Origin of the sequence: Paenibacillus sp. LC231 (assembly GCF_001860525.1) — a bacterium.
Classification (GTDB): domain Bacteria; phylum Bacillota; class Bacilli; order Paenibacillales; family Paenibacillaceae; genus Paenibacillus_AQ.
On record NZ_JFOM01000005.1, the window covers coordinates 1 to 57,671 of the forward strand.

Below are 57,671 nucleotides of genomic sequence, written 5' to 3' on the forward strand. Positions count from 1 at the left end.
TCACTATATCGATTAAAAGTTTGACCTTTCTTCGCTGGCATAACAAAAATCCCCTCCGGTATCCAGTGTTTGAGTTCATTGTAACATGTCCTCTTTTTTCACTGTCTACCATCAGGGGATAATACCAAAAGTCTCAGTCGATAAAGCTTTTTTTAATCTATTTTAATCTGGTCTTTTTTATTGGCATATTCAAATCACGTATTCCGGCCGTAATTTATAGACCCTGCCAGGTTTCCCCGCCGTCACTGCTTTTCATTAGGCGCGATCGATTCTTGTCCGTTGTTTCAATCAGCATCCAACCGACATCAGGCGATGTAAATTGCAGTTTCACCACGTTCGGATATTTGGCGAGATTATCGTTAAGAAGCTTACTCCTCGGAAATGGCTTCCAGGTCTTGCCCATATCATTCGTATGATAAACAATACCGTTCACCATTCTCCACCCGTCATGAAGCCGGCGGAAAACAGGCTGAATGGAGCCCTTGCCGGTATCACCCGTCATGGGGAATGACACCAAATTCCATGATTTCCCCGTGTCGGCCGTAAAGTAACCCAAATAGCTTGCCTGATCATCCTTCACGCAAGTAACCGGTATATAAACCTCGCTTCCGCTACTGCCTCTGCCCAGAAACTTGGGGGCGCCGGCAAAGATCGAACCGCACCGATCCAGCAGCTTGCTCTTGAATATCTGTCCGGAGGACTTCCACTTCTGGCCTCCATCACGGGTAATATACAGTTTGGAGGATTGCATTTCACGGATGGTCGCAAATCCGACAAGCGAATCCGTGAAGGTTAAGCCGATGATGGACCCTGTTCGTGGAATCACGCTGCCGGGAACACGGGATGTAGGATACTCCGTATTCTGCATGACCTCTTCCCATAACCCGCCATTATTGCTGGTTCGAAATAGCGACTTCTCCTCAGAGCCCCGGGATAGATCGCCTTTCGCCATAATCCATCCCTGCTGAGACGAAACGAAGGACATGGCCGTGACGACACCCGTCTCCGGCAGCGAAGAAAGCTTCCAGGTGTCTCCCCCGTCCGTCGTATTGAGCAGGATCGTTTCGGCTGATCTCTGCTTGTTGCGTATAATCCAACCATGTTTCTTATCCGTAAACACGATGTCTTTCCCATACTCCAGCTTATCAACGAACTGTACATTGGAGGATGGAGAGATATCAACCCACGTTTCACCATAATCCTGAGTCTGATACAGACGTAATTCCGTGTTCGTTATCCCCCAAGCAATCCCCGTTGACTCATTCAAGAGTTGGAAATCCGTCAACCGTGTATGTATCTGATATTTGCTTTTTTCCTCGGGCGCTTTCATCGCCGTATCCGGCAATACTAGTGTAATGGTCTGACCTTCTTCTTCATCTTCAACCGATTCAGGAGGGCCTTCTACTGTAGAAGTTTGCTGTTGTTTTATCGGTTCTGAGGTACAGGCTGCTAACATGAATGCCATCATCATTAGCATACTGAGCCAGACTATAAAACGACTTGATCTCAAGAATTCTTCCTCCTCTTATTTCGATGTCATGCTGCAAGTCTGCTTTTTCGACATTATAACATATTCCGTCCAACAGAAATGTAAAGAACTGACTTGCAAAATTTACAATACTGTAGCTTTTTTGATAGTGTCAGTCTCATATGCATAAGGATGTTTTTATGATGGAAGACTATTGAGGTGTGTAATTTTAGCAAGGCAGTTGAATGTAAGGAGGTGAAATGTCATGGCTAAACCCGATAATCGCGAAGACAATGTAGAGCATCTGCAGCAGGCGGTCCAGAACACGATTGAGAACTACCGTGAAGCCGAAGATTATCTCGAGGAGTTTGGGGATGAAATTCCGGCAAGCGAGAAAGAACAGATTCAAGATCGTAATGCTCGTCGTGAAAAGAGCATTTCCGGCTTCCGGGAAGAGATTAAAGACGAAGCTGCTCATCAGCAAGGAGAATAATCCGCTGAACAACATAAAATCAGGAGGCGCATATAATGCGCCTCCTGTTTTGTACATATCGTATTGGCCATGAGACATCACCGATATTGAATCAGCTGTCTCATCTCGAGCCAATTGAGATTATTCCTTCTTCACAAAATTCTTTTTGACAATGACTCCCTTATAATCCTTTAAATACTCGGGCGCGCCCGTAATAAAATGTCTGATCGCCTTCACCCTGGATTCCAAATCCATGGTATCGTTCGGACCCACCTGTACAACCGACGCAGATGCAGTCGCTATAATATCGATACATCCCACATGAATCTTCCTACGGTCTTGTATAATGTTTAGTTCTACCTCTGATTGCGGCGGCCATGTAGGTATGGATCTGGAAAATATCGAGTAATCCTCATAATCTCCCTCGTCTTCAAAAAACACCGGCACCTGCCGCTGAACCGCCAATGCGCGTGTATTAGCATCGATATGTCCCGATTCACCGCATATACATGCTGAACTATCTGAAATATTGATGATATACATGTGATCAACATGTGAATGACGTTTCATGGTGCGGAACCCGGGGATAACGGAACAAGCGGGCTGATCTGCAGTGATTCGGAAGGCGTATCATACATGGAGGAGCTATTAATCACATGGGTATCTCCAATCAACAGTACGGACGAGCTTGAGATCGCCGTAATGCGGATCGAACCAACCTGGAGTTCTTTATTGACGACTGTCATTTTCATTTAAATGCCACTTCCCTCGTTGCAAATTAAGAAGGTGCTGCTCAACTGCCGAAGCGATCTCACTCTTCACTTGTTTGACGATCGCTTGCTCTACCTCTTGCGGGTTCATGGTTTCCCTGTTCGTTTGATATTGCTTCAAATACACCGTAATACGCTCTCTGAGTTGTTTACGTACATCTTCAATAATAACGGCAGCATATTCATCACCAAGCACAAAATGGGCTTCAGGAATCATGCGTTCGATCTGCTCGGGTACTGTATCTTCCAGGTAACGTGATACATTCTGATATATGTTCGAGTATAGTTCGCCGCCGGAATTTCCCGACTGGGACAGTCCTAACGGCGGCTGACCATTCACGGTAATATCGTCCAGGGACTGCCCATCCTTTGGCATCAGCCCAATATTTAAGGTGCCTTCCAATTTTTCGATTTTCAATAAATCAAAATTATATTCCACCCGATCTATCGTTTTCTCGCTTCCCTGTCGTAATCGATCTATTTCACTGCGCATTTCCTTCAGCATTTGTTCCATTCTACTCAGCTGCTCTGACTGAGTATGAAGAATATGGAACAATTGCTGTATATAATAATCGTACATGGAACCACCTCCCTGCTCCTATACAATCTATGCGCAGGCCATTCACCTCATTCTTGTCTATACAGTCCTTCAGTCGGAGCAGGTAGAGGAACCAGAGGATTGTTATTGGGCTGAGGCTCAAATTCAGGGGCAGGGCCTGTAAATCCACCCGTATTATAAATATTGGACAATGCCCGGATCTCTCCAGCGGTCCCAATCTGCAGCACCGAAGAATTCGTTACCGCCTCAACCCGAAGCTGCTGTATGTTAATACATTGATGTACCGTTAGATTCACAGTGGATCACAACCTTAATTAAGCATTAGCCGAATCAATCAGGTCCGGATCAATGGTGTTCAAGCTGTTGGCCTGGTTGTTTGCAATATTCGTGCCAATATTGTCACCGGTGTTGAACGAGTTGGCGCCGGAATACGTTTTTGTGGAGCTGTTTAAATCAATGACGCCTGTATTTCCAACCAAGACCGTAGAACTGGGGCCCACGTTAACAATCTTCATATTGCCGATAATCGAAACCACAATTCCACCTCTTCATTCAAAATCATACGCTTGGATTTATTCTATGTGGTTGGATGCCCAGATGTCACTCTAACCTTCCTTCGCCCATACAATGAAATTACAGAACGAAGGAGGGATATCTAGTGAACTCAAGATCCAAGCGCCCTGAATGGTTATCGAAGGACTCTTTTTTCAACAACAGTTCCTTTCCATTCAAAGATCTTAATGACCTCAATGAGGATTTTCAGCTGGATCCAACCGTCATTGAAGATTATGTGAAGGATACGATAAGACAAGCAACTGCCGGAAATGAAATGCTGCCTAACCCCAACACACTTCGATATGAAACCTTTGACACGCATAACTTTCTCGTTGTGAAATGCTATATCCCCAAACGTGTCCATCCGGAAAACTTATGGATTAAGCTAAATCGAACACAGATCAAAATCCACGGTTTGCCAAAAGATCAAAGCCAGACCATCGTCTTGCCTGTCCCCATTCTTCCTGCGCAAAGCATTGCGACCTATAAGCAGCCCACTTTACAAATTAAGATGCCTAAATTGTCTACAGGCCGATTTCATGATATCAATATTCGTTTCTTATGAACAAAGATACCTTACCCGTTAGTCACAATCTGAAAAAGCCTGCGTACAACATTGGTTGTATGCAGGCTTCCCCACCATTTATACTTAAATGACAGAGTCTATACGGGTGTTTGGGGTGCAGAGAGATAGAAGTGGCTAGATAAATAGCGGTTATTTCTCTTTTGTGAATTTTTCATATAGTGAATCACTCACTTGCTGATACAGATATTACGCATCAAAACAAGCTGATTTCCTGATGAAATCAGCTTGTTCGAGATCTATATGAAGGTCGTTGCCGGGCTTATTCCGCCTCGGATACTACCGTATACCGCTCATGGATATGCTTCGGTTGTTCAAGCTCATCCAATACCGCAATCGCGTAATCTGCGTAGCTGACATAGCTTTGACCGTTTGAATTGACAATGACATGGTCCTTGCCTTCCTGATAGCTGCCCGTGCGCTGACCGTGCGGATTAAAGAACGCTGCCGGACTTAGATACGTCCATTTCACATCGGAAGATTGTTCCAGGTCTTTCAAGTTCTCACCGGCATGAAATGCCGTCGGATAGTATTCCTTAGGAAAATCTGGAGTTTCCAAGAGTCGCAAGGTTTTGGCTTCATCAACGAACAAGCTACCAGCCCCGCCAATCACAAACAGTCTGGTATTCGTGCCTTTCAGAGCTTCTATCAATACCCGGCCAACCTCCACATATTGAGTTTCTTGCCCGGGCGCCGCCGCAAAGGCATTCACGACGAAATCGAAGCCCTGAAGATCGGCATTCGTCAAATCCAGCACGTTCTTCTCCAAAATGTTAACGCTCGAATCGGAGATCTTGGATGCATTCCTTACAATTGCCGTTACTTCATGACCGCGTGCTTGAGCTTCCTTGAGAATCAGACTTCCCGCTTTCCCTGTCGCACCGATAATACCAATCTGCATTGTGAATCTCTCCTTTATCAATTGTATATGCAAATGAGGGACGAAAAAGAGGCTTAATTTCCCTTTTTCAATATTTCACTGGATTCATGGAGAAGTTTAGTTAACTGTTCGCTATGTTCCTTCCCCAAGAGGGAAACATACTGTCCATACAGCTGTTCAAAATATTGGTTCAGCTCCTGATATAACGACTTCCCTTCATCCGTTAAGAAAATATGCGTTTCTTTCCATTCAGATTTGCGCTGTAATAACTGCTTCTCCTCCAGCTTATCGATGAACCGTGTGCTTGTTGATGGAGCAATGGACAACTTATCGCTTAGCTCTTTCTGCGTAATGCCGGGATATTGATGGATCACCACCAAAACGTAGGAGTACGTAGGCGATAAACCGGCCTTCGCAAAAGCATCCTCCGCCATCTTGGTCATCGAACGAGCAAACCGATTTGAAGTAAAAAACAAGCATGAGCTCAGTATGGAATCATCTATGTTCATAACCAGACACCTCTCATTTGTATATACAAATTAACACACCACTAATATATTGTCAACAACTTTCTTTTAGTTAGTCTTATTATTGATTTTATTATGATCGTCGTCATTAGGTACGTTCGAAAGCTCATATAGCTTGCTTTAGAGATAGGGAGCATATTTTTATCTATTATGAATTTTTCATACATTGAAATAATCACCTATTATTGAAGATTGAAAATAACGATTGACCTTGACATTAGTGTCAAGGTCTACACTATATTCGAAGCCAACACTCAAGGAGGAAAAAAAGATGGAACAATTGAATCAAAATCAAGGCCATGGGATCGAACCTAATGTTCGTGAAACTCAGCAAAACACCAATAAGGAACATGTCACCGTGCTCGGGCTCGGCCCTATGGGCCAAGCGCTTGCCGGAGCTTTTATCAAGAATGGCCATGCTACAACAGTGTGGAACCGGACAGCTGCTAAGGCCGACCCACTTATTACACAAGGTGCAGTGCTTGCTCCGACTGTTCCGGATGCCGTGCTTGCCAGCCAGCTTATTATCATCTGTGTACTCAATTATGATGCAGTCCACTCCATTCTCTCTAATGCGACTAGCGCATTGAAAGGGAAAACCCTTATAAACCTGACAGCCGACTCTCCTGAACGTGCACGAGAAATGGCGGCTTGGGCAGCCGAGAACGGTATTAACTATATTGATGGTGCGATCATGACGCCGATAACGACCATTGGGCAGCCTTCAGCCGTTGTTCTGTACAGCGGGCAAGAGAAAGTATACCGCAGCCATCTGGAAACACTCTCCAGTCTGGGAGGGACCGCTTCGTTCCTTGGGGAGGATCCCGGTCGTGCCGCAGCTTATGATGTTGCATTGCTGGATGTGTTCTGGACAGCCATGAGCGGCTATGTGCACGCTCTGGCTATCGCACGTGCTGAGAACATTGCCGCGAAAGACATCGCCCCCTATGCGCAAAATATCATCAACATTATGCCGGATATCATGACCTATATCGCCCAAGATGTGGATCAAGGCGTATACCCTGGTGAAGGCTCGAGTCTCATCTCCAATATGACAAGTATGGAGCATATCATCCACGTGGCCGAACATCACGGCATCGATAGCAGCGTTTTAAACGCAGCAAAAGCCATTGCCCAAAGAGCAATCCATGCCGGTCATGGAGAAGATGGTTTCTCGCGTTTAGTCGAATTTAATCGCCCAACCGCTTAAATTGCTGATTCAACTCTTGCTTCAGATTAAAAAACTAAATGGAATTTAACAACAAATCGGCAAGTCAAACAGGTGACGACAAAGTCCCCTCTTGACTTGCCTATTCGTTGAATTCGCTCTCTTCTTAACCCTTGACAGCTCCTTCAGTCAAACCTTTCTGTATATACTTCGAGATAAACAGGTATACAATCAGCACCGGAATAACGGTCAATGATACTGCCGTAGCCATCAGACCAAAGTCTGTTCCGTATTGGGAGCTGATCTCATTCAGCAATGCAACGATCGGGCGGACATTCTCTTTGTTTACAAAGATCAACGCTGAGAACAAGTCATTGTACGACCACATAAATACAAATATACTCGCCGATGCAAATACCGGCTGCGAGATCGGCACGAAGATCTTAACAAACATCTGCCATCGGTTACATCCATCCATGAAAGCCGCTTCTTCAAGCTCTTTCGGGATGGTTGCCATATAACCGGCAATCACCAAGGTGGCAAACGTCAGATTGCCTGCCGTTTGCGGGAAGATCAGGCCCCAGTATGTATTGACCAGGCTCGTTTTGATCAGCAGCTCATATACCGGAACTACGGTTGCAAACGCTGGAATCAACAATGTCGCATACAGAATGGAATAGATGGTGCGCTTGCCTCTGAAGTTGAATCTGGACAACACATAAGCGGCTAATCCCCCGAGCAGTAATACCAAGAATACGGTACTGAAGGACATCACCAAACTATTGATATAGCTTCTTCCGATATTAATACGGTCAAATGCATTCTGATAGTTCACAAACACCGGTTCCCATGCGATACCAAAGGAATTATTCATCACATCGCGAGAAACCTTGAAAGAGTTGTTCACGATCCAGAATAACGGATAAATGGTTGTTAGGGACCACGCTGTCAAAACAACGTACATCAACGTGGTGCCTAAATTAAACCGACTCTTCCTAACGCGCTGAGTTTTGTGTTCAACGACGATGGTTGGCTCCATAACAGTACACCCCTATAATGCTTAGTATGTAATCTCGTCTCTTTTCAACAAACGGTTGGCAATTAACGCAAGCAGTACGCCAAAGACCACCATGTATATCGCAACCGCTGATCCGTAACCAAAGTTCTGATCCACCATGGCCTTTTTGTACATATACGTTCCCAGGACTTCCGTTCCATTCTGGCCGCTTGTAATGACCCAGATGAATTCGAACACCTTCAACGTACCCGTAATGGCAAGTGTGATAACAACCTTGATGTCACTCATGATGAGCGGAATTGTAAGCATCGTTGTTTTCTTGAGCCCCGTGATTCCTTCCAGTTTTGCAGCCTCATAATAATCCGCGGGTATTTTGGACATGGCTGTCAAGAACAGAACAAAATAAAAGCCCACATAATGCCAAACCGTTGGAATCGATACCGCCTTTAGCGCATTCTTCGCATCCAGCCACAAAATCTTCTCAATATTGAAGTTCGCCAGCAAATTGTTCAGCAAACCGAAGTTGTAATTGTAGAACAATACAAATAATAAGGAAATGGCAGTACCGGAGATGACAACCGGGAAGAAAAAGACCGTTCGATAAAAGCCTTTGAGCTTAGAAATGTTATCTACCAGGACAGCCAACACAAGCGCGATTCCCACCTGAAACACGATAACATAGAGCATGATTTCGAGCGTGTGCAATGTTGCAGCGCCAAGCAGTTTATCCGTAATGAGTCTCTCATAGTTAGCCCCTCCCACAAACTTTTTATCGAAAAAGCCGCTTGTGCGATAAAAGCTGAGATACAAACTCTTGAAGAACGGATAATATAGAAAGATTGTCATGATGGCTGCTGCGGGTAATAGAAACATCACAATATACTTGCGATCACCCTTCATATTAATCACCCTTGATGTTTATTTTTCTTCAACGTCCATGCCGAAATGACTACGCCGCCCTAATGAAAGCAGAGGGGCGGCGTACGTCACTTTTATTTCTACCGTTTCTGATGAAAACTATTTTTTGTTGGCATCCTCGGTTTTCTTCGCTTCTTCGATCGCTTGAGTAGGAGTTTTCTTGCCTTCCACTACAGGCTGAACGCTAGCGCGAAGGTTACCAAACGTTTCTTGCGAAACTTTACTGTCAACTGGCGCGCTGATGGAAGCTGCTTTCGCGGCCATAGCGAAACCGTCAAGAGCTACTTGCGGCAATCCAGTCACCTCAACGTCAGCCGCAGGTGTGCCACCGTTAGCCGATGCGATTTTTTGAATGGACGCCGGGGAAGTCAGGTGCTTCAGCAATGCGATTGCTGCTTCTTTTTTAGCTGCGTCATCATAAGTGGCTTTGGAGAGATAGAAACCGGAACCGAAGCCGCCGACGATATCGTTACCGCTGCCAGCGCCGTCAGGAACTGTCGGGAATGGCAGTACTGTAGAGTTGTCACGGGTTTCATCGCTCCAACCGCCAATGGCCCAAGATCCTTCGATGGTCATGGCAGCCAGGCCTTCACTGTAATAGTTGCCGGACATGCTCAGGTCGATCGTTGCCGCATCTTTAGGGAATGCGCCAAGGTCATACAATTCTTTCATAGCCGCATACGCTTTTTCCCAGTTTGGATCGATTCCGTCAAGCAGACCTTTGTTTTGTCCTTCAGGACCTGCTGCAGACAAAATGGTATGCTCGATCAGGTAGTGAGATTGGTCAAATGGTACGGACAAAGGAATAATGCCTTTGGCAGATAACGTTTTCACAGCTGTGGTCAATTTCGCCCAGTCTGTTGGAAGCTCCAAACCATTTTCTTCGAAGATTTTTTTGTTAACGAACAAGCCTTCATAAAAACCGGTCAATGGCGCTGCGTAAATGTTACCGTCTTTTTGCTTGGCAAGCTCGAGCGCATCAGGAATGAAGCCGTTCTTCCACTCAGCGTCCGCGTCGAGAATTTCGTTCAACGGCACAACTTTACCGGCATTGACGAATCCTTCAGCGTCAGCCCCGATGAAGTAGAACAACAAGTCAGGCTCGTTGCCGCTGTTCATGTCGGTGTTCACTTTCGTTCTGAAACCGTCATCATTTGCTGACATGGTGTCGTTGTCTATCTTCACGTTCGGATGTTCCTTCGTGAATTCATCCAACGCTGCCTGGAAGGCTTCACGAGCTGCGTCAGTTCCTCCGAAAGTCGAGAACACGCGGAGTGAAACCGGAGCGGCTTCATCCTTCTTATCATCTGCCGGCGGAGTTGTTTCCGTCTTCGGAGTTTCTCCTCCTCCAGCAGCAGGAGTGTTGGTGCCACTGTTGTTACCGCATGCTGCGAGGAACATGGAGAGCAGCAACATGACACTCATGAGTAACATGGAAGTCCTTTTCATTTCGAATCCCCCTAAGTATTTTTTCAGAACCCTATGTAAATACTTGCTGTCTACCAGAATTTTATTCCAAGCCCTACTGGTTTCAAAGGGGGACATTCATCTTCTGCAGGGGGAAATATTTCCATATCAATCTTTTATTCGCTTCACGTCTCCTTTTTCAGACTAAAAAATGTGCTAGGTATCGAGGAGGCCAGGTAAAATAATGTAGCTGCTCGCTGATGATATTGATAGGTATTTCCTTATTGTGAATTTTTCATATGTTGAATTAACATCATCAACATTATTACCAGCGTTCGTATACTATTAAGCCGCAAAAAAGAGCCTGTCGAGAGAACTCGACAGGCTCTTTTTTAGATCACTTACACCTTACCCACCCAATCCGCACCGGCAACTTCACGCCAGCGGTTACGGATCGACTCGTAAATATCCTCCGGCAGCTGCCCTTTTTCCAGTAATGCAGCATTTTGCTCCCACCGATCCGGATTTGCCGTACCGACAATGGCGGTGGCTACGCCCGGCGTGCTCAAGGTGAATCTTAATGCCGTTTCAACGCCTTGCTGAACATCGGCGAGAAAATCGTAATTCAACTCGCCTAGCCGGATCCAATAAGGATAAGCATAATCCTGCTCGCTTAGCGTTTCATTCTTCCAGGCAACATTGGCTACCGGACGTTTGGCAATGATCCCTATGCCCTGCTTCATGGCCAGCGGAATCGTGAGATCGATCGCCTCCTGGTCGGCGATGTTCAGCGAAGTTTCAAAGCTGTCGAACACGCCGGTTTGAAGGGCATAGAGCGCATCGGTCGAATCGCCGCTGTAGCCGATGTACTGCGTTTTCCCCTGCTCCTTAGCTCTTCTTAACACTTCAATCACTTCGCCCCGGCGCAAAATCTCTTCCGAGCAGCTGTGAAGATGGATGACATCGACGTGGTCCACCTGCAGTCGCTTCAAGCTGCGGTCAATGCTCTGCGCAAGCATCACGGGATCCCAATCCGGATAATCCAAACCGGAAGCGTGGCCGCATTTCGTAAACAGGTAGTAATCATCTCTTCGACCTGACAAAGCCTTGCCGATTAATTCCTCGCTGTGGCCATAACATTCCGCGGTATCAATCATGTTAAGGCCTGCATCAATGGCGCTGTGCAGCAGCCGGTCAACCGTCTTCTGATCCGACTGGCCGATCTCGGCCCCTCCAAATCCCAACACACTAACCTGCATGTCCGTACGTCCAAATGCTCTTCGTTCCATCTTCCTTCACTCTCCTCCCTGTTCATCCCATTCATCATTACCCGACACGAATAAACCTGAAAGCCTATTTTCGTTACATTTTCGATTTCACTATATTTATTCTGTTTGAAAGAATGCTCCCCTGCTAGAATCCATAAATGCTAAGACCGCCATCCACCAGCAGCGTTTGCCCGGTCATGTAATTGGCAGCCTCCGACGCCAGGAAAACGACAGGTCCCACCACTTCTTCCAGACTTCCCACGCGCTTAAGCGGTGTCCGGTCCAATATGGCCTGCATATAAGCTTCATCATTAAGCAGCTTCTCCGTCAGCGGAGTCCGGAAATACCAAGGTCCGACCGAGTTAACCTGAATTCCATACTGCGCCCACTCCATCGCAAGCACCTTGGTCATATGGATGAGAGCCGCCTTCGTTGAACCATAAACAACGCCTGTGCGAAGAGCCGTGTGTCCGCCTACGGAAGAGATGTTGATGATTCTTCCATTGCCCTGATCTTTCATAAATCGGGCAGCCGCTTGCGAAGCTACGAAAGCCGATTTCAGATTGGTTTGCACTATCAAGTCCCATTCCGAATCCGTCACTTCCAGCGCAGGCGTGCGAATGTTCATGCCGGCATTATTCACCAGTATATCGATTCGTCCTGCCTGATTGACAAATTCTCGAATCGCTCCCTCCATCTCTTCTCTTACGGTCAGATCACCCGGCAGCACAAATGCCTGACCCCGGTTCAAGCTCTTAATCAGATATGCGGTCTCCTCCAAATCGCTTCGGGTTCGGGACATCAAGCCGACATCGCAGCCGGCCTCTGCCAATCCTATGGCTATGGCGCGTCCGATCCCGCGTCCAGCCCCTGTAACAAAAGCTTTTTTCCCTTCCAGATGAAAGCTCGGTAAATACATCCGAATCCCTCCTAAGCACTGATCTGTAAACCAAATTTTATAAGCAAACAATGGAACGTTCCTTAAAATCCGTGAAACAATTCTAGGAATTGAAATATTGCGAAGGATTGTGGCGAACCGGATCAATATATTCCTCATATCGGCCGCCCGTATAAGCTTCAATGACTTTTCGCCAAAAAGCCTGCGCCGGTATATTACTGCTGATTTGCGTCACCTTCCAGCGTCCCTGGAAATGATCAAACAGCCGGGTTGCCGCCCAAGTCCCTAATCCCGTACGCCGATATTTTTGCATAACGAAAAACTCCGTCATATAATAGTCCGCATCTAGGGGGTCATCCATCCGCTCGATCAAGGCAAACCCGGCTGGCCGTTGATCAAACGTAATTAGATATGGATATTTACGTTCTCGTTTTTTCCAGAATTCATCCAGATCCGGATACGGTAGAAACAGCCCTTGATCATTTACCGAAATATCCAGATACTTGGTAAAATCATATAAGTACAATTGCATCAAGTTTACGATAACGGCTTGTTTCCGCTTGGGAACCAGCTCAATTCCCATACGTTCACATCGATCTGAAATCATGCTGCCGCCTCCCTAAAGCATCTCATCTATCATTTTAATGCTTCTTATCTTCATCTTATTATCCGCTCATTGTGACACAAGTGCCATATCGGATTCGTGAGAATCATCCATGGTGATCTGACACATGCAAGCAAGATCGACTTTCCATATGTTACACTAGTAATTAATGACACAGGTCATTGCTATAAAGACAATCATTCGAGGTGGAACATGAATATACAAAAAGATATCGACCGTGCAAGACTCGATGAGAAATCGCCGGACATGCCTTGGTTCGTACAGCAATTTATCGATTACAAGCTCCCGGATCTCTCCCCCTCCACCCTGCTTGAATATGTAAGGGATTATGAAACGTTCTTTAATTGGCTCCGTTCGGAGGGGCTGTCACAAGCAACCTCGAACCGCGAGGTAACGCTGCTTGAGCTGGAGACGCTGCGCATGGACAGCATCACCAGTTACCGGTTATATCTGACTACACGCCGGGAGGGGACCAACTCCAGAATCACGGTTTCCCGCAAGCTCTCATCGCTGCGCTCCCTGTTTCATTATTTAAGCCAGATTGCGGAAGACGAGGAGTTTTACCCGCTTCTCAAGCGTAACATCATGGCTAAAGTAGAAATTAAGCGAATTCATAAACCAAAAGACACGGCTGCCAAGTTAAAAGGAAAAATACTCGAAGAAGAAGAACTTCAGGATTTCATCACTTACATTCACGAAGGTTATGGGCTGGATGTGGAGCAGAACAAACAGGCGCTTTATGCGCATGAACAAAATAAGGTCAGAGATGCCTGTATCGCCAGCCTCATATTAAATTCCGGCCTTCGTGTATCCGAAGTGGTCAATTTGAATCTTGCGGACATCGACCTGAACAATAAAATGCTGCATGTCTATCGTAAAGGTAATAACGACGAAACCTTTAAGACCCCGGTCTACTTCCGTGCGCAAGCCAAAGACGATCTTGAATATTATTTGCAGCTTCGGCAGGCCCGCTACAAGGTGCCAAAAAAAGAAAAAGCTCTGTTCGTTGCACTGCGTAACGGCCAGAATGAAGGGCAGCGCATGACCAAGCGGGCGATTCAGGCGATGATCATCAAATACGCCAAGCGTTTTGGCAAGCCGTCCCTGACCGTTCATAAGCTGCGGCATTCGTTTGCCACCGACTATTATCTGCAAAATGATATTTACAAAACCAAAGAACAATTGGGACACGCGTCCACCGAGACAACTGAAGTGTATGCCCACTTAACGGACAAAACGATGTCCGAGGCGATTGAACGCCGCTCGGAGGACTAACTTCTTCATAATGACAGCAGTAGCGACGTGATCCGCTCCGTGTCATTCCAAGTAAATAGGGGAACCGCTAGCCGCTGCTGCATCTCATGCAGGGCTGACGGTTCCTTTAGCATTTCAGGACGCACGACGATACCCCGGGTCTCCTTAACTTGATCCAGCAGTCCCATGTCCTCCGTTCCCCGCAGCAATACGAGCTTTGGATAAGGCTGCATCTTATAGCCTTCGACAAGCACCAGATCAAAATCACTGTACAAATGGATCAACGACGCAAGTTCCAGCTCCGCTTCCATCAGCATCGCCGTACGCCCCGGTGAAGCGATGGCGATCCCCTCCGCTCCCGCCTCTCGGAATTTGTACGTGTCCGTCCCTTCATGATCCATTTCGAATCCGTGCCCGTCATGCTTGATGACGGCTGACCGAATGCCATGCTGTTTCAACTGTGGGATCAAGCTGGCAATCAATGTGGTTTTGCCGCTGTTTTTATAACCGCATATCTGGAAAACCTTCATGTCCAGGCTCCCGGCAGAACGAGAACTTGTACGGTTTGGCCTTTAACAGCACCACGAAGCTCTGGCGGAACCACGATTAAACAGTCACTGTCTTTAATCGTGATCATGACACTTGACTCATCAAGGGAAGCAGGTGTCGCTACAAGCTTGCCGTTTGACACCTCCAGGCTCCCCCGGACGAAACGGGTAAAGTTGTTCACTTTCGAATAATCCGAACCCAATTCTGCCGTCCATTCAGTTAAAAACAACTGCTCCATGCCAAGCATCTTCCGGATCGCAGGTCGGACAAACAACAGAAATCCCACATAACAGGCCCCCGGATTACCCGATAACGCAAAGAGCAGCTTGCCCTCCTTCACAGCAGCGGTTGTAACACTTCCGGGCCGCATTGTGACTTTATTAAACAGCATGTCCAGACCTCCGGATGTCACCAGCTCCCCCATAATATCATAGTCGCCTACAGATACGCCGCCTGTCGTCACCACGATGTCATACACCTGGAGCGCTTCTTCCACCTTCTGTCGGGCGAGCTCGATATCATCCGGGATCGCCTCCATAATCACCGGGACACCACCGGCTTCCCGAATTTGCGATGCGAGCATATAAGTATTGCTGTTGCGAATTTTACCAGGTTCAAGTGGCTCGGTGATGTCCAATAGTTCGCTGCCCGTCGAGAATATTCCTACCACCGGTTGACGATACACTTCAACCTGGTGTATGCCGAAGGTGGCCAGAACCGAAATTTCTCCAGGTCCGATGAGTGTTCCTCTGCGGAGGATCAAATCACCTTCCTGAAGCTCGAATCCGAGGGGAGTAATATTCTTCCCCGTCTCGATGGAGCGTTTGAAGCCTACATGGGTAAGGCCATCCTCTGTTCGAAGCTCCGTCGCTTCAAGCATAACGACAGCGTCTGCCCCTTCAGGCACTTGAGCGCCCGTCATGATGCGGGAAGCCTTGCCTTGGACGATTGGAATGGAAGACACATATCCGCACGGGATCTGGTCGACAACCTCTAGCCACACCTGTTCCCCTAAATCGCAAGCGGCTAAATCCGCTGATCGAACGGCATAACCGTCCATACCCGAACGCGCAAAAGCCGGAAACGGGTGGGGCGCGATAACATCGGAAGCAAGCACACGTCCATCGCTGTCCTGCTGCCGAATAAGCTCCTCCTGACCAAGCCCCGCATAAGAAACGGCTAGCCTTTGCGCATCCCTTACCTGCAATGCACGCCGATCAAATTTATGATTGTGTTTCTTAGGCAATATCGAATGATTATCCTTCACTACGCATTCCTCGCTTTCTGACTCAAAGAAAAAACTGACATTCTTACTGTACTACATTCTGCGCATTCTTCAAACCGAGTTTCAGGTCTCATCCATTCGCCGTGTTGTAGGATGAAGACAACAACCGAGTATGTACGGGTCTCCAGACAAAAAAAAAGCGCATGGTCACTTGACCATGCGCTTGAACTCCATGCTTACCTTCGTCCCCTTCGGGAGATCCCGCCAGATCCGATTCGGGTCTTCGGCTTCTTGTACGATTTCTTCGGCGAATCGAATAAACCTCCGCCGCTTTCGCCGCGCTTGATCGTGCCGCGGTCTCCGCCTGTATCCGGATTTCGTCTGAACAGGCTTCCGCCCGTACCGGCAGAATCCTGGCCCCGCCGGGTAATCTTCCCGCTCCGGTCCACCGTCAGCGGCGGAGCGATCTTCTTATCCTGGCTTGTTGGCTTCTTATAGTTACCTTGTGCCGGTTTATACACATCTTTACTTGTATACCCCCGGTAACCCCCGCCGCCCATCGAATCGAATAAATTCCCGATCAGAACGGCCGTTAAGTACCCTTGCAGGAAACTTGAATCATAATTGCGCTGAACATACTCCTTGGAGTCGATTTCGATCAGCGTATCGGTCGGCTTCTGGGGATCCTGCTGCAAATGGTAATACTCATCGCCATATACCAAAAACATCCGCTCGGTATCCTCAGGAGACGATTGATCCGGGGTGTTCGCCGCGATGAGCTCGCCTGCGACGTCCGGAACGCTTTTATCAGCTGCCCGGTACACATAGGACGTTGCGTTTCCGTCTCGATTGACGGATTCCAGCGGATAGGTATCCTTGATATTCGGCGCTCCGCATCCACTCAATAATGATACGAACAAACTCAGCACCAATATGATTTTTACAGATATAAAAGAGCGTTCCTTCATGCCACCACTCCTAAGTCGCCCGGATAACTCGAACGTCCCCCGGTATCACTTTCTCGCCTTCATACAACATAAACCGCCCGTTCTGCCATTCAATCCGCAGCAGCTTGTAGTCATCCGATTGGTATTGCCATACGTGCTGCTCCCCGCTTTGCGTAAAAGCGGTTCGACCGGTAATCGAAACATGTCCCCCGTATTCCTCTTCCAGATGAAATACATGATCGTCCAAATCGATGATGGATGGAACCTCATCCGGAGAATCCAGCCGCCCATCGATCGGAGTGTATAACGCATACTGAACCGTTTCGCGTTCTTCGATATGAAGATAAGCAATGGTGCTGCCATCCTGCAGCGTCAAGACGACCGCATTACGACCGCGATTGTGCACGCGACCCGTGACTTCATAAGTGACTAGTGACACTTCGCAAATGTCGCCGGGAGCCAGCTGCAGCATGCTTTTCTCTACCTTGGGCGGCTCCGGCTTACTAAATAAATTGCTGATTCTTTTCCACATACTCATCTTTCCTGTCCCCTATCTCCATTATGCGTTCTATAGGCAAGCGGTAATAATTAACGCCCCAACCACATGCAGCGAACCTGCAAACAAACCGTATCCCGTTTTTCCCTCGCGTGTTCCTTTGTCAAGGTTCAGCTTGCCGAAGTTACGAAGCATGAGCTCTGTTAACGATTCGAGAACCAGCAATATGATAAATGAAATGATCGATACCACAATGGCCTCTAGCAGATGATATGACGTTCCGATCGACACGGATAAAATATACCCTTGTGCGAACAGCTTCAGTATCAGTCTTGTGGTTACCGCCATATTACCCGCTTTCACTTCTTCAAGATCGTTATATTTCGTGAACAGGGAATCCACAAACATCAAAACAAACAACAGCAGCCCACCGACAGCTGTCCAAAGCAATACACGCAAGATCATATCAAAATCCATCTCTAAGCCTCCACATTCAACATACAAACAAACTCCTTGAGCCCGAACTGCTTCAATCGAAGACAGACGCTCATAAAGGGGATGTGCTCCATGTATATCTACGATCAATCAAACAAAAGCGAAGGAGAAGCACAGCTGCATTCAGCCCTGCTGTTTCTCCCTCGCCCCCTAAACTATATACCTGTTAGATCGCTGAATCCGTTTTTACTTGTTCTCGTATTGCTTCATCAAGGCTGCAAGCTCATCCTCAACGACTTTGTCCTTGCCAAGGTTCTCAAACTCTTCGTCGAGGGATTTCTCTTTTGCCGACATTTCATTGCTTGCTTCCGCACGTGCTTCCATAGCGAGCATCTTCTCTTCCATACGTTTCAATCCAGCCGATGCTGTGTCGGAACCAAACCCGTTCATCGCTTTGTTGATTTCGGTTTGCGCTTTAGCTGCATTATAACGGGCGACCAAAGTTTCGCGCTTGTTCTTCATCGCCGTAAGCTGCTTACGCATTTCTTCCAGCTTGCCGCGCAGATTGTCAGCTGCCAGTTTGTTCTGATCGTAGCTTGCTTTGTACTCATCACGCTTGGCCTCGGCGGCCTTTTTCTCTTCCAGCGCGCGGCGGGCAAGATCAACGTTTTGAGCTTGTGCTGCCGTATGAGCCTGCTGCGTGCGTTTTTCAACAAGTGCAGCTTGCTCTTCATAAAGTGCTTTAAAGCGTTTCTCGATGGCAATTTGCGAAGCTACCGCTTTCTCGGCATCCTCAAGGTCTTCCGTCATATCCCGAATGTACTGATCCGTCATTTTAATCGGGTCTTCCGCCTTGTCGATAATGGCGTTAATATTGGACATGGTCAAATCGCGCAATCTTTTAAATATGGACATCGTTCTCTTCCTCTCGCTTTCACTTTAAAATACTGGTATATGATTAATGTTTACGTTCCATGATCCAAAACGTTTCAAAATATTTTTTATTTAATATCCTCGTTCATACTGCTTGGGAACTTTCTGACCTCCATCAAGCGCCTTGGCGGCGTGAACAGCCCAGTAGGGATCCCGGAGCATTCCCCGGCCGATCGCCACCAGATCCGCTTTGCCTGACAAAACCACCTCTTGCGCGGCATGGTAATCATCCAGCATTCCTACCGCAATCACAGGCACCTTTAGCAGCTGTTTGAATTCTGCCGCCAAATCCACCTGATAGCCGGGCTTCGCTTCCGGGCCGCCATTTGCGCCGACCTGGCCTTCTCCCCCCGAGGAGATATGAAAAATATCGACGCCGGCATCCCGGTAACGTGTGCAGACTTCCGCGCAGTACTGCACATCGTAGCCTCCATCCACGTATTCCTTCGCAGATACCCTCATAATGATCGGCATGCCCTCTGGCAGCACTTCTTTAACCGCTTGAACAACCCGCTCGCCGAATAGAGGAAGATCTTGACCATATTCGTCACTGCGCTGATTCGTGAGCGGCGAATGAAACTGATGAATGAGATAGCCATGGGCGCCATGAATCTCAACGGTATCGAACCCGGCTTCAACAGCTCGACGAGCGCCTTCCTTGAAGGCTTGAATGAGCTCGTCCACTTCGGCCCCGGATAGCACCTTGGGCATTTTGTAATGGGAGCTGAACGGAATCGCAGAAGGGGCCACCGACGGCTCTGCATCCTGCGCTTTTCTTCCGGCATGCCCAAGCTGGATACCAATCTTGGTTCCATAAGAATGCACGCTCTCCACAATACGGCGATAGGCTGGAATCTGGCTGTCGTTCCATATCCCCGTATCCTGATTCGTGATCCGTCCATCCGGATGGACTCCTGTCATTTCCACAATAATTAAGCCAGTACCTCCTACGGCACGACTGACGTAATGAACAAAATGCCAATCATTCGGAATCCCGTCCTCGGCTTGAACGGAATATTGACACATCGGTGGCATAACAATGCGGTTCTTGAGAGTTAAATTCTTGAAATTGTAAGGTGTAAACAAGTCTGCCAAGCGATTATCTCCTTCCATATCCAAATGATCAAGATGTAATAAAATCTGATACCGGTTATTATACACCTTTCTGAGGGAAAACTAAAAAACATCGCATTCCCATATTGAGGATAATCACCCATTCAACTGGGCATACCATATTAAAAAGCTAAAGGGGCCGATCGTGATGTTCAAACGATACCGCGCAGGAAGCTGCCTGTTGTGGATAATGTTACTCTTTTTAATGGGGCCGGACATCCCGGCAAACGCATCCGATGTACATCGTTTGTCACTTCACCCCCAGGACACTTCCGTCATGTCGGAGTCCAGTCAGCATGCCAATCAAAGTAAAATCCAAAATTCAGACGATGCGCCGTCTTTAAGCCAATTGCTGAGAAAATACCCGGATACCTTTCGCTCTAGCGGACCCCGGGTCAAACAGATCGCTCTGACCTTTGATGATGTTCCAGATCCCCGATTTACCGGCAAAGTACTGGACGTCCTTAAAGAGTTTCAGGTGAAAGCCACATTCTTTGCAGTGGGGGAACGGGCCAAAAAACACCCTGCTCTTGCAAAACGAATTCATGATGAAGGTCACGCCATTGGCAATCACTCCTATAATCATGCGCAGCTGAACAAGCTAAGCCTGGACAAATTTAAAGGCCAAATCGAACGTACCAACACGATCTTGAAATCACTGACCGGTGTGGAACCGCGGCTAATCCGTCCGCCATACGGCGATATAAATGAAGAGCAGCTACAGTGGGCACGCAAAAACGGGTACAAAGTCGTGAATTGGAATGTCGACTCGCTCGATTGGAAAGGTCTATCTAAGGAAGAGGTTACGAGCAACATTCTGTCAGCGGTCGGGCCAGGCTCGATCGTACTCCAGCATGCCGGAGGCGGCGTGGGATCGGACCTAACCGGAACGATCGAAGCGCTCCCGGATATTATTACCGAATTGCGGAGAAAGGGATATAGCTTCGTGACACTGCCGGAGATGTTAGGCGTGTCAGAGTCAAGATAGATCCTCATAAAATGAAAAAGACGGCTGACTGGATCATTGATCCAGACTAGCCGTCTACATACTAGAATTGCTTTTCCATGACGATGGATTGGATTATTCGATATGGATTGGATTATTCGATTATGAACAACTTGATATCCTGGATGCCGAATTGCTTCACGGACGATTGGGAACCCGGGATGAAGATATCAATCTTATTCCCTTTAATAGCCCCGCCGATATCACGTGCTTCTGCCACAAATGCCTTTTTTGGCAGACCTGGATGCTCATGTCCTGTTACAAGCACCTTGGTGCCAAGCGGAATGATTTTTGGATCGACAGCAATGGTACCAAGCTCAAGGGAATTTCCGAAGTAATCAACAGCGCCCCATTTGCCGTTCTCGCTTGCAGCAGCAGAATATGCGGTTGCTTTGACGGACAGTGTTTTGCTGTAATTAAACGTCTTGCCCCATGCTTCCACTACATTCTTCTCAGGGGAAACGCTCAAGCTAGGCGTAAACCCGGAAGCGCCTGAAGCAATGGGTGCAGCAGACGCTGTCGAGTTCATCGATACCGAGCCGGGAATGGTGATTTTCAGACCAGAGTATATATTCGTTGCTTTAATTTTCGGATTGGCTTTCATCAACTTGTCCATATTAACGCCGTACTGTTTGGACAAATAATAGAAGGTATCGCCGTTCTTCGCTACGTGTACGGAGCTTGCATGGGCTTGCAAGCCGCCTCCGGCTAAAGTCAAGCCAAGCGCAACAGCTGTAATGGTAAACCATTTTGCGGTTTTTCCAGCGATCTTATGGTTGAGTCCACGATGTTTAGTCCATGCTTTCATTTGTTGTAACATCTAAAGATGCCTCCTTATATGTAACTTGGTAAATCGGATGTAGTATGTCAACGAACATGAATATATCACAATTTTGTAACCTATACCGCAAGCAATTGTTACCAATACGCAAACAAAAACAGCGCCAATTCCTGAAACAATCAGGTATGGCGCTGTTTTCGTCTGTTACAATGTAGATATAAAAGTTACAAAACCTTACTTAAAAACTCTTGCGTACGAGGATGAGTCGGATGGCCAAACAGTTGGTCCGGCGTGCCTTCCTCTACGATTTTACCGCCATCCATGAACAGGATCCGATCTCCCACTTCCCGGGCGAAGCCCATCTCATGGGTGACGATGACCATCGTCATCCCGCCATCGGCAAGCTTCTTCATTACTTCCAATACCTCACCCACCATCTCCGGGTCCAGTGCGGAGGTTGGTTCGTCAAACAGCATGACATGCGGCTGCATCGCGAGTGCTCGCGCTATGGCGATTCTCTGCTTCTGTCCACCGGACAGCTGGGAAGGATAAGACTCCTTCTTATCCTGCAGCCCCACTGACTTCAGCAGCTCGTCGGCAGTAGTCTCGGCTTCCTTCGCCGAGACCCCCTTCACCTGAATAGGAGCAAGCGTAATATTCTCGATGACCTTCTTGTGAGGAAACAGGTTAAACTGCTGAAACACCATGCCCATTTTCTCGCGGGTAGCATTGATATTGTGATTCTTGGCGGTGATCAGCTCACCCTCGAACGAAATTTCGCCGCTGGTCGGCACTTCAAGCAAATTGAGACAGCGTAAAAAGGTGCTTTTTCCGGAGCCGCTCGGTCCGATGACAACCACTACTTCTCCTTTTGCAATCTCGATGTTAATGCCCTTCAATATTTCCAGCTTGCCAAATGATTTATGAAGATCCTTAACGGTTATCACTTGCACTCAACTTCCTTTCCCAGACACCCAGAAGCTTCGAAAGAACGAATGTCAGTATAAAGTAAATCATGGCCGCCACAAGCAGCGGATTCAGCGGGGCAAAGGTAGAACCGCGCAAAATCTGAGCCTGATACATAATATCGAATACCCCGATGAACGATACGATGGACGATTCCTTGATAATGACAACGAATTCGTTACCGATGGCCGGGAGTACCCCTTTCAGTGCTTGCGGCAAAATGATATGACGCATTGCCTTGCCCTTCGTCATCCCGAGTGAACGGGCCGCCTCTAATTGACCGCGGTCCACGCCCTGAATGCCGGCACGGAATATTTCAGCCAGATATGCCGCACTGTTGATAGAAAGCGTCAAAATACCCGACTGTATCGGTGAGAATTTAATATCGAACGCCGCCAAGCTGTAATGAATAATAAACAACTGGACCAGCATCGGGGTACCCCGGATGATCTCGATATAAGCGGTAGCCAAAAACTTAAGGATTTTGACACCCGACATCCGCATTAAAGCGATAATCAAGCCGAGAATGAATCCGAATAATACACCAAGTGCCGAAATAAGCAGCGTAAACTGGATACCCTTGGCATAATAATCGCGATATTTCCAAAAGAATTCAAATGTGTTCAGATTCTCTGCCTTACGACCTGCAGCCAGGTCACTGGCCTCGTCGACAAATTTCTGGATCTGGTCATTCTCCTTCAAGCGCTCGAGTGTAGCATTAATGCTCTTCAGCAGCTCTTCGTTCCCTTTACGAACCCCGACGGCATAGGCGTCGTTCTCGGCCGTCGGTTTAGCGTCCGTGATCGCCATGGTCGCTTCATTCATATTGGTCTTCGCGATCGGATACTCGGCGAGAACAACATCCACGCGCTCAGATTCCAGCTGCAGCAGCAAGTCCGGAATTTTATCCAATGATATCACATTGGCTTTCGGGATTGTTTTTGCAATGGACTCCTGAATAGAGCTTTTCTGAACCCCGATCCGAGCTCCCTCCAGGCTTTCAAGCGTGTTGAACTTTAGCGCATCTTCCTTACGGACGACAACCGATTGTTCCGCAGCATAATAAGGCTCGGAAAAATCGATGCTTTTTCGGCGCTCTTCCGTCGGATTCATGCCCGATATGACGAAATCCACGCGTCCGCTCGTCAGCTCCGGCAAGAGCGCATCAAAGGAGGTGTCCTTAATAATGAGCTCTGCGCCAAGATCCTTGGCGATTTCCTTCGCAATATCGATGTCAAATCCGACGATGGTATCCACACCATCTATCGTTTTATGGAACTCATAAGGCGCATAATCGGCACTCGTACCGAGAATCACCGTTTTCTTCTCACCCTCCGCATGGACGATACTGCCAAAAGACAGCACGACCACCATGAACAGGGTCATCCACGCTGTAAATTTACGTTTCATATGTCTCGTTTCTCCCCTAACTGTTACGTATAGATTCAATCCTAGAAAAAATGCAACTGAGTCATTATAAAACAGGATGCATGAATATGCAATGAAAATTCATCGGTTCTTACGATCATCATACTTAATATAAGCCTTACTAATTGCTCTTTGCTTCATTATTTTAATACAATGGTCAAATCATCATACACCATAGGATTATGTTACTCATGTTCCTTTAACCATTTAAACAAATGAATTAGGGGGTTACATCAATAGATAGTCCATATTGTGGAAAATACTTCGCCCATTTAGCCAATACCGGACATACACTTTTGCCTACATATTAATGTAAAGACAGGACTTCAGCATTACCCATTATGTGATAAGAGGATCTAGGGCAAACTCCTTTTTAACGATGCATAATCTATACGTTCCCTTCCCATCTTATAATAGCGTATGAATTCCGCACATGATAAATGAAGGGTTCCCGGACTGTCTCTTTCGCTCCATGATTCATGCAAGCCAGCAGTTGGTTATTAATTAGCTATAGCTTTACTCATATAGGAGGTGTAACCATGCTGTTAGAAGCACTGTATCATGTTCCAAGAGATAAATGGGCTTACGCATATGATACAAAAACCATTCATCTTCGGATCCGAACCAAGAAAAACGACATTGATTCTGTTGTTGCCATGACCGGCGACAAGTACGATTGGGACCGTACGTACTTCGAGATCACCATGGAAAAGGCCGCCTCGGATGACATGTTTGATTACTGGGAATGCGGAGTCAGGCCGAAATACAAAAGACTGTCCTACGGCTTTCGGATTCATGCCGGAGATGAAACGGTATATATGGTGGACAGCGGGATTGGATGGGACTATCCTTATCCGCCTGCAGGTTACTTTGAATTTCCGTACATACATGAAGTCGATGTATTCAAAGTACCGGAATGGGCCAAAGAAGCCGTGTTTTATCAAATTATGACGGAGCGCTTTGCTAACGGAAACCCCGCCATCAATCCTGAAGAAACCAAGGTCTGGGGCGGCAAGCCGGAGGTGGATAATTTCTTCGGCGGTGATCTGCAGGGCGTGCTGGATCATTTGGATGATCTCGTTGATCTGGGCATAAACGCCATTTATTTTACTCCGCTTTTCCTCTCCCCCTCCAATCATAAATATGACACGGTTGATTATAAACAGGTGGATCCGCACTTTGGCGATAATGAGTTGCTGAAAAAAGTAGTAGATTCTTGCCACGCAAAAGGCATTCGAGTGATTCTCGATGCGGTATTCAATCACTGCAGCGAGGAGTTCCCTCCCTTTCAGGACGTGCTCAAGCACGGGGAGAAATCCAGATATGCCGAATGGTTTCATGTGAACCAGTTTCCATGCGAGGTCAAGGATGGCATTCCCAGCTACGACACCTTCGGCTTTTTCGGAAATATGCCGAAATTCAATACCGCCAATCCTGAAGTGAAGGCGTATTTGCTAGGTGTAGCCGAATATTGGATCAAGGAAATCAATCTCGACGGCTGGCGTCTGGATGTTGCCAATGAAATTGACCATCATTTTTGGCGGGATTTCAGACAGGTAGTTAAGAAAGCCAACCCTGAAGCTTATATCGTGGGCGAGGTGTGGTCGGACTCCTTAATCTGGCTGCAGGGTGACCAGTTTGATTCCGTGATGAATTATCCTTTTGCCGATAAGGTCCTGGAATTCTTCAATGGCAACATGGACGGGCTTACGTTTGCCAACCGCATCGGCTCGATCCTGATGCGATATCCGCAGCAGACCAACGAAGTGGTCTTTAATCTGCTGTGCAGCCACGATACGCCGCGGCTGCTTACCCGTGTGGGTGGAGATATCCGTCGTATGAAACTCACGGTTGTATTTCTGTTTACATTCATGGGAACGCCGTGCATCTTTTATGGCGACGAAATCGGATTGACAGGGGACGGAGATCCTGACTGCCGCAAATGCATGGAATGGGATCCTAAGAAACGAAATCAAGAGCTCTATAAGTTTTATCAAGGGATGATCGCGCTTCGAAAAAAGCATAAGGCGCTGAGACAGGGACGCTTCCGCTTCCTGCAAGCGAATCTCCATGATCCTTGCATTGTGTACGAGCGTGCGGACGAGACTATGCATTTTATCGTCTGGATGAACAACTGCGACTCGAAGCGGACCATCTCGCATCCTATTGTCACGACCGATTGGATTGATGCCGAGACGAAGGATCCCGTAAAACCGGTAAACGGTACGATGCATATCGATTTGGAACCATACTCGTATCGAATTTTATGCCGGCAACTGAAACATTCGTAAACCCATCTTATGTAACCACTGACACCGTAAAATCCATAGCGGGCTTTAACGCGCATAGGGGTGCAAGGGATAGCAGCGTTATTCGGCTATCCTTGCACCCCTGTTTCTTGTTACCGTTTTTAAGCATGAGATTTGGTGATTTGCTGGTAGATCTCCTGATATTCCTTGGCCGAGACGTTCCAGCTGTAATCTCCGCCCAACGCATTCTTGCTCACTTTACGCCAGTGCTCAGGCACGCGGTAAATAGAGGTCGCGCGCCGGATCGTGTTCATCATATCATGCGCATTGTAATCCTTAAAGGAGAATCCGTTCCCTTCCCCCGTATATTCGTTATATGCATGAATTGTATCATTCAGTCCGCCTGTTTCGCGGACAATCGGCACACTGCCGTACCGCATGGCGATAAGTTGGCTGATACCGCACGGTTCAAATTTGGAAGGCATCAGGAACAGGTCGCTGCCAGCGTAGAAGCGCCGGGATAACGGTTCATTAAAGCGAATCTGGGCCGACATTTTATTGGGATACCGATTCGCCGCTTCCCGGAACCAATGTTCATAAGAAGGGTCCCCCGTCCCCAGGACAACAAATTGAATCTCATCGTAGTAGAGTAGCTCATCCAGAATCCGAATGACCAGATCGAGTCCCTTCGAATCGACCAGCCGCGTCACCATGGACATCAACGGAATATGCGGTGCCACGGGAAGATTCAACTCTTCCTGCAGGGCAATTTTGTTCTGCGTTTTCTTATTCAGACCGCTCCGGTACTTCATCGCGATATGCGGATCGGTCGCCGGGTTGTAGCTCTTGGTATCAATGCCATTCACGATGCCGCTCAATCTCGAACCTTGGGCTGACAGAAGCCCGTCGAGGCCGTATCCGTAATAACCCGTCTGAATCTCCGAGGCATAAGTCGGGCTTACCGTCGTTACATGGTCTGCATAGACGATGCCCGCTTTCATGAAATTCACGTTTCCGTAATATTCCACGCCTTCCGCTGTAAAATGGCGGCTGTGGATTCCAAGCAGATCGACCAGCACCTCGTACGGAAATACACCTTGATACAACAAATTGTGGATTGTAAATACGGTTCGGATTCCCGCATAGTAGGGATCATGACGGTAGACATCTTCAAGGAGAAGAGGGATCATGGCCGTATGCCAGTCATGGCAGTGAAGCACGTCCGGCTGAAAGTCGATAACCGGCAATAGCTCAAGGACGGCGCGGTTGAAGAACGAAAAGCGTTCGCCATCGTCCATGTAGCCGTAAATGCCGTCGCGGCCATAATAATATTCATTATCTATGAAATAGATCGTGACCCCGTCCTCAACCAGGGACTCGATGCCGCAATACTGCTCGCGCCAGCCTACCCGAACCCGGGTTTCCCCTACATGCGTCATGCGCTCCCGATAGTCCTCAGGAATTCCTCGATACTTGGGCAGAACCACCCGAATATCCTCGCCCATGCCGCGAAGGGATTTAGGCAAAGCAGCGATCACATCCGCCAATCCGCCTGTTTTAATGTACGGTCCACATTCTGAGGCTGCAAATAACAATTTCAATCCTGCTTCCCCCTTTGATTTTGCTTGGTTTTTCGTGCCGTCTTTTCTTTTACTGCTGCCGCCTTCAGTGAAACGTCCTCTTGAGGCCGAGGCTTTCTGGAACGCGGCTTTTTCTTTAACACCACCATGCCCAGCGGAGGCAGCTTGATCTCGAGGCTGTATGTTTGGCCATGCCAGACGACTTTCTCCGCTTTCATGACTTCGTCATTAACCAGTCCGGACCCGCCATAATCGGTGTGATCGGAATTCAATATTTCCACGTACTGCCCCGATCTCGGTAAGCCGATGCGATATTGGTCATATGCCCGGGGCTGAAAATTAATGACGATGATCAGTGTATCACCAGGTTTTGCGCCCATTCTCATGTACGATAGGACACTTTGCTCATGATCATCGGCGCTAAGCCACTCAAAGCCTTCCCACCTGTGATCCTGCTCCCATAGCGCCTTCTCCTCCACATACATGCGGTTTAACGCTGACGTGTAAGCCAGCTGCTTCCGGTGGGTTTCGTAGTCCAGCAGCAGCCAATCCAGCTGCTCCTGATCCTTCCATTCAATGAACTGGCCGAACTCGCCCCCCATAAACAGCAGCTTCTTGCCGGGCTGGGTGATCTGATATCCGAGCAAAATCCGGAGTCCCGCAAACTTCTGTTCATAACTCCCCGGCATTTTATTAAGCAGTGATTTCTTCCCATGAACTACTTCATCGTGGGACAGCGGTAATGTAAAATTCTCTGAATAGGCATAACAAATGGGAAATGTTAGTAAATTATGATGGGTAGGCCGCTGATCGAATTCTTGCTCCACATAGGACAGCGTGTCATTCATCCAGCCCATATTCCATTTGTAATTAAACCCGAGACCTCCCTCGTGCACGGGTGCGGTAACCCCTGCCCATGCGCTGGATTCCTCGGCCATCATCAAGGCATTCGGGTAATATCGAAACACGGCTTTATTCAATTCCTGCAGAAAGGATATCGCTTCGAGATTTTCCACCCCACCATACTCATTAAGGCTGTACTGACCTTCTCGCTTTTCAAAATCCAGCCGGATCATGCTTGTCACAGCGTCAACACGAAGACCATCAATATGATACATATCCATCCAAAATAAGGCATTGGAGATGAGGAATGAAATCACCTCTGGCTTGGCATAATCGAAAGACAATGTTCCCCAGCCCGGTTTCTCTGCTTTTTGCGGATCTGCGTACTCATAAAGAGGCGCCCCGTCAAACAGCCGAAGCCCGTGGGCATCCTTGGCAAAATGTGCGGGCACCCAGTCGAGCAGCACGCCGATACCCGCTTGATGCAGCTGATCAACAAGATACATGAAATCATGAGGACTTCCGTATCTGCTGGTCAGCGCAAAGAATCCGGTTCCCTGATATCCCCATGAAAGATCATACGGATGCTCAGCCAAGGGCATGAATTCCACATGGGTATAACTCATCTCCAGCAAGTAAGGAATCAGCTGGCCCGCCAGTTCGCGGTATGTATAGAACGAGCCGTCCTCCTTTTGCCGCCAGGTTCCAAAATGCATTTCATAAATGTTCATCGGCTTGGTGTAGGGGGATTTGTTCTTTCTTTTCCAAGCAGCATCTTGCCAATGATATCCAGAGAGATCGGTCACAACCGATGCCGTTGCAGGTCGAACTTCGGCTTGAAACGCGTATGGATCAGCCTTCAAGAACGTTTCTCCATACGGTCCGGTGATATGATATTTGTAATAAGTTCCAGTCTGTATCCCAGGGAAAAACCGACTCCAAATTCCCGAATCGGGTATCCTATATAACGTGTCTTGGGAACCGTCCCAGCCGTTCCAGTCTCCGGCAAGGCCCACCTGCCTTGCATTTGGAGCCCATACCGTAAACCGCACGCCTTCTTCTCCATCTTCAGTTGCACGGTGTGCGCCCATGCATTGGTAACTGTGATACCAGGTTCCTTCATGAAATAAATACAATTGTTCCGGAGTCATGTTTCCTTCCCTAACTGGTTGGTTCAATCATCGTCACCCGCTTTTTCTTAAAAATCCAATATTATTAGTGCTATTACCCCATTCTAACCATGTTGAAAATAAAAAATGTCCATGAAAGATAATTTTGTAATTTTCAATTCACTTTTTCAATATAATCGTTTCAAACCCCGGGAATGTCGTTTATGTAATGTACAACGTGAAAATACATTGGGAGGGAAACGTGATGAAGAGAAAAGACTGTATTGCTATGCTTCTGGCCGGTGGAGAGGGTAAACGATTAGCTCCCCTTACGTCCAAGCTGGCAAAACCCGCCGTTCCTTTTGGCGGACATTATCGTATAATCGATTTTCCTCTCAGCAATTGTGTGAACTCCGGAATCGATACGGTTGGAGTACTTACACAATATGAGGCAGAATCATTACACGAACATATCGGTAAAGGTGAACCCTGGGGACTAACACATACAGGACGCGAAGGCATTGCTCTGCTTCCATCCAACAGCACACACCAAGATGGATACTTGGGTACAGCAGACGCCATTTATAAAAACATTCCATATATCGATGATCAAAATCCCGAACATGTCCTTATTCTATCCGGGGACCATATTTACCAGATGGATTACCGCGAAATGCTTGAAGCTCACATGAAACAAGCGGCTCCAGCCACGATCTCCGTGATGGAAGTCCCTTGGGAAGACGCCAGCCGGTTCGGCGTCATGAGCGTTGATGACAATCTCAATATTATTGAATTTGCCGAAAAGCCGACAGAACCGCAAAGCAACCTTGCCTCAATGGGCATTTATTTGTTCCGTTGGGACTATCTGAAGCAGCACCTCATTGAGGATGCAGCTGATCCCAATTCCAGCCATGACTTCGGGAAGGATGTCATCCCGAAGATGCTGTCCGGAGAAGAGTCGCTGCTTGCGTTTCGCTTTCAGGGCTACTGGCGCGATGTAGGCACCGTAGAGAGCCTCTGGGAAGCCCACATGGATGTGCTTAGCCAAAACGAGCTTGTGCTGGAGAGATCCGATTGGCCCATGTACACCCGTGCATGGAAGACCAAACTTTCGGCAGCGCGGACACGCAATGCAGAACACACCGACTGCTTGATTCATGACCAATGCACCTTCGAAGGAAAAGCCAAGAGCTCCGTTATATTCTGCGGTGCGGAGATCGGTAAATACTCCATCGTCAAGGACAGTGTGGTCATGCCGAATGCCAAAATCGGCAAGGGCGTCCATATCGAGCATGCCATCATCGGTGAAGGAGCGCTCATCAAGGATGGAGCGATTGTAAAAGGAGCCCCCGGCAACGTTGTGGTCGTTGGACCTTACGAGACCGTGCTCCCGAAACCAACCATTCGTACCCAACCGTCCCGACTGCTTCAGGATGTATACGAAAAAGGACGCTTGCGGGCGAATGTCTCTTCATCTTAAAGAAGTTTCTTCAACAGAATATTAGTTCTGAGATAAATCCTTCAGACTTTTATACAAAAAAGCGATCCGTGACGGATCGCTTTTTCTCATGTATCGTGCCCTGCTGACTGTGTCTTAAGCGCATGCGACATAGATTGGTAACACGGTAGAATGATTACATAAACCTCTTCTCATATAAATTCACGAAGCGACCACCCATATCCTGCTTAGCCACGAACAGAAATCCTTGGCGCTGATAAAATTGATTCAGCGTTGGCAGATGGGATACGCAATCCAGCCTGAAACCCTGTTTACCCTTGGATAACAAATACGATTCCGCAAAAGAAATCATCTTTGTTCCCAGCTCCAGTCCCCGATAGGAAGCGCGTACGGTCAGCCGATGCAAATAACCATAGGCCGGATCGTCCCGCTCTCCCCAATAGGCCGGATCCCCATACTGCAACGTGAACATGCCGACGGCCATGTCTCTATGCCACAGGATGAACACTTCTCGATCCGCCAGGTACTGCTCCATCAAGTCCAAGGAAAAGAGCGATGGACTCCACTGCTTGCGTCCTTGCTGCTCCATCACCTCCGCCGCTTCCTTGAGAAGCGACAGCATCTCCCCTGCCTGATCTGATTCAGCCGCTTTTAATTCAAACAGACCTTGCTCCGTAGAAAACGTTGCTGCTGTGTTTCCCACTTCCATTCTCCCCCTTTTAAACGGCCCCACAACGTGAAGCCTATGCTTCAGAATTGCTTACGCTTCGCTGAAAACGTATCAATGCTGTATTCTTAAGAAAAAGCCTTGCCGGTAACCCGGCAAGGCTCATACGTTCGGTCCGGCTACGTCTTCCTCACCGTTCTCCAATCCGCCGGCCATCGGTATTTTCCCTTCAGGCAGCGGCAGCTTGACGATAACGGATGTTCCGTGCCCGAGCTCGCTTTCCATCTCCATCGTGCCTCCATGGAGCTCAATGAGCTGCTGCGTAATCGCCAGGCCCAGGCCCGTTCCACCGTTAAGCGGATTAACCTGGAAGAACCGGTCCTTTACCCGCCGCAGATGTTCATCCGATATACCAATACCGTGATCCTCCACGGTTACGATAACAAACTTGTCTTCCATAGCGAAGGAAAGGTTGATCACGCCGTTCTCATGCGAGAATTTAATCGCATTGTCCACAATATTCAGAAACACCTGCTTCAAGCGGTTGGCATCCCCGTAGAGGATCGGTTTTTCGTCGGTCTCCAGTTTGATCTGGATGCCCTTCTTCTCGGCCTTCGTCCACAGATTGAGCATAATCTCCTGCAGAAGCTCCCGTAGATTCACGATACCCTTCACAAGTTTCATCTCATTCTGCTGGAGCTTGGAGAAGTCGAGCAGCTCTTCAACCAGACCGATCAAGCGATCGGTTTCCTTGGTTATTATCTGCATCCCGATCTTCGTTTCTTCCGGATCATAGCCACCGGAGTCGAGCGTTTCACTCCAGCCCTTAATGCTTGTGAGCGGAGTCCGCAGCTCATGCGAAATGGATGAAACAAAATCATCCTTTACCTGATTGCTTCGTACAATCTCCTGCGCCATGTAGTTCAGGGTTGACGACAGCTCACCAAGCTCGTATTTATAATCGCCTTTGATTCTCACGTTAAACCTGCCCTTGGCCATCTGCGCCGATACCGTGGTAATGTTGTTGAGCGGCTTTACGATGGAGTTGGCCAGCCCGATGCTGAAGGCAAGCACGAGCGCTAGCACGGCCCCACCGATGCTGACGGCAAACAGCGTGATTTTCATTAGCTTGTCGTTAATGAACTCAAGCGAAGTCACATAGCGAAGAATGTACGTTTTCTCAAATCCGTTCGAAACTTGAGATACAGCCATTACGATCTGCCCCGTACCTTGCTGCTTACCAATCCAATGGCCCGTATTGCCTGCAAGCGCTTGGGTGACATCACTGGTCTTGATGGTCTGCTCTATTTCGAAACCGGTGGATGTGGAGAGAACTTGACCACCCGGATTCAAAATTTGAAGCTCCGTTGTATACAATTCAAAATGACGAATCATCTCACTCAGCTGGTTGACGTTGTCCGTTGACGTCAATCGGAAGGGCTGATAAAAAGCGTTGGCGGTATTTATATGATTCACAATATGATTGTATACCGTATCGTAATAATACGATCGTAAAGCGATTAGAAATATAACCTCAATCAGCAGCAAGGCGATGAACACTACCAGGAAGTAGTGCAGCACGATTTGCCGCCGAATGCCTTTTTTGATGATCATTGTCCCTGACCCTTCCATTTATAGCCGTGTCCCCATACCGTCTGGAGGTATTCCGGCTCGGAAGGATTGCCTTCGATTTTTTGGCGTAATCTCCGAATGTTCACGTCCACGATTTTGGGGTCACCCATATATTCTTTGCCCCATACATGATCGAGCAGCACATCACGACTAAGCGGCGTGTTTTCTTTCTCCAGGAAAAACTGCACCAGCGAAAATTCAGTAGGCGTCAGTTCCACCGGCTGCCCGTTCTTCTTAAACTGCTTGGAGATCAGATCCAGTGTAAAAGGGCCTGATTGAAACGATACCTTGGCGGCTCCCGCACGCTGGACATTGACCCTCCGCAGCAGAGATTGCAATCTGGCGATTAACTCCGTTGGACTAAACGGTTTGCTTACGTGGTCATCGGCCCCGACGGAGAGAGCATACACTTTATCCTGCTCCTGAACTTTTGCCGTCAGAAAAATAATGCCGATCCGCTCGTTCGTTTCCCGAATTCTGCGGCATACTTCAAATCCGTCAATCCCCGGTACCATGACATCGAGCAAGGCGATATCGATATCTGGCGTCGTTTGCAGCAAACGGAGGGCTTCGTTGCCGTCCCCAGTCTCCAGGACTTCAAAGCCGTTTCGTTTCAAATTAATGACGATAAAACTGCGAATAGATTCTTCATCTTCTAATATGAGCACTTTACTCAAGGTCTAGTTCCCCTTTCTTTCGATAGGAGCCACATTATTGCTGCTTGGCTTTTTATCTTTTTTACTCAGTTTGAGATCACCATGACTGCGATAAGCAATGACGCGGTTCTTCTCCTTCACCAAAATATCCCAATCGGATTCGGCTTTCCCCCACTGGGCCGTGGAAAAGAATTTAATCTCTGCAACGGACTCTCCCGTATCGGTCATGACAAAGTTTAAATAAGCATTTTTGTTGGATTCCGGCGTGATGGTAATCTTATTGTACATGTCGGGCGGAAAGTCCAGATAGAAGCGATTGTTCATATCGTAGTACCGCTGGAGCACGAATTGAAGCCCTTCTTTTTCGTTGCTCTCCCGTACTTCTCCGTCCCACTGGAAGTACGTGGTGAAGAACGGAATCTCATCCAGGATAAGCCGATCTTCCCAGCCGCTTGGTCTCGTAAGAACACCAAACTCTAGAATACCGTCATCATTCACATCTTCGCTCTCAACAGGCAGTTCCTTATAGGTAAGCAATTCATCCTGGAGGACGTCAATAAACTCGTTATCCTCCATAATGATGAGCTTGGAATAAGAGGAGTTGGATACAACCGATGCGTCCAAGATGATACCTTCTTTGTCCTTGGCCACTTTACCTGCGACAACATTGTAATAACTTTCGATATTCGGTCCCAGATCCAGCTTGTTCAGTTCGACAAAGGCATCCTCGAATTTATCGTATTGATAGGTGCTGATATACGAGAGCTCTTTCTGCTGAAGATAGACAACCGTAATATCGTTGATTTTGTCACCGTTCATATCTCCGATATTAAAGTGTGTATATGGCAAAGCCGGTATTTTTTCAAGTGAATCCCCGGAGAATGAATATACGGCTAGCAGGTTCTGAAGATCCTCTTCTCCGCGCGAGAAGCCGGCTACGATGTCGACCTTGCCGTCATTCGTAAAATCGACGAAATCAAACGACTCCAATACCGTCCCTTCTCCATCGAAATCCAGCTTCTTCACCCATGTGTCGCCTTGCTGCTGCATGATCATGCCATGGATTTTCACTTCGTCGTCCGGCGTCTGATAGAAGACGACAGCTTCCAATATTCCGTCATTGTCCAGGTCATGAATACGGATGGAACTGCTATCCACGTCACTTCGCGGCCGGATAATGGCACCGGTTTCCAACTTATTCTTCAGAAGCGCGGATTGGATAGCGCCATTCAGCGTCGCTTTATCCGTCGGCAAATCCGGTTTCTTCATTAAGGAGACCGGATCCTGAATAAACGTGCAGCCGCTTATGATCAATAGTAACAAGCCTGCCAAGAGGGCTTGCATCACTCTATATTTCAATAAGTATCAACTCATTTCTATACATTCACCTGGCGTCTTTGGTGATCGATAATTACAGTCTTGACTTCTCGCCATGGGTTAAACGTCTCCCTGTCACATCCACGGCCAGCTCTCCGCCGGATAGACCCATGATCCGGGTACAGTACTTCTCGGCCAGCTCCAAGGGTATCACGGTAAATACGGTTAGACGTTCTTCCTCGCACAAGGTTTTAAGTGTCTTCAATACATGCTCGGCCGAGGCTGGATCAAGTCCCGTGACCGGCTCGTCCGCCAAAATCACCTTGGCACCATGCACAAGTGCGCGGGCAATAGCAATCCGCTGCTTCTCGCCGCCGCTTAACTCGCCGGCCTTGCGTTTGGCCTTGTCCAACAACCCAAGGTGCTCGATCGTATCCATAGCCCCCATATAATCATCAGATCGGACCATCCCGGTTACCATCCGCCACAGCGGTGTTTGGCTGGATCGTCCGATCAATACATTCTTAAGTGCCGTTCGATTAACATTCAAGGACGGGTTCTGCTCAAGATAAGCCCATTCCCGGCGAATTCTCCGTTTTCCCGCAGGATTCATCATATCTTCGCCATCAATCGTTAATTTGCCGCCGTCCCATTTTTGCTGCATGGATAGACAGCTCATTAACAAGCTTTTCCCGCTTCCGCTAGCACCGATCAGACCGATCATTTCCCCGTGCTCCATCTGAAAAGTGATATCCTTTAACACCGGTGTGCGTTCAGGACCCATCGTTTTCTTCAGCCGATCCACTTTAATCATGTTATCGTCTCTCCCGTCAAGTGCATATTCCTACTCTCTAGTTTAGAAGAAAGCGAAAGCAATTGCCATGAGAACACACGTTCTATTCCTGTGTTGATGCAGTTTTGACTTTAAACCATAATCCCGTACACGCAAACAGAATATACAATCCTCCAAGCAGAACGAAGACCCCCCCGTTCCACCCCGTTTCCATGATGGCGCCCCCGGCATTCGGACCTGCTATGCTGCCCGCATTAAAGTGGAAGGAAGCTACGACGTTGGCAGCCGGCAGCAGCACTCTGGGAAGGATATCCGCCGCATAAGCCAAACCAAGCGAGAAGAAGGAACCAACCAGCCCGCCGGCCAGCGTCAGCAATATTAAGGTTGCCCAGAAATTCGTTCCTGCCACGGGAATGAGCAAGAAACAGCATCCACCCACAATACCGGCAATCGCCAGCACCCGTTTGCGGCCGAATTTATCACTCCAAATGCCGAGCGGAAGCTGCAGCACCAGACCGCCGATGCCGACAAAAGGAAGCAATGCTGATATTTCGCCCAATGTAAATCCGCTTCTTAAACCGTAGACCGGGAAGTTGCTGTTAATTCCTGCTTCCATGTAGCCGTAGAGAAACGCGGGAATCAATGCAAACCAGGCCAGGCGGTAGCTTTTGAGATAGCGTCCAGCCGGCTGCTGCTCCCCGTTCTCGCTTTTTTCCGGCTTCAGGTTCGGAAGTTTAAAGAGCACGACCAGCAGAATGAACAAGAACAGCACCGCCAGAATTATAAACGGTACCGCTTCGCCATACTTTAGCAGCGGAATGCCCAGCGGTCCTATACTGAATCCCAAACCGTAGGACATGCCGTAAAAGGATATGCTTCGCCCCCGGTTCTTCGCCGTTGACATCATTAGTACCCATAGCTGTGCCGCATAATGAAGAGCGCTGTCCCCAATACCCACAAGCACCCGCAGTACAAACCAGACGGCCACGCTCGGAATCAGCGGAAAGGCGACCAGTGACAGCATCACCAGGACCAGTCCCGAAATGATCAGTTTTTTGAAACCGACCCAGCCGAGAAGTCTTTCCGCAACAAGCGTCATCGCAAACGAGCCTACATACAAGGCCGCCGCGTTCAATCCGTTCATGGAGGATGAAATGCCCATCCGTTCCAAAAAAATAGCCAGCACCGGCAATAACAGTCCCTGGCTTAAACCAGCCGCAATCACGACGGCAATTAAAATAAAATAATGAGTTCTCCCCTGACGGGGGGTTACAGCTTCTGTCACTGAAATATAGTCCTCCTCTAATGTGAAAAAACGATGAATTTAAACAATCAGATGAACATTATAGTGGACAAGCCCAATCCATACAAGCCATAATAATAACAATGCCATCAATTGGGAGGGTATCCGTTAATGAAATATAAAGTCAGTATCGATGTATCTATGGTCTACGAGCTGCTGGGCAGCTTCATGATATATGCAACAAGGAAATGGACCGATAACCTGGATATCGGAAAACAGCTGATAACGGAGATGGACGAGCGATTACCTCAACCTGTTCGTGTCCAGTTCAGTCGAGCCCGTTCATGGCCACTTGCGGATTATGATGTGTTATACGCCTTGATCATGCTTCGGGGAGAGCACATTGAAATCCCTGATTTTCTGAATTGGGTCGAATCTTCCGCCGTGGAAGAGCTGCATGACCTGCTTCTGCCGCACTTGCCGTCCCTCTCGCTGGATGAAACATCTAGAATTCGAGAAAACTACACACCGTTGATGAAGTTGTGGCATGAGCACTACTTCTCGGAAGTGGAGCCTGAACTGTACCAGCTCCTGGAAGAAGATGCCGAAGAGAAGCGAATGCTCCTTCCGAAAATGGACGACGAAAATTTAATCGAATACGCTTCTAGCGGCGTTATACTCGACGACGTGCCCCAGGAGAACGTAGTCTTGTTCCCGGGCACGCATTTCCGGCCGATCAATACCTATTGCTTCTATGAGAACGTACTCCTGCTGCAGTATCCGATCGATATCCCGGAAGAAGAGGAAGATGAGCCGCCCGTCGTTCTCCTCCGCATGACCGAGGCGCTTGCGGACCCGGAACGCCTGCGTCTCCTGCGATATATTGCCGATGAGCCGAAGGCCGTGTCCGAAATGGCGTCCGAGTTGGGTCAGCCTTATGAGGAACTGATGCACCATCTGATGATATTGAGGGCAGCCGGCTTGCTGCGCTCCCATCTGAAATCCGAGAATAACGAAAGATTCAGCCTGCGGCCGGATGGGGCTGCCGAACTTCAGATGTTCCTGGAGTCATACATTCGACTTTCATAGTAAGAAGGAGTGAACCATGAGTAAAACATCGCAGCATATTATCTTCGACATGGACGACACATTAATACATTGCAACAAATATTTCGATCTGATTCTTGGCGATTACTTCGAGTGGATGACCGAATGGTTTCAACATGTTGGCTTGACTACCGAAGAAATCCGAGCCAAGCAGATGGAGATCGACGTAGCCGGCATAGATAAGCTGGGATTTGCAAGTGCGAACTTCCCGCAATCCCTTATCGATACGTATCATTATTTCTGCCGCATACATGGAAGAGAAAGCTCGCCCAAGGAAGAAGAGCTTCTCTACGAATTAGGACTCAGTGTATATGAGCAGGAAATCGAAGCCTACCCCGGCATGGTTGAGACGCTCGAGAAGCTACAGAAGGATGGTCATTGTCTCCATCTCTACACAGGAGGCGAGACCCAGATTCAGAAACGGAAAATCGAACAGATGAAGCTGGCCGATTATTTCAAAGACCGAATCTACATTCGCCAGCATAAAAATATTGCGGCGTTGGAAAAAATCCTCTCGATGGGGACATTCTCCCGCTCCGATACGTGGATGATCGGCAACTCGCTTCGCACCGATGTCGTTCCGGCGCTGACGGCCGGCATCAACAGCATCTATATCAAACAGCAGCGCGAATGGCAATATAACCTGGTCGAACTGAAGCAGGAGCCGCATAACGTGTTATATACCGTATCGGCGCTGACCGAAGTGCCCGAGGTCATTGAAGAGCATTTGGATTAATCAAAATAAACCGAACCGATCAAGGATGGCATCCCTGATGGCTCGGTTTTTTTATTTAACTTTGCCGTTTCACGATTTCACGGCTTCACTCGAGTCCTCTGCCTGAACAGCAAGCTTTCCGTTCCCTTCAGCAGCTAGGACAATTCTGCCTTTAAACGTGCTGCCGTCCTCGTTTTTAAAGGATAATACCTGGGTCTTGCCTTGCACCAGCAAGGATTTCAGCATCGCATGCGAAACCTGTTTACCGGCAAATTCCTTCCAGATGACATAGCTGCAGCCGGTTTTGAAATTAGCACAACCATAACCTTTGCGCCCTTCAATAATATGACCTTCACATCCGGGTCTAGGGCATCGGCCTAATGAAGAACGTACGGACGACGTTTCGTTTGAAGCAGCGGCATTGGATTTTGGAGTCCGTTTAGCCGCTCGTTCTTCCTTGTCGCGTGGGGCAGCGGCAGCTTTTCCCGCGCTTCGCTTCCCTCTGCCTTTGGACTTGTCCTCATCTCCGCCGAAAAGCGACGAAGGCGCGGGACGCTGCGAGGATACCTTATTGATGATCGAAATGGTAAACTTCTGCACGTTTTGCATGAACACATCGGCGGAAGCCTCGCCCTTGGATATTTGGTGAAGACGCCGTTCCCATTGGCCCGTCATCTCAGGCGAAGCAAGTAATTCTACGCCGGCATGACGGATCAGCTCCACCGCCGTCCTCCCTTTTTGGGTAACCGTGATCCTTTTGCCCTGCATCGTAATGTATCCGACCTTCTTCAAGCGTTCAATGGTCGCTGCACGGGTAGCCGGCGTTCCCAGCCCGCTGTCTTTCATCGCATCCCGAAGCGCTTCATCCTCGATGGATTTTCCGGCACTTTCCATCGCCTTCAGCAGCGTTCCTTCCGTGTAACTCTTAGGCGGCTGCGTTGCCTTTTCTTTCACTTCGGATTTCTTGCACTGCACCGGCTCATCGGGGGACAGATCAAAGGAACGGTCGATCCATTCCTGGGTCTCCTCTTCCTCGTCCTCTTTTCCCTTCTTGGAAGACTTGGCTTTCTTCTGCTCTTTATCCTGGGCAATCAGCACCTTCCAGCCAAGCGACAGCAGTTCCTTAATTCCCGTCTTGAACGTTTCGCCCTCGACCTCGGTAAGCACCGTATGCTGCTTGTACATGGCCGGTGGGTAAAAATGCGAGAGAAACCGGATGATGACCAGATCGTAAATATGCTGCTCTTCATTGCTGAGCGTGCCCGGACGCTTTAACGTCGGCAAGATGGCATGGTGATCCTCAACCCGCTGGGGATTGCATACCGCTTTATTATTCATGTGCACCCGGCTAGGATCCGCTCCTTCCGCCATCGATTTATAGGAGGTCGATTTCAACATGTGAAGTGCCTTGTGCATGCCTTCGATATTCTGTTCATTCACGTAATTGGAGTTGGTACGCGGATATGAAATGACCTTGTGACGCTCATACAACGCTTGCGCAAGATCCAGCGTTTTTTTGGCAGAGTATCCGTATTTGGCATTGGCTTCACGCTGAAGAAGGGTCAAATCATACAATTTAAACGGATATTCTTTCGTTTCTTTGACTTCATATTTGGTGATGAGTCCATTCTTCCCATTAACCTTGGCTGCAATCGTTTCTGCTTTCTCTTGCGAGGTCAGCCGCTCTCCCTGCCATGTTCCGGTATACTCCAGCTGCTCTTGCTTGAACATGGCCTTCACGTCGTAGAACGTTTGCGATTCAAAGGCTTCAATTTCCTTCTGCCGGTCATAGATCAGAGCCAGAACCGGCGTCTGGACCCGCCCAACCGACAGTAAAGTCTGATGACGGGTCGTAAAGGCACGCGAAGCATTCATGCCGATCAACCAATCGGCTTCACTGCGTGCACGCGCAGCCTGCGTTAAATTCTCGAATTCAACCCCATCCTTCAGCTCCGCAAACCCACGGGCGATGCTTTCCGCCGTTAAATCCGAAATCCATAGTCTTTTTACAGGCTGTTTCAATTTTAATTGTTGTTGGATAAGAGCGAAAATATATTGTCCTTCTCGTCCCGCATCACATGCGTTTACGATATGGCTGCAGCGCTTGGCGACCTCTCCAATGACCTTCAGCTGATCCTTAGTTTTCGGATTCGGGATGATTTTGAATTGCTCCGGAATGATGGGCAGGTCCCGTAAATTCCAGCGTTTGTACTTCGGATCATATGCATCCGGCTCCGCCAGCCCAACCAGATGTCCGATAGCCCAAGTTATGATGTATTGCTCACCTTCAAGATATGTACGGTTATTCTTGGCCCGCGGCTCGATGACCGCAGCGATGTTCCGTCCCATATCCGGCTTTTCGGCAATGACCAACGTTTTCAAATGACATTCTCCTCCCCGATGAGTAACCATGGCGCGGTGGCTAACTCCAAAAAGGACTTCGCTCTCGCGAAGTCCTTTTAACTACTATTCATATGATAGCATATTTAGGAGAAGGATTAAACCAGTACGGTCGCACCCATCAAATATTTGTCTACCTCACGCGCTACCTCGCGGCCTTCGTTGATGGCCCATACCACGAGGCTTTGTCCGCGACGCATGTCCCCGGCGGCAAATACTTTATCTACATTGGTCGTATATTTGCCATACGGCGCTTTCACATTGGAACGGCGATCCGTTTCAAGTCCAAGCTGCTCGACCAGCGTATGCTCCGGTCCGTCAAAACCGATGGCAATGAACGCCATTTGAGCAGGAAATACTTTCTCCGTGCCCGGAATCGGTTGATACACTTTACGGCCGGTTTCGTCTACAATACGCTCGATTTGAACGGTATGGAGCTCCTTCAGATTGCCCTCTTCATCCCCGACAAATTTCGTGGTCATAATGGAGAATTCGCGTGGATCGCTGCCAAACAGCGCTTTGGCTTCCTCGTGTGCATAATCGAGCGTGTACACGTTCGGGAACTGCGGCCAAGGGTTCGCAATCGGATCACGCTGCAGCGGAGCCTGTTTATGCGTGCCGAACTGGGTAACACTGCTGCAGCCGTGGCGAAGCGCTGTTGCGACGCAGTCAGAGCCGGTGTCACCGCCGCCGATGACAATAACGTCCTTGTCTTTTGCCGACAAGTAGTTGCCATCCTCGAGACCCGAATCCAGCAGGCTCTTGATGGTTCCGTTCAGATAGTCCATCGCATAATGAATGCCCTTGAGGTCACTTCCCTCAATATTGAATTCACGCGGTTTTGTTGCACCGCCGCACAGTACGACGGCATCATAGTCTTCCATCAGCTGCTTGGCGGGAATGTCTTTGCCGATCTCGGTGTTGACAACGAATTCGACGCCTTCCGCTGCGAGCAGATCTACACGGCGCTGAACAATACCCTTGTCCAGCTTCATGGATGGAATCCCGTAAGTCAACAATCCGCCGATACGGTCGGCACGTTCATAGACGGTTACGGAATGGCCTGCTTTGTTCAATTGAGCAGCCGCAGCCAGCCCTGCCGGACCAGAACCGACAACGGCTACGCGGCGTCCCGTACGCTTCGCCGGCGGCTCGGGAACGACCCAGCCTTCTTCAAAGCCCTTGTCGATGATCGCTTGCTCGATGGATTTTATCGTGACCGGCTCCCCAATCAAACCGACGGTGCAGGACCCCTCACAAGGAGCAGGACATACGCGTCCGGTAAACTCAGGGAAGTTGTTTGTTTTGTGGAGACGCTCCAAGGCTTCTCTCCACAAGCCCCGGTATACAAGATTGTTCCATTCCGGAATCAGATTATGAATCGGGCAACCCGAAGTGCCGCCGAGCATATCGATTCCTGTATGGCAGTATGGCGTACCGCAGTCCATGCAGCGTGCTCCCTGGGTCTGGAGCTCATCTTCTTCTAAATGTTTATGAAACTCTTCCCAGTCTTTAACTCGTTCGGCCGGGCTCCGATCTGCCGGAAGCTGGCGCTGATATTCCATAAATCCTGTTGGTGTAGACATACTGCTTTACCCCCATCCGTTCTATCCATGCTGGTTACCATGTACAATTTATCATATCATAAATCATCCGACATCGATCTTCAGATGACCCAAGAAACAGGTTTCAGTCTGATTTATTTTTTCTATTTATGCTAAAAAATTTTTTATCAGAGCATGAATCCCCATGATTAGCGGCTATTTAAGCAGCGATTTGTATAAACATTAAAAATATAGTAGCATTTCGCTTTTCTCCTGTTAAATGGACTATATGCATGATCATTTGTATTATCCTACTAACAAAACGTTGTCAACATGGATGGATTGGAGTATGTCTATCCCCTCAAAGCTCGTCATCAAGCTCATTATTTTCGTTCAAACGTAACAAACCGGTAGGCATACGGGTTCTTTTCATCCGTTATGCCGGGAACTTCTTCGACAATTTCCCATTCGTCCCAGTTCACTTCAGGGAAGAACGTATCCCCTTCAAAAGTTTCATCAATAAACGTGCAGTACAACCGATCCGCTTTCGGAAGCATCAATTCATAAATCTGGGATCCGCCGATCACCATCAGCTCTGCGTTCTCCGCGTAGGGAAGGGCTTCATCCACATCATGGATCACGATGCCCTGATCGTCCGTCAGCGTGAAACTTCGGTCTCTCGTCAGCACGATATTCTTTCGGTGAGGCAGAGGTTTGCTGCCAAAGGACTCCCAGGTCTTGCGCCCCATCAGAATCGTTTTGTGCAGGGTCGTCTCCTTGAAGAAGGCCATATCACGCGGCAATCGCCACGGCATGGTGCCGTTCAGCCCGATTACCTGGTCCTTGCCCATTGCCCAAATCATCGATATCATTACACCGTCACTCCTTCCTTGTACAAATGGATTGCGCCGAATATCGGTACAACTTGTTTATTTACACAGCTACGGTCGCTTTAATGGTTGGATGATACTGGTAACCCTCGAATTCAAAGTCTTCGAATGTATAATCAAAGATGCTCTCCGGCTTGCGCTTGATGACCAGCTTCGGCAGCTCATAAGGCTCGCGTTCAAGCTGCGTTCTGACCTGTTCCATATGATTGGAATAGATATGGACGTCGCCACCGGACCAGATGAATTCACCCGGCTCCAGGCCGCACTGCTGGGCAACCATATGGGTAAGCAGTGCATAACTCGCAATGTTGAACGGAAGTCCGAGGAAGCTGTCCACAGAACGCATGGTAAGCATACAGGAGAGCTTCCCGCCCGCCACGTAGAATTGGAATACAAAATGGCATGGAGGCAGCTTCATGTTATCGATCTCTGCCACGTTCCAGGCACTGACGATATGCCGCCGGGAGTCGGGATTGTTTTTAATCGAATCGATGACGTTGGCAATCTGGTCGATATGGCGTCCATCCGGCGTTTCCCACGCTCGCCACTGCGAGCCGTAGACCGGTCCCAAATCGCCGTTCTCATCTGCCCATTCGTCCCATATCCGCACGCCGTTTTCTTTTAGATACCGGATATTCGTTTCCCCGCTTAAGAACCAGAGAAGCTCATGTATCACCGATTTTAAGTGAATCCGCTTGGTTGTCATCAGAGGAAAGCCTTTAGAAAGGTCAAACCGCAGCTGTCTTCCAAATACGGATAACGTTCCCGTCCCCGTGCGGTCCCCTTTCTCTACGCCATGATCAAGAATGTCTTGCAGCAGCTCCAAGTATTGTTTCATGTATAGTCACCTCACTAGAATCTCATATCAACAGTCTACCATGTTCGTGGAATGATTGGGATGCTTAAAATAACCCTGCCGAAAATGGCCGGATATCACTTGCCGTATCCTCATAAAAAACAGGAGGCAGAAACCGCCTGCGCGTTCTCTGCCTCCTGGCCGAATATATAATGACTCGAAAAAACGAACGTCGTTTGGATTAACGGGCAATGATGTGGATCGGATGACCCATAACCAATTCCGCAGCTTCCATTACGATTTCGCCAAGCGTCGGATGCGCATGGATGGTCAAGGCCACATCTTCAAGCGTAGCGCCCATCTCAATAGCAAGACCGAGCTCTGCAATCAGGTTGGAAGCTTCCAGACCTACGATTTGCGCTCCGAGAATAAGTCCTGTTCCTTCTTCAGCTACGATCTTCACGAAACCTTCCGGATGGTTCAAGGATACAGAACGTCCGTTACCTGCGTAAGGGAATTTGCCTGCTTTCACTTTATGGCCTTTTTCCTTCGCTTGAGCTTCGGTGTAACCTACGCTGGAGCATTCTGGATCCGTAAACACAACGGCTGGAATACATTTGTAATCCACGACGGACGGCATTCCGGAAATGGCCTCAGCAGCCACTTTACCTTCATAGGAAGCTTTGTGTGCAAGCGCCAGACCGGATACGATATCCCCGATCGCGAAGATATGAGGAATGCTTGTGCGTCCTTGATGGTCGACTTTCACGAATCCGCGCTCATCCATATCGAGGCCGATCAGATCAAGGCCAAGCTCTCCATCCGTGTTCGGACGACGGCCAACCGTAACCAGCAGGTAATCTGCTGTTACTTCTTTGGTTTCGCCATTCACGGAGTATTTCACGGTAACTTCTTTATCGTTTTGCTCGGCACTTTCAGCTTTAGCACCTGTGATAATTTCGATACCGGTTTTCTTCATGTTTTTCGTAACGAGGCTTGTCATGTCTTTGTCAAAGCCAGCCAAAACGCTGTCCAGACCTTCGATGATCGTTACTTTCGAACCGAATTTGGAGTACATTTGACCAAGCTCGGCACCGATGTAGCCGCCACCGATTACGATCATGCTCTTCGGTACCTCAGGCAGGTTCAATGCTTCGGTAGAAGACAGGATGCGTCCGCCAAACGGGAATGGCTTCAGTTCGATTGGACGGGAACCTGTAGCAATGATGCAGTTCTTGAAGCGGTAACGCGGTGATTCATGATCATTGAATACACGCGCTTCGTTTTCGTTGATGAACATGCACTCGCCGTTGAAAACTTCCACTTTGTTGCCTTTCAGCAAACCGGCTACGCCGCCAGTCATTTTTTTGACAACGCCGTTTTTGAATTCCTGTGTTTTCGCGAAATCAACCGTTACGTTCTCCACGGAAATACCGAATGCATCGGCATGCTTAGCGGACTCGAACTGATGAGCTGCAGCGATCAAAGCCTTGGAAGGAATACAACCACGGTTCAAGCAAACACCGCCGAGTTCCGATTTATCAACGATCAGAACCTTTTGACCCAGTTGGGCGGCACGAATCGCCGCCACATAACCACCAGGACCAGCACCAATGACTAGAGTATCAATATCTAAAGAAGCATCTCCAACTACCATTAGTTACACCTCCATAACAAGCAGCTCAGGGTTAGCGAGCAGTTGTTTAATATAGTTCATAAAGTTTTGAGCCGTTGCGCCGTCGATGATACGGTGGTCAAAGCTCAAGGACAATGCCATAACAGGTGCTGCTACAATCTCGCCGTTCTTCACAACCGCCTTTTCGCTGATGCGGCCGGTACCGAGAATAGCAACCTCTGGGAAGTTAATGATTGGCGTAAAGAACATGCCGCCTGCGGATCCGATGTTCGTGATGGAAATCGTGCTGCCCTTCATTTCGTTAGGAGACAGTTTGCCTTCACGGCCGCGAGCAGCCAGATCACGGATGCTGTCAGCGATCATCCAGATGCTCTTACGATCCGCATCTTTGATAACCGGTACGATCAGACCGTTGTCTGTATCCGTAGCGATACCGATGTTGTAGTATTTTTTGTACACGATTTCGTTCGCTTCTTCGTCGATCATCGCATTCAAAGCCGGGAACTGACGGCTAGCCGCAACGAGTGCTTTAACGATGAATGGCAGATACGTAACTTTCGTGCCTTTTTTCTCAGCGATCGGTTTCATGCGGGTACGGAACGCTACCAGCTCGGTTACGTCCACTTCGTCCATGATCGTAACGTGAGGAGCTGTGTAAGCCGATTTAACCATAGCGTTCGAGATCGCTTTACGGATACCTTTGAATGGTACGCGCTCTTCTTCTGCACGAGTGTCCACCGCTGCGGATGCTGCTGCAGGAGCTGCTTTCGCTTCGGAAGCTGCTTCTTGCGCAGGAGCCGCTGCTTGGCCTCCACCGTTCTTGAAGGCTTCAACATCGTCGCGAGTCACTTTACCGTTGTTGCCGGAGCCCTGCACTTGTGCAATGTCTACGCCTTGCTCGCGAGCGAATTTACGCACGCTTGGCGTAGCCAGAACTTCACGGTTAGGCGCTGCTGGTGCAGCTGCTCCACCGTTTCCGCCTTGTTTAGCGTCAGCCGGTGCATCTTGAGCCGGGGAAGAAGTTGTATCCGCGCTGCCTTTAGCTGCGTCAGCTTCTTGTGCAGACTGCTCTTCAGCAGGAGCCTCTTGCTCAGGAATGTCGCCTTCAGCATCGATGATAGCTACCACTTCACCGACACGGCATACTTGACCATCCTTGGCAAAAACTTCTTGAACCGTACCGTTCACGGGACAAGGAACTTCTACGACCGCCTTGTCGTTCTGTACTTCCATGATGATGTCGTCGTCTGTTACTTTGTCGCCTGGCTTGATATGCATTTTGATGATTTCACCTTCATGCAGACCTTCACCCAGCTCTGGAAAACGATATTCAAATTTTGCCAACTGAAAAACCTCCCTAGAAATTGCTGCTATTAGAAATTCATTACTTTATTGACGGCATCCACGATACGTGCTGGAGTAGGCAACCAAGTGTCCTCGATTTGCGCGAATGGATACACGGTATCCGGCGGAGTCACGCGAAGCACTGGAGCTTCCAGGTGCAGAATCGCTTTCTCGTTGATTTGAGCGATAACTTCTGCGGCTACGCCTGCAGACTTTTGCGCTTCTTGAACCACGATGGCACGGTTGGTTTTCTTAACCGAAGCAAGCACAGTATCGATGTCGATTGGAGAGATCGTGCGCAAGTCGATGATTTCCGCTTTGATTCCGTTCTTCTCAAGTTCGTCCGCCGCTTTCGTTGCGGTATGAACCATCAAACCGTAAGCGATAATCGTAACGTCGGTTCCTTCGCGAACCACGTTAGCTTTACCAAGCTCAACCGTGTAATCACCTTCAGGAACTTCAGCGCGGAACGCATGATACAGGTTCAAGTGCTCCATGAAGAACACAGGGTCATTGTCGCGAATTGCTGCGATCATGAGTCCTTTTGCATCATAAGGATTGGAAGGTACTACAACTTTAATACCCGGGGTTTGCGTGATCAAACCTTCGAGTGCATCGGTGTGCAGCTCAGCCGCTTTAACCCCGCCGCCGAATGGCGTACGGAATACGATCGGGGAGTTGTAACGTCCACCGGAACGGTAACGCATACGCGCTGCTTGAACGACGATTTGGTCGAGCGCTTCAAAGATAAATCCAACGAATTGAATTTCAGCGATCGGACGGAAGCCTTGAATACCGAGACCTACCGCCAAACCGCCAATAGCGGACTCAGCCAGCGGCGTATCGAATACGCGCTCTTCCCCGAATTCTTTTTGAAGGCCTTCCGTTACCCGGAAAACACCGCCGACATTACCTACGTCTTCACCGAAGATGACAACGTTAGGGTCACGGCTCAATTCAACGCGCATGGCGTCGCGAATCGCTTCTTTCATGTTCATTTGTGCCATTGCTTCATTTCCTCCTTAAGAAATACAGTTCACTAAAAATTACAGTGTATATATCGATGTCAAAACGTTCAAAAACCGACCTGATGCCGCCATGACAAAACCAGATGATTATCCAGGATCAAACCTTTGACAATCATCGGCCGTCATTTTTATTGGAAATCAGCTTTCTGCTCTTCCAGATGCTTCGGCGTTTGCTCGAACATGCTGTCGATCAAACCAGGTACTGTCATTTTTTCCGTTTGTTCTGCTTTTTTAATTTGCTCGTTGACTTTCGCTTTCGCTTCTTCTTTCACGCGAGCTGTATCTTCCTCTGTCCAGAGGCCTTTTGCTTCCAGGTACTTCGCAAGACGTGCGATCGGATCCTTCTCGTTCCACTCGCCCTCTTCTTCCTTCGTACGATATTTCGAAGCGTCGTCAGACAGGGAATGCGGACGGAAACGGTATGTCACAGCTTCGATAAGCGTTGCGCCTTCGCCATTGCGGCCGCGTTCTGCAGCATCACGAACGGCCTTGATCACAGCGAGGACGTCCATGCCGTCAACCTTAACACCCTTGATACCAGCTGCTACAGCTTTATGTGCGATCGACAATGCTGCAGTCTGCTTGGAGAATGGAGTCGTGATGGCATAGCCGTTGTTTTGCACGAAGAAGATAACCGGCAGTTTGTACACGCCTGCATAGTTCAAGCCTTCGTAGAAATCGCCTTCGGAAGAGCCGCCGTCACCGGTATACGTTATAACCACTTGTTTTTGCTTCTTCAGTTTGTAACCCATAGCGATACCCATAGCATGCAAGATTTGCGCGCCAATGATGATCTGAGGCATCAATACGTTAACACCCTCCGGAATTTGTCCGCCATGCTGATGTCCGCGGGAATAGAGGAATGCTTGATAAAGCGGAAGTCCATGCCATACGATTTGCGGCATATCACGGTAGCCCGGGCAGACAAAGTCGTCTTTCACAAGCGCGAATTCGCTACCTACCATCGTCGCTTCTTGACCGGATACAGGAGCATAGAAACCGAGACGTCCTTGGCGGCCGAGATTTACGGCACGGTCGTCCCAAGTACGGGTAAATACCATACGGTACATAATTTCTTTCAGTTGATCGTCTGACAATTCAGGCAGAAGATCTTTGTTTACGATTTTGCCATCCGGGGAAAGTACAGATAGAGTATCGACTTCCTCGGTATATACTTCATAAGGAACCTTGGTCATTTTTTTCACCTCAATAAATATTTGAATATCAAGTTCCGCTGTTATAGAATTATTATACACCTGTTTTACTTCATTCGTCAAAGAAATACGGGATAAAATTTCATATTTCTTAGCGTTTGTATGTATAACAGTTTGTGAATAATACTATAACAGTATGACAAACATCATAGAACAGCAGCCAACTTCAACATGTCAGGGTAATTTTAACTTATTGTTTACCGCATTTCAAAAACTAACCCGAAAAAGGTGACGAATGATGACGAATGAACGTTTATTGAAGCGAACCATCGTAAAAGAAGTGATTGAAAGCCAGTTTCTGCAGGAGAATCGAACGCTGCGCATCTACCTTCCTCCCGGATACAATGAAATTCTCAGCTATCCCGTCGTGTACTGCCAGGATGGAGAGGAATTCTTCAATTTTGGTCGTATCGCGACTTGGGCCAACCAGCTCATTCTCGAAGAAGGCGTGGAGCCGTTCATCATTGTAGGCGTGGAAGTGAACACCAAAGTTCGCACCGAGGAGTACGCGCCATTCGGCAACCGGTTCGACGCTTACCTATCCTGCTTCGCCGAAGAGATTATTCCCTTCGTCGAACAAAAATATCCTGTGCGCAAAGAGCCTGCCGAAAGAGTACTCGCCGGCGACTCCCTTGGAGGAAGCGTATCCGTGCATCTAGCCTTGCGTTACCCGCATCTCTTCACCCGAATCATCAGCTTGTCCGGCGCCTTCTATGAGAAGTCCCAGAATATGATCAGAGAAGAGAAGGATTTGTCCTGGCTCGACATCTATATGATTGTAGGCTTGCAAGAAGACAACTATGCAACCGATACAGGTGTCTATAACTTCGTTGAATTGAATCGTTCAACAAAGGCGTTGCTGGAAGAACGGGGTGCCACCATATCTTATCTTGAAAAAGACGGCCGTCACCTTTGGGGATTCTGGCAAAAAGAGCTCCCTGCTGCTCTTATGTACTTCCTGGATTAATCGATTGATTGGCAAAATCCGTTGGCTTATATAAATGACCTGTTACAGCAAAGTTCATAGCCTGTCCCACTGGGGACTTTTTACGCTTTACGCTTTAAAGCAGTTGGCAAAAAAGAATACCTATGATCCAACAGGAAGCGCAAGCTATGCGCTCCTGTGGCTTCACTTCAAAAAAAGATGAACAACCGCGCATTTTTTCTGGAATGTGCATTGTTCATCTTTTATGTTCAGCAGCCCGTTCTTCTTGGTATCGCTTTCAATTATTCTCGTCAAAAAAGCGGTAGACTCACCGCTTGTTCGAATCGATTATAGCTTTTCTTTCATGATTTTGTCCAGTAAGATGTCACACCCCGCATCTATAAGACGATACACTTCATCAAAATTTCCAGTGAAATACGGATCCGGCACCTCGCGCAGCTTTTCATCAGGGAGCAAATCCATAAACTTCAGAATCGCGGCCTGGTCGCCTCCCGCTAGCTTGCGCAAATTCGTCACATTTGAATCATCCATGCCGATAACGTAATCGAACTTGACGAGGTCCTGGCTTACCACTTTGCGGGCGACCATTCCCTCGTAGCTGATTTGCCAGCTGTCCAGCAGCTTTCGGGTTCCTTCATGGGGAACGCTTCCGATATGCCAATCTCCTGTGCCGGCAGAATCCACGCTGATCTTATCCTGCAGTCCACGCTGTTCAATTTTATGTCGCAGCACCGCTTCCGCCATCGGCGAGCGGCAGATATTGCCCAAACATACAAACAAGACGGATACCATAATCCTCTCTCCTTCACGCTATAATTCATCGTCATTTCACGAGGAAATTCTAATTCATGCATGACGTTACCTACCATCCATTAACCTGAACTGACTTTTTTTCCACTGGCTACTGTAGGATGGCCTTCGTGCAGCGACCTTCTGGGCAGTCTCCATTTATAAAGCACGGACAGCATCCGGAATACAATCACCACTACAAACAGAGTAAGCAGCTCCCAAGTCTTGGTGGCCACGCCAAGGCCGATGGCGACCCCTGCTATCATGGCCCACACCGCATAGATCTCATCACGGAGCACCAACGGCTTCCGCCCTGCCAATAAATCGCGGACCATTCCCCCGCCGCTTCCGGTAAGCACAGCAGCCACAATCACCGCGCTCATGGGGTGATTCATTTGCGTAGCATATAGAGCCCCTTGAATCGCAAAGGCAGATAGTCCGATCGCATCGAACAGCGCCTCCGTTTTCTTCCAGTGCTGAATCAAGCCGAGCGGCAACACAAACGCTACAAATACTGAAATCATCGCGAGCATGATTAAATCGCCCTGTCCCCACAAGGTGGTAACCGGCACGCCGATCAGTACGTTTCTTATAATACCCCCGCCGAAGGCCGTGACTAAACCTAATACCACAACCCCCAGAATATCGTATTCCTCTTCCATAGCTACAAAAGCTCCGGACATGGCAAACGCAATGGTGCCAATGATACTGAATACGTCAAACACATGCATGTCCAAAATTCAGTTCCCCCGTCCCCCGTCAATTTACATACTACATTGTAGCCGTGCCTATTAAAATTGTGCAAGCATGAAAACTGCTCTATACTAGAATACAATGACAATTCTCTCGAAAAAGGAGGAATTATAATGAAACATACTCGCGTCCTGATCTTTACAGGTGGGGAGTTGTCACCACAATTCCTGGATGAGGTTCAAAACGGGGACTTCATTATAGGGGCTGATCGCGGAGCCCTCTACCTGATTGAACATGGGATCAAACCCGACCTGTCCGTTGGAGATTTCGACTCCATACCGCCAGAACAGATGGATCGAGTACGCTCCATGAGCGGCAAGGTGATTGACTGTGATCCGATCGATAAAAATTTAACCGACACCGAGCTCGCCTTCGAGCTGGCACTGGAGCATTCCCCCGAATCCATCATGATTCTGGGAGCAACAGGGACACGCCTCGATCACACACTGGCTAATATCCACATGCTGATTCGCGGACTCCAACATCATATTCCGTGTTCTATATTAGATGAGAACAATTTTATTACCCTGACAGGCTCCAGCTGCATTGTCGAGAACAAAGGGTTTACATATGTCTCCCTGCTGCCGCTGACAACGGAAGTGACCGGGATTAATCTCGAAGGATTCGAGTACCCGCTCCACGACGCCACATTGCGATTGGGGCAGTCATTAGGAGTCAGCAATAAGCTGGCTGAGGACAAAGGGACGGTCCGGATCGAAGGCGGTCTGCTCCTTATTATTCAGAGTAAAGACCGCTAATCGTTACTATTTTGTCATCTTTGATACGGTAATGTTAACAATCAAATCCATCGCTAAAAACCCTTGTGTATCAAGGGTTTTTTCTCATTCCCAACTCATCGACTGCACTCATTTCTTAATATTTTGTAACTTTTAATGACATTTTAATAATCCGCTTTCATTTCATGCGGCCCAAGGGTTTGCGCCGATTAACCAAAATATAGTCGGTTTCAAATCTGATATACTCGGTTCATCGCAAAAAACAAAACTGCTTGGAGGTAATAACAACATGAATCGACAGCATTGGATTAAGAAGGCCGTAGTAATCAGCTTGAGCGCAACTTTGGGTGTAGGAGCAGTTCTTACTGTTGCACCACCGGCTCCTGTAGAAGCAGCATCGGTAAGCACAGGAACTCGAGTCGTTAACTTCGGTAAACAATATATGGGAACACCTTATAAATTTGGAGCATCTACATCCACTACAAGAGTATTTGATTGCTCTTCCTTTATGAAGCATATCTTCAAAAAATACGGCGTGAATCTGCCTCGTACATCTGCTGCTCAATCCAAAGTGGGTAAAGCGGTATCGAAATCGAACCTGAGAGCCGGCGATTTGGTATTCTTCTCGAGCGGAAGCCGTGCAAATGGCCGAAACGTGACTCACGTTGCCGTATATATGGGTAACAACAAAATTTTGCACACCTACGGCAAGCCTGGCGTAACCATCTCCAGCCTGTCTGGCAACTGGAGCAAAACTTACCTGAAAGCTCGTCGCGTACTGTAGTTTAATTACTCCATTGTTACTATGGAATTATATCAAAGACCGTCTTCCTCTCACGGAAGGCGGTCTTTTTTGCTTGCAGCATTGATTTCTTCCTCCGATAGCAGTTTATATCCGGTTCCCCGAATCGTTCGCAGCAACTTTTGTTTGCGCCCTCGATCGATTTTCTCTCTCAGATGAAGAATATACACATCTACCACATTGGTGCCCGTATGAAAATCGTAATCCCACACCTGTTTTAATATATCCTCACGCGTGCATACCTGCCCCTGCCTTCTAGCCAAAAACAACAGCAGATCATATTCGCGATGAGTCAGCTCAATCCCTTCCTCTGCTCGGGATACATTCCGGCTCAGAGGATCGATCACCAGATCTCCGATTCGGATGGCTTCTTCTTGTTCCATGCGACCAGTCTGAAATAGTTTCAGTAAATTGGCAATACGCGCCAACAGCTCCCTTGTATCTCTATCATTAGGGATGTAGTCATGGGCACCTGCCTCCAATGCCTGAATGGCTTCATCAGAACCGTCATTTCCGATGATGATGATCGGGATCTGTTCCCTTTTGCCCGTCAATCGCTCCACGAGATTGAATTCGCTCATACCCGGCAATCTGCTGTCGATAAGCAGCAGGTCTGCGCCTGAACGCTGCAAAACGGCGACCACTTCCGAATAATTCATGGCGTGTTTAACCTTATAGCCCGCTTGTTCCAATATCTCCATAACGCTCTGGACCCGATCTTGATGATCTGCCGCGATCAGTATTACTTTCTCCACGGGTTCCCCCCCGCTTTCAACGCTTAATAATGTAAGTATGGCTGTTTCATCCTGCTTTCACTCCAAAAGATGCTCGGATCACGCACGTTTTCCGTAGTAATACATCTTATCTCCGAAGCGGCGCTATTTTTATAATGGGATAAAGGATTAGGAAAGGGGGATATCTTCACCGATTAGGTCATTTAATCGAAAAATATCGAGTGAACACTCTGGAGGAGGAAAATAACATGCGCAACAAACTCGTGGTATGGCCTCTTGTCATGGCTTTGCTGTTATCTATCGTATGCACAGCCACAGTGCCGCCAGCCCCGGTTTCGGCAGCAGCCGAAACCAACCTCTCGCTTGGCAAAGCTATAACAGCAAGCGGTCAATCCCAAACCTACGGGCCAGCTAACGTTATCGATGGCAATCAGGGTTCGTACTGGGAAAGCACCAATCATGCGTTTCCGCAGTGGATTCAAATCGATCTTGGCGCTGACACCAGCATCAACCGGGTCGTTCTTAAACTTCCTGCCACCTGGGAGTCTCGGACACAAACGCTAACCGTACAAGGCAGCTCGAACGGTTCGACATTCTCCAATTTGGCGGACTCGGCCGACTATGAATTTAACCCCTCTACATCAGGAAACTCGGTGACCATCCGTTTTGATGAAGCGAGCACGAGATATGTTCGCCTGACCGTAACCAGCAACACGACGTGGCCGGCTGCGCAGCTGTCTGAGTTCGAGATTTATGGACCATCGGTCTCCCCGCCAACGCCTCCAACGGGAAACAATATCGCCAGCGGCAAACCGATTACCGCCTCCTCAAGCACCTTTACGTACACTGCAACCCAAGCTAACGACAACGACATCCAAACCTACTGGGAAGGCGGAAGCAATCCAAGCACCCTGACGCTCGACTTGGGAACGAATCACGATATCGCCTCCATCGTACTGAAGCTGAATCCGTCTCCGGCGTGGAGCACGCGCACCCAAACCATACAAGTGCTCGGACATGACCAGAGCACAACAAATTTTAGCAATTTGGTATCGGCACAGTCCTATACGTTCAACCCCGCGTCCGGCAACTTTGTGACGATTCCCGTAACGGCAACCGTGAAACGTCTTCAATTAAACATAACGTCCAATACCGGCGCACCGGCCGGGCAGATTGCGGAATTCGAAGTTTACGGCACAGCCGCCCAGAACCCGGACCTGACCATTACGGATATGTCATGGACCCCATCTTCTCCGATTGAAAACGATGACATTACACTCCGTGCTATGGTTAAAAACATTGGGGACGTGGAAGCCGGGGCTACGACGCTCAATTATTACTTAAATGCGGATAAAGCAGGCTCCTCCCCGGTAGCTCCGCTCGCGGCAGGTGCTTCCACAACGGTAACTCTACAAGTCGGTACCAAGGCCGCTGGATCCTATTCCGTCAGTGCCAAGGTTGATGAGGATAATGAAATCATGGAACAGAATGATGAAAATAACAGCTATTCGCATGCGTCCCCGCTCGTCATCGGTGCCGTTGAAAGTTCCGATTTGGTAGGAACTGTACAATGGACACCCGCCACTCCAGTCGCAGGGAACGCAGTAGCCTTTACCGTTAATCTTAAGAACCAGGGCAACAAAGCCACGGCAAGCGGATCCCATGCGATATCCGTCGCTCTGAAAAATCCGGCCGGTTCAACAATTCAAACCTTAACCGGAAGTTATGATGGCGCCCTCGCTGCAGGTTCCTCTGCTCCTATCCATATTCCGGGCACATGGACAGCGACAAATGGCAGCTATACAGTAACAACAACCGTGGCACCCGACACAAACGAAGTACCCCTCAAACGGGAGAACAACGTCAGCCAGGCGAATCTCACGGTATATTCCGCTCGCGGTGCCAGTATGCCATATACCCGATACGATACGGATGATGCATTACGCGGCGGCGGAGCTCAGCTGAAGACGGCACCGACATTCGATCAAGCGCTCACAGCATCGGAAGCATCCGGGCAGCGTTATGTCGCGCTTCCTTCCAACGGGTCCAATCTGGAGTGGACGGTTCGACCAGGTGAGGGCGGAGCCGGCGTCACTATGCGCTATACGATGCCGGACTCATCAAACGGCATGGGATTAACCGGCTCGCTCGACGTTTATGTAAATGGTGCGAAGAAAAAAACCGTTCCATTAACTTCTTACTACAGCTGGCAGTATTTTTCCAGCGATCATCCTGCAGACGCCCCAGGTGGAGGACGCCCGCTCTTCCGGTTCGATGAAGTACACTGGAAGATGGATACGCCGCTCCAGCCGGGTGACAAAATCCGTATTCAGAAATCCAATGCGGATAACCTGGAATATGGCGTTGATTTTATCGAAATCGAGCCGGTCCCCGCGGCAATCGCCCGCCCGGCTAACTCGGTATCCGTAACGGATTTCG

Annotated in this window: 56 protein-coding genes (1 of these 56 running past the window's edge); 13 read left to right on the plus strand and 43 right to left on the minus strand. The window is 48.4% G+C overall.

Features of this window, described 5'->3' with window-relative positions; genetic code table 11:
- Positions 1–214 precede the first annotated feature (214 nt).
- Positions 215–1,510, minus strand: coding sequence for a WD40/YVTN/BNR-like repeat-containing protein (locus tag AK95_RS01565; protein ID WP_071218156.1), 1,296 nt, complete (start codon positions 1,508–1,510; stop codon positions 215–217).
- Between the two features lie 223 nt (positions 1,511–1,733).
- Between AK95_RS01565 and tlp the strand changes: the two genes are divergently transcribed.
- On the plus strand, positions 1,734–1,961 hold the full coding sequence (gene tlp / locus AK95_RS01570; RefSeq protein ID WP_071218157.1) for a small acid-soluble spore protein Tlp: 228 nt from the start codon (positions 1,734–1,736) through the stop codon (positions 1,959–1,961).
- Between the two features lie 120 nt (positions 1,962–2,081).
- On the opposite strand, the gene AK95_RS01575 is transcribed toward tlp, so the two are convergent.
- The 5 genes from AK95_RS01575 to AK95_RS01590 are packed head-to-tail and all read right to left on the minus strand — an operon-like array spanning position 2,082 to position 3,805.
- Entirely contained in the window at positions 2,082–2,510 is a 429-nt protein-coding gene (locus AK95_RS01575; protein WP_071218158.1) for a spore germination protein GerPE, read from the minus strand.
- Positions 2,507–2,692, minus strand: coding sequence for a spore gernimation protein GerPD (locus AK95_RS01580; RefSeq protein WP_071218159.1), 186 nt, complete (start codon positions 2,690–2,692; stop codon positions 2,507–2,509). The genes AK95_RS01575 and AK95_RS01580 overlap by 4 nt, the downstream gene beginning before the upstream one ends.
- Positions 2,670–3,290, minus strand: a complete 621-nt coding sequence (gerPC, locus tag AK95_RS01585) for a spore germination protein GerPC (protein WP_071218160.1) — start codon at positions 3,288–3,290, stop codon at positions 2,670–2,672. The genes AK95_RS01580 and gerPC overlap by 23 nt, the downstream gene beginning before the upstream one ends.
- A 47-nt stretch (positions 3,291–3,337) precedes the next feature.
- Positions 3,338–3,565, minus strand: coding sequence for a spore germination protein GerPB (locus tag AK95_RS33300; RefSeq protein ID WP_074961788.1), 228 nt, complete (start codon positions 3,563–3,565; stop codon positions 3,338–3,340).
- A gap of 18 nt (positions 3,566–3,583) precedes the next feature.
- On the minus strand, positions 3,584–3,805 hold the full coding sequence (locus tag AK95_RS01590; RefSeq protein ID WP_071218161.1) for a spore germination protein: 222 nt from the start codon (positions 3,803–3,805) through the stop codon (positions 3,584–3,586).
- Positions 3,806–3,927: 122 nt separating this feature from the next.
- Here AK95_RS01590 and AK95_RS01595 point away from each other — a divergent pair, with 122 nt between their 5' ends.
- Complete coding sequence (locus AK95_RS01595) at positions 3,928–4,389, plus strand: Hsp20/alpha crystallin family protein (protein WP_071218162.1); 462 nt, start codon at positions 3,928–3,930, stop codon at positions 4,387–4,389.
- Positions 4,390–4,669: 280 nt separating this feature from the next.
- On the opposite strand, the gene AK95_RS01600 is transcribed toward AK95_RS01595, so the two are convergent.
- Positions 4,670–5,308: an NAD(P)-dependent oxidoreductase gene (locus AK95_RS01600; RefSeq protein WP_071218163.1), complete on the minus strand. Its 639-nt coding sequence runs from the start codon at positions 5,306–5,308 to the stop codon at positions 4,670–4,672.
- A 53-nt stretch (positions 5,309–5,361) separates the two neighbouring features.
- Positions 5,362–5,796 (minus strand): MarR family winged helix-turn-helix transcriptional regulator, encoded by a 435-nt coding sequence (locus tag AK95_RS01605; RefSeq protein ID WP_071218164.1) that lies wholly within the window; start codon positions 5,794–5,796, stop codon positions 5,362–5,364.
- A 289-nt stretch (positions 5,797–6,085) separates the two neighbouring features.
- Between AK95_RS01605 and AK95_RS01610 the strand changes: the two genes are divergently transcribed.
- A complete protein-coding gene (locus AK95_RS01610) occupies positions 6,086–7,024 on the plus strand; it encodes an NAD(P)-dependent oxidoreductase (protein ID WP_071218165.1) in 939 nt (312 codons plus the stop codon).
- Positions 7,025–7,148: 124 nt separating this feature from the next.
- Here the strand turns inward: AK95_RS01610 and AK95_RS01615 are convergent, their stop codons facing one another.
- The 6 genes from AK95_RS01615 to AK95_RS01640 all read right to left on the minus strand — a co-directional run bounded on the left by AK95_RS01615 (position 7,149) and on the right by AK95_RS01640 (position 13,098).
- A complete protein-coding gene (locus AK95_RS01615) occupies positions 7,149–8,021 on the minus strand; it encodes a carbohydrate ABC transporter permease (protein WP_071218166.1) in 873 nt (290 codons plus the stop codon).
- A 21-nt stretch (positions 8,022–8,042) separates the two neighbouring features.
- On the minus strand, positions 8,043–8,900 hold the full coding sequence (locus AK95_RS01620) for a carbohydrate ABC transporter permease (protein WP_071218167.1): 858 nt from the start codon (positions 8,898–8,900) through the stop codon (positions 8,043–8,045).
- 117 nt (positions 8,901–9,017) lie between these two features.
- Positions 9,018–10,367, minus strand: a complete 1,350-nt coding sequence (locus AK95_RS01625; protein WP_071218168.1) for an ABC transporter substrate-binding protein — start codon at positions 10,365–10,367, stop codon at positions 9,018–9,020.
- 359 nt (positions 10,368–10,726) lie between these two features.
- Entirely contained in the window at positions 10,727–11,614 is an 888-nt protein-coding gene (locus AK95_RS01630; RefSeq protein ID WP_071218169.1) for an aldo/keto reductase, read from the minus strand.
- Between the two features lie 124 nt (positions 11,615–11,738).
- Complete coding sequence (locus AK95_RS01635) at positions 11,739–12,512, minus strand: SDR family NAD(P)-dependent oxidoreductase (protein ID WP_071218170.1); 774 nt, start codon at positions 12,510–12,512, stop codon at positions 11,739–11,741.
- A gap of 82 nt (positions 12,513–12,594) precedes the next feature.
- Positions 12,595–13,098 (minus strand): GNAT family N-acetyltransferase, encoded by a 504-nt coding sequence (locus tag AK95_RS01640; RefSeq protein WP_071218171.1) that lies wholly within the window; start codon positions 13,096–13,098, stop codon positions 12,595–12,597.
- Positions 13,099–13,308: 210 nt separating this feature from the next.
- Here AK95_RS01640 and xerS point away from each other — a divergent pair, with 210 nt between their 5' ends.
- A complete protein-coding gene (gene xerS / locus AK95_RS01645) occupies positions 13,309–14,391 on the plus strand; it encodes a tyrosine recombinase XerS (RefSeq protein ID WP_071218172.1) in 1,083 nt (360 codons plus the stop codon).
- A gap of 5 nt (positions 14,392–14,396) precedes the next feature.
- On the opposite strand, the gene mobB is transcribed toward xerS, so the two are convergent.
- From mobB to AK95_RS01680, 7 genes are all read right to left on the minus strand, one after another.
- A complete protein-coding gene (mobB, locus tag AK95_RS01650; protein WP_071218173.1) occupies positions 14,397–14,900 on the minus strand; it encodes a molybdopterin-guanine dinucleotide biosynthesis protein B in 504 nt (167 codons plus the stop codon).
- Positions 14,897–16,186: a molybdopterin molybdotransferase MoeA gene (locus AK95_RS01655; RefSeq protein WP_071218174.1), complete on the minus strand. Its 1,290-nt coding sequence runs from the start codon at positions 16,184–16,186 to the stop codon at positions 14,897–14,899. Before AK95_RS01655 ends, mobB begins: the two co-directional genes overlap by 4 nt.
- 194 nt (positions 16,187–16,380) lie before the next feature.
- Positions 16,381–17,112 (minus strand): DUF4247 domain-containing protein, encoded by a 732-nt coding sequence (locus AK95_RS01660; RefSeq protein ID WP_071218175.1) that lies wholly within the window; start codon positions 17,110–17,112, stop codon positions 16,381–16,383.
- A gap of 10 nt (positions 17,113–17,122) precedes the next feature.
- On the minus strand, positions 17,123–17,629 hold the full coding sequence (locus AK95_RS01665; protein WP_071218176.1) for a DUF4178 domain-containing protein: 507 nt from the start codon (positions 17,627–17,629) through the stop codon (positions 17,123–17,125).
- Positions 17,630–17,659: 30 nt separating this feature from the next.
- Complete coding sequence (locus AK95_RS01670) at positions 17,660–18,064, minus strand: DUF350 domain-containing protein (RefSeq protein ID WP_071218177.1); 405 nt, start codon at positions 18,062–18,064, stop codon at positions 17,660–17,662.
- Positions 18,065–18,268: 204 nt separating this feature from the next.
- Positions 18,269–18,937, minus strand: coding sequence for a PspA/IM30 family protein (locus AK95_RS01675; RefSeq protein ID WP_071218178.1), 669 nt, complete (start codon positions 18,935–18,937; stop codon positions 18,269–18,271).
- 90 nt (positions 18,938–19,027) lie between these two features.
- Positions 19,028–20,050, minus strand: coding sequence for an NADH:flavin oxidoreductase/NADH oxidase (locus AK95_RS01680; protein ID WP_071218179.1), 1,023 nt, complete (start codon positions 20,048–20,050; stop codon positions 19,028–19,030).
- A gap of 166 nt (positions 20,051–20,216) precedes the next feature.
- Here AK95_RS01680 and AK95_RS01685 point away from each other — a divergent pair, with 166 nt between their 5' ends.
- A complete protein-coding gene (locus tag AK95_RS01685; RefSeq protein WP_071218180.1) occupies positions 20,217–21,056 on the plus strand; it encodes a polysaccharide deacetylase family protein in 840 nt (279 codons plus the stop codon).
- A 112-nt stretch (positions 21,057–21,168) separates the two neighbouring features.
- Here AK95_RS01685 and AK95_RS01690 read toward each other — a convergent pair whose 3' ends face one another.
- The 3 genes from AK95_RS01690 to AK95_RS01700 form a co-directional block, all read right to left on the minus strand.
- Complete coding sequence (locus tag AK95_RS01690; RefSeq protein ID WP_071218181.1) at positions 21,169–21,894, minus strand: 3D domain-containing protein; 726 nt, start codon at positions 21,892–21,894, stop codon at positions 21,169–21,171.
- 185 nt (positions 21,895–22,079) lie between these two features.
- On the minus strand, positions 22,080–22,802 hold the full coding sequence (locus tag AK95_RS01695) for an amino acid ABC transporter ATP-binding protein (RefSeq protein WP_071218182.1): 723 nt from the start codon (positions 22,800–22,802) through the stop codon (positions 22,080–22,082).
- Complete coding sequence (locus AK95_RS01700) at positions 22,789–24,231, minus strand: ABC transporter substrate-binding protein/permease (protein ID WP_071218183.1); 1,443 nt, start codon at positions 24,229–24,231, stop codon at positions 22,789–22,791. The genes AK95_RS01695 and AK95_RS01700 overlap by 14 nt, the downstream gene beginning before the upstream one ends.
- Before the next feature lie 557 nt (positions 24,232–24,788).
- Here AK95_RS01700 and AK95_RS01705 point away from each other — a divergent pair.
- Entirely contained in the window at positions 24,789–26,540 is a 1,752-nt protein-coding gene (locus AK95_RS01705; RefSeq protein ID WP_071218184.1) for an alpha-glycosidase, read from the plus strand.
- 119 nt (positions 26,541–26,659) lie between these two features.
- Here AK95_RS01705 and glgA read toward each other — a convergent pair whose 3' ends face one another.
- Together glgA and glgB are read right to left on the minus strand one after the other, a co-directional pair.
- Positions 26,660–28,099, minus strand: coding sequence for a glycogen synthase GlgA (glgA, locus tag AK95_RS01710; protein ID WP_071218185.1), 1,440 nt, complete (start codon positions 28,097–28,099; stop codon positions 26,660–26,662).
- Positions 28,096–30,072 (minus strand): 1,4-alpha-glucan branching protein GlgB, encoded by a 1,977-nt coding sequence (gene glgB, locus AK95_RS01715; protein WP_071218186.1) that lies wholly within the window; start codon positions 30,070–30,072, stop codon positions 28,096–28,098. The genes glgA and glgB overlap by 4 nt, the downstream gene beginning before the upstream one ends.
- Before the next feature lie 223 nt (positions 30,073–30,295).
- On the opposite strand from glgB, the gene AK95_RS01720 reads away from it, so the two are divergent.
- Positions 30,296–31,510, plus strand: a complete 1,215-nt coding sequence (locus AK95_RS01720) for a glucose-1-phosphate adenylyltransferase (protein WP_071218187.1) — start codon at positions 30,296–30,298, stop codon at positions 31,508–31,510.
- A 154-nt stretch (positions 31,511–31,664) separates the two neighbouring features.
- Here the strand turns inward: AK95_RS01720 and AK95_RS01725 are convergent, their stop codons facing one another.
- From AK95_RS01725 to AK95_RS01750, 6 genes are all read right to left on the minus strand, one after another.
- Positions 31,665–32,192, minus strand: coding sequence for a GNAT family N-acetyltransferase (locus AK95_RS01725; RefSeq protein WP_235612963.1), 528 nt, complete (start codon positions 32,190–32,192; stop codon positions 31,665–31,667).
- A gap of 126 nt (positions 32,193–32,318) precedes the next feature.
- On the minus strand, positions 32,319–33,770 hold the full coding sequence (locus AK95_RS01730; protein WP_071218189.1) for a sensor histidine kinase: 1,452 nt from the start codon (positions 33,768–33,770) through the stop codon (positions 32,319–32,321).
- Complete coding sequence (locus tag AK95_RS01735; protein WP_071218190.1) at positions 33,767–34,465, minus strand: response regulator transcription factor; 699 nt, start codon at positions 34,463–34,465, stop codon at positions 33,767–33,769. The genes AK95_RS01730 and AK95_RS01735 overlap by 4 nt, the downstream gene beginning before the upstream one ends.
- A 3-nt stretch (positions 34,466–34,468) precedes the next feature.
- Positions 34,469–35,803 (minus strand): VCBS repeat-containing protein, encoded by a 1,335-nt coding sequence (locus AK95_RS01740; protein WP_235612964.1) that lies wholly within the window; start codon positions 35,801–35,803, stop codon positions 34,469–34,471.
- Positions 35,804–35,855: 52 nt separating this feature from the next.
- On the minus strand, positions 35,856–36,575 hold the full coding sequence (locus tag AK95_RS01745) for a phosphonate ABC transporter ATP-binding protein (protein ID WP_071218191.1): 720 nt from the start codon (positions 36,573–36,575) through the stop codon (positions 35,856–35,858).
- 82 nt (positions 36,576–36,657) lie between these two features.
- Positions 36,658–37,839, minus strand: a complete 1,182-nt coding sequence (locus AK95_RS01750) for an MFS transporter (RefSeq protein ID WP_071218192.1) — start codon at positions 37,837–37,839, stop codon at positions 36,658–36,660.
- A 129-nt stretch (positions 37,840–37,968) separates the two neighbouring features.
- Here AK95_RS01750 and AK95_RS01755 point away from each other — a divergent pair, with 129 nt between their 5' ends.
- Positions 37,969–38,886 carry an ArsR/SmtB family transcription factor gene (locus tag AK95_RS01755; protein WP_071218193.1) on the plus strand — a complete coding sequence of 306 codons (918 nt, stop codon included), beginning with the start codon at positions 37,969–37,971 and terminating at the stop codon, positions 38,884–38,886.
- A gap of 16 nt (positions 38,887–38,902) precedes the next feature.
- Complete coding sequence (locus tag AK95_RS01760; protein WP_071218194.1) at positions 38,903–39,640, plus strand: HAD family hydrolase; 738 nt, start codon at positions 38,903–38,905, stop codon at positions 39,638–39,640.
- Between the two features lie 69 nt (positions 39,641–39,709).
- On the opposite strand, the gene AK95_RS01765 is transcribed toward AK95_RS01760, so the two are convergent.
- The 8 genes from AK95_RS01765 to pdhA all read right to left on the minus strand — a co-directional run bounded on the left by AK95_RS01765 (position 39,710) and on the right by pdhA (position 50,453).
- Positions 39,710–42,001 (minus strand): type IA DNA topoisomerase, encoded by a 2,292-nt coding sequence (locus tag AK95_RS01765; RefSeq protein WP_071218195.1) that lies wholly within the window; start codon positions 41,999–42,001, stop codon positions 39,710–39,712.
- A 116-nt stretch (positions 42,002–42,117) separates the two neighbouring features.
- Positions 42,118–43,605 carry a glutamate synthase subunit beta gene (locus AK95_RS01770; protein ID WP_071218196.1) on the minus strand — a complete coding sequence of 496 codons (1,488 nt, stop codon included), beginning with the start codon at positions 43,603–43,605 and terminating at the stop codon, positions 42,118–42,120.
- Between the two features lie 341 nt (positions 43,606–43,946).
- Positions 43,947–44,435, minus strand: a complete 489-nt coding sequence (locus tag AK95_RS01775; RefSeq protein ID WP_071218197.1) for a dihydrofolate reductase — start codon at positions 44,433–44,435, stop codon at positions 43,947–43,949.
- A 61-nt stretch (positions 44,436–44,496) separates the two neighbouring features.
- Entirely contained in the window at positions 44,497–45,291 is a 795-nt protein-coding gene (gene thyA, locus AK95_RS01780) for a thymidylate synthase (RefSeq protein ID WP_071218198.1), read from the minus strand.
- Between the two features lie 199 nt (positions 45,292–45,490).
- Positions 45,491–46,906, minus strand: coding sequence for a dihydrolipoyl dehydrogenase (gene lpdA / locus AK95_RS01785; protein WP_009589200.1), 1,416 nt, complete (start codon positions 46,904–46,906; stop codon positions 45,491–45,493).
- Positions 46,907–46,909: 3 nt separating this feature from the next.
- A complete protein-coding gene (locus tag AK95_RS01790; protein WP_071218199.1) occupies positions 46,910–48,229 on the minus strand; it encodes a dihydrolipoamide acetyltransferase family protein in 1,320 nt (439 codons plus the stop codon).
- Between the two features lie 29 nt (positions 48,230–48,258).
- Entirely contained in the window at positions 48,259–49,236 is a 978-nt protein-coding gene (locus AK95_RS01795) for an alpha-ketoacid dehydrogenase subunit beta (protein WP_071218200.1), read from the minus strand.
- 149 nt (positions 49,237–49,385) lie between these two features.
- Positions 49,386–50,453, minus strand: coding sequence for a pyruvate dehydrogenase (acetyl-transferring) E1 component subunit alpha (pdhA, locus tag AK95_RS01800; protein ID WP_071218201.1), 1,068 nt, complete (start codon positions 50,451–50,453; stop codon positions 49,386–49,388).
- 256 nt (positions 50,454–50,709) lie between these two features.
- Here pdhA and AK95_RS01805 point away from each other — a divergent pair, with 256 nt between their 5' ends.
- Complete coding sequence (locus AK95_RS01805; protein WP_071218202.1) at positions 50,710–51,438, plus strand: alpha/beta hydrolase; 729 nt, start codon at positions 50,710–50,712, stop codon at positions 51,436–51,438.
- A gap of 306 nt (positions 51,439–51,744) precedes the next feature.
- Here the strand turns inward: AK95_RS01805 and AK95_RS01810 are convergent, their stop codons facing one another.
- A complete protein-coding gene (locus tag AK95_RS01810; RefSeq protein ID WP_071218203.1) occupies positions 51,745–52,209 on the minus strand; it encodes a low molecular weight protein-tyrosine-phosphatase in 465 nt (154 codons plus the stop codon).
- Between the two features lie 80 nt (positions 52,210–52,289).
- The gene (locus AK95_RS01815; RefSeq protein ID WP_071218414.1) at positions 52,290–52,937 is read right to left on the minus strand and encodes a trimeric intracellular cation channel family protein; all 648 of its coding nucleotides are present in this window, start codon (positions 52,935–52,937) and stop codon (positions 52,290–52,292) included.
- Between the two features lie 135 nt (positions 52,938–53,072).
- On the opposite strand from AK95_RS01815, the gene AK95_RS01820 reads away from it, so the two are divergent.
- Positions 53,073–53,717: a thiamine diphosphokinase gene (locus AK95_RS01820; RefSeq protein ID WP_071218204.1), complete on the plus strand. Its 645-nt coding sequence runs from the start codon at positions 53,073–53,075 to the stop codon at positions 53,715–53,717.
- 268 nt (positions 53,718–53,985) lie between these two features.
- Positions 53,986–54,480, plus strand: coding sequence for a C40 family peptidase (locus AK95_RS01825; protein ID WP_071218205.1), 495 nt, complete (start codon positions 53,986–53,988; stop codon positions 54,478–54,480).
- Between the two features lie 50 nt (positions 54,481–54,530).
- Here AK95_RS01825 and AK95_RS01830 read toward each other — a convergent pair whose 3' ends face one another.
- The gene (locus AK95_RS01830; protein WP_071218206.1) at positions 54,531–55,253 is read right to left on the minus strand and encodes a response regulator transcription factor; all 723 of its coding nucleotides are present in this window, start codon (positions 55,251–55,253) and stop codon (positions 54,531–54,533) included.
- A gap of 227 nt (positions 55,254–55,480) precedes the next feature.
- Between AK95_RS01830 and AK95_RS01835 the strand changes: the two genes are divergently transcribed.
- Positions 55,481–57,671, plus strand: partial view of a discoidin domain-containing protein gene (locus AK95_RS01835; RefSeq protein ID WP_071218207.1) — the 5' portion only. Its footprint extends 1,160 nt past the window's final position; only the first 2,191 of its 3,351 coding nucleotides appear in the window; it begins with the start codon at positions 55,481–55,483; its stop codon lies off the right edge, out of view.

What these genes read in the sequence shown, in the direction of transcription:
- tlp (WP_071218157.1), top strand. Translation starts at nt 1,734, where the DNA reads ATGGCTAAACCCGATAATCGCGAAGACAATGTAGAGCATCTGCAGCAG.
- AK95_RS01575 (WP_071218158.1), bottom strand. Translation starts at nt 2,510, where the DNA reads ATGAAACGTCATTCACATGTTGATCACATGTATATCATCAATATTTCA.
- AK95_RS01580 (WP_071218159.1), bottom strand. Translation starts at nt 2,692, where the DNA reads ATGAAAATGACAGTCGTCAATAAAGAACTCCAGGTTGGTTCGATCCGC.
- gerPC (WP_071218160.1), bottom strand. Translation starts at nt 3,290, where the DNA reads ATGTACGATTATTATATACAGCAATTGTTCCATATTCTTCATACTCAG.
- AK95_RS01600 (WP_071218163.1), bottom strand. Translation starts at nt 5,308, where the DNA reads ATGCAGATTGGTATTATCGGTGCGACAGGGAAAGCGGGAAGTCTGATT.
- AK95_RS01605 (WP_071218164.1), bottom strand. Translation starts at nt 5,796, where the DNA reads ATGAACATAGATGATTCCATACTGAGCTCATGCTTGTTTTTTACTTCA.
- AK95_RS01610 (WP_071218165.1), top strand. Translation starts at nt 6,086, where the DNA reads ATGGAACAATTGAATCAAAATCAAGGCCATGGGATCGAACCTAATGTT.
- AK95_RS01615 (WP_071218166.1), bottom strand. Translation starts at nt 8,021, where the DNA reads ATGGAGCCAACCATCGTCGTTGAACACAAAACTCAGCGCGTTAGGAAG.
- AK95_RS01620 (WP_071218167.1), bottom strand. Translation starts at nt 8,900, where the DNA reads ATGAAGGGTGATCGCAAGTATATTGTGATGTTTCTATTACCCGCAGCA.
- AK95_RS01625 (WP_071218168.1), bottom strand. Translation starts at nt 10,367, where the DNA reads ATGAAAAGGACTTCCATGTTACTCATGAGTGTCATGTTGCTGCTCTCC.
- AK95_RS01630 (WP_071218169.1), bottom strand. Translation starts at nt 11,614, where the DNA reads ATGGAACGAAGAGCATTTGGACGTACGGACATGCAGGTTAGTGTGTTG.
- AK95_RS01635 (WP_071218170.1), bottom strand. Translation starts at nt 12,512, where the DNA reads ATGTATTTACCGAGCTTTCATCTGGAAGGGAAAAAAGCTTTTGTTACA.
- AK95_RS01640 (WP_071218171.1), bottom strand. Translation starts at nt 13,098, where the DNA reads ATGATTTCAGATCGATGTGAACGTATGGGAATTGAGCTGGTTCCCAAG.
- xerS (WP_071218172.1), top strand. Translation starts at nt 13,309, where the DNA reads ATGAATATACAAAAAGATATCGACCGTGCAAGACTCGATGAGAAATCG.
- mobB (WP_071218173.1), bottom strand. Translation starts at nt 14,900, where the DNA reads ATGAAGGTTTTCCAGATATGCGGTTATAAAAACAGCGGCAAAACCACA.
- AK95_RS01660 (WP_071218175.1), bottom strand. Translation starts at nt 17,112, where the DNA reads ATGAAGGAACGCTCTTTTATATCTGTAAAAATCATATTGGTGCTGAGT.
- AK95_RS01665 (WP_071218176.1), bottom strand. Translation starts at nt 17,629, where the DNA reads ATGAGTATGTGGAAAAGAATCAGCAATTTATTTAGTAAGCCGGAGCCG.
- AK95_RS01670 (WP_071218177.1), bottom strand. Translation starts at nt 18,064, where the DNA reads ATGGATTTTGATATGATCTTGCGTGTATTGCTTTGGACAGCTGTCGGT.
- AK95_RS01675 (WP_071218178.1), bottom strand. Translation starts at nt 18,937, where the DNA reads ATGTCCATATTTAAAAGATTGCGCGATTTGACCATGTCCAATATTAAC.
- AK95_RS01685 (WP_071218180.1), top strand. Translation starts at nt 20,217, where the DNA reads ATGTTCAAACGATACCGCGCAGGAAGCTGCCTGTTGTGGATAATGTTA.
- AK95_RS01690 (WP_071218181.1), bottom strand. Translation starts at nt 21,894, where the DNA reads ATGTTACAACAAATGAAAGCATGGACTAAACATCGTGGACTCAACCAT.
- AK95_RS01700 (WP_071218183.1), bottom strand. Translation starts at nt 24,231, where the DNA reads ATGAAACGTAAATTTACAGCGTGGATGACCCTGTTCATGGTGGTCGTG.
- AK95_RS01705 (WP_071218184.1), top strand. Translation starts at nt 24,789, where the DNA reads ATGCTGTTAGAAGCACTGTATCATGTTCCAAGAGATAAATGGGCTTAC.
- glgB (WP_071218186.1), bottom strand. Translation starts at nt 30,072, where the DNA reads ATGACTCCGGAACAATTGTATTTATTTCATGAAGGAACCTGGTATCAC.
- AK95_RS01720 (WP_071218187.1), top strand. Translation starts at nt 30,296, where the DNA reads ATGAAGAGAAAAGACTGTATTGCTATGCTTCTGGCCGGTGGAGAGGGT.
- AK95_RS01730 (WP_071218189.1), bottom strand. Translation starts at nt 33,770, where the DNA reads ATGATCATCAAAAAAGGCATTCGGCGGCAAATCGTGCTGCACTACTTC.
- AK95_RS01745 (WP_071218191.1), bottom strand. Translation starts at nt 36,575, where the DNA reads ATGATTAAAGTGGATCGGCTGAAGAAAACGATGGGTCCTGAACGCACA.
- AK95_RS01755 (WP_071218193.1), top strand. Translation starts at nt 37,969, where the DNA reads ATGAAATATAAAGTCAGTATCGATGTATCTATGGTCTACGAGCTGCTG.
- AK95_RS01760 (WP_071218194.1), top strand. Translation starts at nt 38,903, where the DNA reads ATGAGTAAAACATCGCAGCATATTATCTTCGACATGGACGACACATTA.
- AK95_RS01770 (WP_071218196.1), bottom strand. Translation starts at nt 43,605, where the DNA reads ATGTCTACACCAACAGGATTTATGGAATATCAGCGCCAGCTTCCGGCA.
- AK95_RS01775 (WP_071218197.1), bottom strand. Translation starts at nt 44,435, where the DNA reads ATGATATCGATGATTTGGGCAATGGGCAAGGACCAGGTAATCGGGCTG.
- thyA (WP_071218198.1), bottom strand. Translation starts at nt 45,291, where the DNA reads ATGAAACAATACTTGGAGCTGCTGCAAGACATTCTTGATCATGGCGTA.
- lpdA (WP_009589200.1), bottom strand. Translation starts at nt 46,906, where the DNA reads ATGGTAGTTGGAGATGCTTCTTTAGATATTGATACTCTAGTCATTGGT.
- AK95_RS01795 (WP_071218200.1), bottom strand. Translation starts at nt 49,236, where the DNA reads ATGGCACAAATGAACATGAAAGAAGCGATTCGCGACGCCATGCGCGTT.
- pdhA (WP_071218201.1), bottom strand. Translation starts at nt 50,453, where the DNA reads ATGACCAAGGTTCCTTATGAAGTATATACCGAGGAAGTCGATACTCTA.
- AK95_RS01805 (WP_071218202.1), top strand. Translation starts at nt 50,710, where the DNA reads ATGACGAATGAACGTTTATTGAAGCGAACCATCGTAAAAGAAGTGATT.
- AK95_RS01810 (WP_071218203.1), bottom strand. Translation starts at nt 52,209, where the DNA reads ATGGTATCCGTCTTGTTTGTATGTTTGGGCAATATCTGCCGCTCGCCG.
- AK95_RS01815 (WP_071218414.1), bottom strand. Translation starts at nt 52,937, where the DNA reads ATGCATGTGTTTGACGTATTCAGTATCATTGGCACCATTGCGTTTGCC.
- AK95_RS01820 (WP_071218204.1), top strand. Translation starts at nt 53,073, where the DNA reads ATGAAACATACTCGCGTCCTGATCTTTACAGGTGGGGAGTTGTCACCA.
- AK95_RS01825 (WP_071218205.1), top strand. Translation starts at nt 53,986, where the DNA reads ATGAATCGACAGCATTGGATTAAGAAGGCCGTAGTAATCAGCTTGAGC.